Below are 55,976 nucleotides of genomic sequence, written 5' to 3'. Positions count from 1 at the left end.
TGGCAATCGGCTTTGCACCTGCCACATCGGCGCGGTGATGGAGCCAACCAACCCTCTGCAAATCGCCGACTATCGCCGATTTTGGATCGCCCGTTTCCTCTCCTGGCTGTCGGGCTCGGGCATGGTGGTCATCATCGGCTATCAGCTTTATGATCTGGCGCGCCAATCCTATGGAATGACCATTGCCCAAGCCTCCTTCATGCTGGGGGTGCTGGGCTTTGTGCAATTCGTGCCGATGTTTTTGCTTACCCCGGTTTCGGGCGTGGTGTCCGACCGGTTTGATCGGCGCAAGGTCGGCGCGCTGTCAGTCTCGGTCGATATGGCCATGGCGCTGACGCTGGCCATCACCACATGGCAGGGCTGGCTCAGCCTGCCGCTGGTGCTGTTTCTGGGCATGGCGCATGGCACGGCGCGGGTGTTTGTCGGGCCTTCGGTGGGGGCCATCGCGCCGATGATCGTGCCGCCTGCGCTCTTGCCCCGCGCGATTGCGATGAATTCCATGGCGATGCAATCGGGCACGATTGCCGGGCCTGCGGTGGCGGGATTGCTGTTTGGCTGGCATCCGTCGCTCTTCTATTGGATGTCCTGCGCGCTGCTGTGTGTCTCGGCGCTGGCGCTGCTGACGATCCGGCCCCTGCCCGCCCATGCCGCCAATCGTGAAACCCACCCGATGCGCATGGCGTGGGAAGGGCTGACTTTTGTGCGCGGCAATCCGTTCCTGCTGGGCTGCATCACGCTCGATCTCTTCGCTGTGATGCTGGCCGGGGCGACGGCGCTGCTGCCCGTCTATGCGCGCGATATCCTGCATGTGGGGCCGACGGGTCTGGGCGAAATGCGCGCGGCACCGGCGGTGGGCGCGGCGGTGCTGGGCATACTGTTGTCGATCAAACCGCTGGAGCGGCGGGTGGGCATCACCATGCTCGGCTCGGTCGCGCTGTTTGGCGCGGCGACGGCGGTGTTTGCCATTTCCACCAATTATGCGCTGTCGCTGGCCATGCTGGCGGTGCTGGGCGCGGCCGACATGATCAGCATGTTCGTGCGCTCCACGCTGGTCCAGATGCATACGCCCGATGAAATGCGCGGGCGGGTTTCGGCCATTTCGGGTCTGGCCATCGGCGCCTCCAACGAATTGGGCGAGATGGAATCGGGCATTGCCGCATGGTTGCTGGGTGCGCAGGGAGCGGTGCTGTTCGGCGGCCTTGGCGCGGTGGCGGTAACGCTGATCTGGGCCTTTCTGTTTCCGCAAATCCGCAAAGCCAATCGTTTTACCCCCCAAGAGGATGATTGATCATGCTTCAGCCTGTTTCCTATTCCGACGGTGATGTCGCGCTGACCGGCTGGGTGGCGCGTCCGGCCGGAACGCCGCGCGCCGCGATCCTGATCTGGCCCACCATCGCCAATATCGGCCCCGCCATCGAGGCCCGCGCACTGGCTCTGGCCGAGCAGGGCTATCTGGCCATGGTCGGCGATTTCTATGGCGCGCCGGTGGCCAGTTTCGAAGCCTCCTTCCCGATGGCCGAGGTTTTGCGCGGGGATTGGGATGCCTATCGCACGCGCCTCCATGCCGCGCTCTCGGCGCTGCGCGCCCTGCCCGGCGCAGAAGGACTCAAGGTCGGCGTGATCGGCTATTGCATGGGCGGTCAGGCCGCGCTCGAACTGGCGCGTGACGGGGCTGACATTGCCGCCGCCGTCAGCTTCCACGGCGTCTTCGGCACGGAAAAGCCCGCCGCGCCCGGCGCGGTCAAGGCGCGCATTCTGGTGCTGCATGGCGATGCCGATCCGCTGGCCCCGCGCAGCGCCGTCATCGGCCTTTGGGAGGAATTGGACGCCGCCGGGGCCAACTGGCATTTCCACGCCTATGCGGGCGTGCGCCATGGCTTTACCGACCCCGACAGCGATGCGCGCGGTAAGGACTTTCTGGGCTATAACACCAGCGCCGACCGTCAGAGCTGGGCCGCGATGCTCAGCTTCTTCGACGAGATCTTTGCGTAATCCAGCCGCCTTCAGTCCACACGGGTCAGGGTATCGCCCTCCAGCTTGCGATAGAAGCAACTGCGCGCGCCCGTGTGGCAGGCCGGGCCTTCGGGCTTGCAGAACATGACCAGCGCGTCCTGATCGCAATCGACGCGAATTTCCTGCACCCGCAGGAAATGGCCCGAGGTTTCGCCCTTCAGCCACAGTTTCCCGCGCGAACGCGAATGGAAATGGGCCAGCCCCGTCTCGCGCGTTTTGTCCAGCGCCTCTGCGTCCATAAACGCCACCATCAGGATTTCCCGACTCTCCGAATCGACCGCGATGGCCGTCAAAAGACCCTGCGCATCGAAACGCGGCATGAAGGTGGGACCGGATTCGCGCTCGATATTCCCGGCGGACATACGTAAAACTTTCCGTTCAAGGCGCCTCAACCCTCTGCTGGGCGCGGTGATGTTGCGCGATAACCACAACTGGGGGCGAAAATCCACACTTGCGATGATCGCCTCTTTATCTTTGGCCCGAAAAGTTGAAACAAATCGGTCACGGTCTTGAGGGAGATCGTATTGCCAGGCAGCGGAACGCGCCACGGTTCAGGGAAATGCCAGCCAGCGCTGAAAGAGTGTTGCGCGGTAGAGAATGAGGGTTCAGGTGTGGTGGCCCATCAGGGGGGGACACCAGTCGCGCTGAGAAGCGTCGCCTATCAGTTTCGTCACGTTAACGCCCGGAGGTCAGACCTCCGGGCGTTTTCTTATGGAGCATTTACGCCAGCTCCTCGCCATGGACGCGGGCGAAACAGGCCACGATCACCCGCGCCGCACCCGCCCGCTCCAGCGCGGCGATACAGGCATTGGTGGTCGCCCCGCTGGTCAGCACGTCATCGGCCAGAATCACTTTTGCGCCATGCAGGCGCGCTTTGCGGCCGGGGTGCAGGCCAATCGCGCCGGTCAGCACCTTGGCCCGCTCCTGTGGCCCCAGTCCGCCCAGCATCGGCGTCTTGCGCCGCCGCACCAGCGCGTCGACCATCGGCTTTGCCCCGGTGTGCCGCCCAATCTCCTGTGCCAACAGGGCCGATTGGTTGAATCCCCGCCCCCACAACCGCCAGCGATGCAGCGGCACCGGCACCACCAGCCAGCCCGGCCCAATATCCTGCGCTTTCAGCCGCGACGCCATCAGCCGCCCCATTAGCCCGGCCAGCGCCACCCTCCGTCCATGCTTGAGCGCGATCACCAATTGGCGCGAAGTGTCATTGTAAAGCGTGGCCGCCGCGACGCCATCATGGCGCGGCGTCTCGACAACACAGGTGTGGCACAGCAGGCCATCCTCGGCATGGGAAGCCGCTGCGCTGCTCAACGGGCGCTGACACAGGCGGCATGAAGGATCACCCGGCATCGCCAGACCCGACCAGCAGGACGCGCAAAGGCCGCCCTGTTCATGGATACCCTCGCCGCACAGCGGGCAGCGCGGGGGAAACAGCAGGTCGAGAACGGGCGAAAGGCGGCGCATGGACAAAAGTCTAATGGCTGCTTTTGCCGGGGCAAGCGCGAAGATCCTTGCAGCCGCGCGGCGCAAGAGGCAGGACGGGGCGCATGAGTCAGCCTCCCCGCATTTTCGCGCCGCACCGCCGCCTTGCCGCCCGCCGCCGGGCGATGGTCCTGCAAAATCAGCCCAATGCCGCGCATTATCTGCTCGACGATATGGTTGAGGATGTGCTCGAGCGGCTCTCCTTTGTGCAGATGACGCCTCGCCGTGCGCTGGTGGTGGGCGATTGGACCGGGGCGCTGGGTGCCGCTCTGCGCGCGCAAGGCGCCGAGGTGGTGGAGGCCGATCCGGCGGGGTTGCGCGGGGCGATGGTGCTGGATGAGGAGCAGCCCTATCTGCTGCGCGATTTCGATCTGATCGCCTCGCTCGGCACATTGGATACGGTCAATGACCTGCCCGGCGCGCTGATCCATATGCGACAGGCGCTGACCCCCGGCGGCGTGATGATCGCCAGCTTTGCCGGGGCCGGGTCGCTGCCCGCGCTGCGCGCGATCATGATGGCGGCCGATGGCGACCGCCCCGCCGCGCGGATGCACCCGATGGTCGATGTTCGCGCCGGGGCGCAATTGCTGCAACGTGCCGGTTTTGCCGATCCGGTCAGCGATGGTCGCGCGGTCAAGGTGCGCTTCCGCTCGCTGGCAGGGTTGGTGGGCGATGTGCGCGCGCAGGCATGGAGCGGGGTTTTGACCCAGGGGGGCCCGCCGATTGGCGAGGCCGGCTATGCCCGCGCTCTGGTTGCCTTTGATGAGCTGGCCGAGGATGGGCGCGTGACCGAAGTGTTCGAGATTTTGACGTTGAGTGGGTGGAGAAGGTGAAATGATGCGAGGGACTCGTTCCTCGCGCTCCCGTTACTGTCCACGTTGCGCGTTGGGTTCGGCGTTATGTGTCGGACGCGGGGTTGGAAAATAGAAAGCCTGCGGCGCCTTATCCTAGCGCCGCAGGCTTTTATCCATTCAACGTCTCAGATCAGGCGCCGCCCCCTTAACGGGATCGCCAAGGGAAGAGTCCCTTGGCCCGCCGGAGGCAAAAGCCCCCTTACCCCAAAGCCGCCTGCGCCGCCGCCAACCGAGCAATCGGCACCCGGAAGGGCGAAGCCGAGACATAATCCAGCCCGGTCTTTTCGCAGAAAGCAATAGAGGCCGGATCGCCGCCATGCTCGCCGCAAATGCCCAGCTTGATGCCCGGCAGGGTCTTGCGCCCACGCTCGGCGGCCAGTTCGACCAATTGACCCACGCCCTCGACATCGAGGCTGACGAAGGGATCGCGCGCATAGATGCCCTGCTCGACATAGGCAGAGAGGAAGCGGGCCGCGTCATCGCGCGACACGCCCAGCGTGGTCTGCGTCAGGTCGTTGGTGCCGAAGGAGAAGAACTTGGCCTCCTCGGCAATTTCGCCCGCCATCAGCGCCGCGCGCGGCAATTCGATCATCGTGCCGACGAGGTAATCCAGCACCTTGCCCTTTTCGGCAAAGACCTGCGCAGCGGTACGGTCCACCAGAGCCTTCAGGATCGAAAGCTCCTTCTTGGTCGCCACCAGCGGGATCATCACTTCGGGCACCACCGCCTCGCCGGAGGCCAGCGCCACATCGACGGCGGCCTCAAAGATCGCGCGCGCCTGCATCTCATAGATTTCCGGGAAGGTGATCCCCAGACGGCACCCGCGATGGCCCAGCATCGGGTTGAATTCATGCAATTCGCCCGCACGGCGCTTCAAGGTTTCCACGCCGATGCCGATGGCATCCGACAGTTCGGCAAATTCCGCCTCGCCATGCGGCAGGAATTCGTGCAGCGGCGGATCGAGCAGGCGGATCGTGACCGGCAGGCCCGCCATGATCTCGAAGATCGCATGGAAATCGGCGCGCTGTTCGGGCAGCAGCTTGGCCAGAGCGGCGCGGCGACCGTCCTCGTCCTCGGCCAGAATCATCTGGCGCACGGCCGAAATGCGGCCCGCGTCAAAGAACATATGCTCGGTGCGGCACAGGCCGATGCCCTCGGCGCCAAAGCTGCGCGCGGTGCGGCAGTCCTCGGGCGTTTCGGCATTGGTGCGCACCTTCATGCGGCGATGCTTGTCGGCCCAGACCATCAGCGTGCCGAAATCGCCCACCAGTTCAGGCTCGATGGTCGGCACAGCGCCGCCCATGATGTCGCCCGTCGCGCCGTCCAGCGTGATGATGTCGCCTTCCTTCAGATCGCGCGTGCCGATCTTGAGGGTGCGGCTGTTCATGTCGATGCTGACCGCGCTGGCCCCCGAGACGCAGGGACGGCCCATGCCGCGCGCCACCACAGCCGCGTGGCTGGTCATACCACCGCGCGCGGTCAGGATGCCCTTGGCCGCATGCATACCGTGGATGTCTTCCGGGCTGGTTTCGACGCGCACGAGGATGACGCTGTCGCCGCGCTCGGCCCGCGCCTGCGCCGTTTCGGCGTCCAGCACGATCGCGCCCGAGGCCGCGCCCGGCGAAGCGGGAAGCCCCTTGCCCAGATAGTCACGCTCCGCCTTGGGGTCGAGCGTGGGGTGCAGCAGTTGGTCGAGCGCCATCGGATCGACGCGCTTGATCGCGGTGGCTTCGTCGATCAGGCCTTCGCCCACCATATCGACCGCCATCTTCAGCGCGGCCTTGGCCGTCCGCTTGCCGCTTCGCGTCTGCAGCATCCACAGCTTGTTGCGCTCAACGGTGAATTCGATGTCCTGCATGTCCTTGTAGTGCTTTTCCAGCAGTTCAAAGACAGCGGCCAGCTCGGTGTAGGCCTCAGGCATCGCCTCTTCCATCGAAAGCGGCTTGGCCCCGGCGCGTTCGCGGGCAAACTTGGTCAGATATTGCGGGGTGCGGATGCCCGCCACCACGTCTTCGCCCTGCGCATTGACCAGCCATTCGCCGTAATAGGCCTTCTCGCCGGTCGCCGGATCGCGGGTGAAGGCAACGCCCGTGGCCGAGGTGTCGCCCATATTGCCGAACACCATCGCCTGCACGTTGACCGCCGTGCCCCAGTCGCCCGGAATATCGTTCAGGCGGCGATAGACCTTGGCGCGTTCGCTCTCCCAGCTGTCGAACACAGCGCCGATCGCGCCCCAGAGCTGTTCATGCACATCCTGCGGGAACGGGCGGCCCAGCGCCTTTTCGACGATTTCCTTGTACTCGCCGACGAGCGCCTGCCAATGCTCGGCTTCCAGCTCAACATCGGCGTAGAAACCGTTGTCTTCCTTGACGATTTCCAGAGCATCCTCAAACAGGTGATGGTCAATGCCCAGCACCACGTCGGAATACATCTGGATGAAACGGCGATAGGAGTCCCACGCAAAGCGCGGGTTGCCCGAACCCTGCGCCAGCCCCTGCACCGTCTCGTCGTTGAGGCCGAGGTTGAGCACCGTGTCCATCATGCCCGGCATCGACACCCGCGCGCCCGAACGCACCGAGACCAGCAGCGGATTGGCGGTATCGCCAAACACGCGGCCCGTGGAGCTCTCGACATGGGCCACGCCAGCGGCAACGCCAGCGCGCAGATCGGCGTCAAAGCTTTTGCCATTGGCGTTGTAGGTCGCACAAACTTCGGTGCTGATCGTGAAGCCCGGCGGGACCGGCAGACCAATACCGGCCATTTCGGCCAAATTGGCGCCCTTGCCCCCGGCGATTGTCTTGTCGCGGCTGCGCGGGTCGGTCGAATTGGCGCCACCACCGAAATAGAATACGTATGCAGACATGATTAGACCAAGCCTCCCAGAACGAATCGGCCTTTGTAGTTTGCCCCGCCCTAGCCTTCGATCCGCGAGAAGTCAGCCACTTTGTGCGTTGCAGCACGCAATTGCGACAAAAGACCTAAGCGCGCGGAGCGGATGTCGGGATTGTCAGCGTTAACAATGACGTGGTTAAAGAACTCGTCAACCGCGCTGCGCAAGGAGGCAAGAGCCGCCATGGCCCCGGTGAAATCCTCATCCGCCACGGCTTTTTCCGCACGCGGCGCCGCATCGGCCAGCGCAGCCATCAGCGCCGCTTCGGCCGGTTCGGGCGCAGGATTGGTGACCCCCGCGTCCCAGCCCTTCTTTTCCTCGGCCTTGAGGATATTGGCTGCGCGCTTGTAACCGGCCAGCAGGTTTTTACCGTCATCGGTCTGCACAAAGGCTTGCAGCGCATGGACGCGGGCGAGCAGGCGGACGAGATCGTCCTCGCCGCCAAGCGCAAACACCGCGTCGATCAGATCGTGGCGGACGCCCGCTTCCTTCTGCTGGACCTTGAGGCGATCAGCGAAGAAGGTGAGCAGATCATCGGCAGCGCCATTCACTGCCACGCCCTGATCGCGATAGAGCCCGGCCGCCGCCTCAAACAAGGGCAACAGGTTCAAACGCAGCCCGTTTTCCGTAATCAACCGGATCACGCCCAGCGCCGCCCTGCGCAGCGCAAACGGGTCTTTCGAACCGGTCGGCTTGAGATCGGCGCCAAAGAAGCCGACCAGCGCGTCCACCTTGTCGATGATCGCGGTCAGGATCGCGGCGCCTTCCACCGGCAGTTCGTCCGATTGGCCCGCAGGCTTATAGTGGTCGCGGATGCCGGCCACCACCGGCGCGGGCAGACCTTCGGCGGCGGCGTAATAACCGCCCATCAGACCCTGCAATTCGGGAAATTCGCCCACCATTTCCGTGACGAGATCAGCCTTGAGAATGGCGGCTGCGGCGCGGGCATGATCGACGCTGTCGGCCAGCGCGCCCTGAAACGCACCGGTCAGCGCAACAAAGCGCTCCTGACGCTGCGCCACCGTGCCCAGCTTCTCATGGAACGTGATGCGCTCCAGCTTCTTGGCCTGCACCGCCAGCGGGGTTTTCAAATCCTGCTGCCAGAAGAAACGCGCATCGGAGAGACGCGCGGCCAGCACCTTGCGGTTGCCCGCGATGATGCCCTCGCCCCCATCGATGGCGTCGATATTGGCGGTGCAGACGAAAGCGTTCGCCAGCTTGCCCGCAGCATCTTCGCAGACGAAATATTTCTGGTTGATGCGCGCCGTCAACTGGATCACCTCGGGCGGAACCTCAAGGAAAGCCTCATCAAACCGGCCCAGCAAGGGCTGCGGCCATTCGGTCAGGCCTGCGTTTTCGATCACCAGACCTTCATCCTCAACCAAGGTCAGACCGGCGGCCGAGGCCACCTCCTTGGCCTTGGCGCGGATAATGTCCTGACGCTCTTCGTGGTTCACCAGAACATGCGCGGCGCGCAGGTCATCGGCATAGCTGTCGGCATCGGCCACGCTGACCGCGCCCGAGGAATGGAAACGATGCCCCACCGTCTCGCGGCCCGACACGATGCCGCCAACCTCACATGGCACCACCGCGCCGTCGAGCAGCGCAATGATACCCTGAAGCGGCCGGACCCAGCGCAAACTCTCGGTCGAAAGCGAGGCGGCGCCCCAGCGCTGGCTCTTGGGCCAGGCAAAACCGCGCACAATGGCGGGGATCGCCTCGGCCAGCACATCGGCCGTCGCGCGGCCCGGCTTTTCGGTCACGGCGAAGAACACGCCATCGCGCTCTTCCAATTGCTCGCGCGTCAGGCCTGTCTTGCGCAGGAACCCGGCCAGCGCCTGTTCCGGCGCCGAAGCCTTGGGGCCCTTCACTTCCTCACGCACCGCCTGCGTCGCCACGGGCAGCCCGCGCGCGATCAGCGCCAGACGGCGCGGCGTCGACCACAGCGTCAGTTCACCAACCGCAACGCCCGCTGCCGCCATTTGGCCGCGAAACAGCTTTTCCAGTTCGGCCCGCGCGCCTGCCTGCATACGCGCGGGAATTTCCTCGCTGCGCAGTTCAAGAAGGAAATCGCTCATTTCGTCCACCCCGGAAATTTCACGGCCCATTCGGCCTCGTTCTTCTCGATCCACGCTTCGCACGCGCCCTTGGCCAGATCGCGCACGCGGCCGATATAGCTGGCGCGTTCCTGCACGGAAATCACGCCGCGCGCCTGAAGCAGGTTGAAGAGATGCGACGCTTCAATGGCCTGATCGTAAGCGGCCAGCGGGATCTTCGCCTCGATGCAGCGCTTGGCCTCGGCCTCGGCATGGGCAAAGCCTTTGAACAATTGCTCGGTGTCGGCCACCTCGAAATTGTACTTCGACATTTCCTGCTCATTCTTCAGGAACACGTCGCCATAGGTCACGCCCGCATCGTTGAAACGCAAGTCGTAAACCCAGTCCACGCCCTGAATATACATGGCCAGACGTTCGAGCCCATAGGTCAGCTCGCCCGCAACCGGCTTGCAGTCAAACCCGCCGACCTGCTGGAAATAGGTGAACTGCGTCACCTCCATACCGTCGCACCAGACCTCCCAGCCCAGCCCCCAGGCGCCCAGCGTCGGGCTTTCCCAGTCATCCTCGACAAAGCGGATGTCATGGGCCAGCGGGTCCACACCGATCGCGGCCAGCGATTGCAGATACAGCTCCTGCAAATTCTCCGGCGAAGGCTTGAGGATCACCTGATACTGGTAATAATGCTGAAGGCGGTTCGGGTTTTCGCCATAGCGGCCGTCGGTCGGACGGCGGCTGGGCTGCACATAAGCGGCCTTCCACGGTTCGGGGCCAAGCGCGCGCAGGGTTGTGGCGGGGTGAAATGTGCCCGCGCCCATCCGCATGTCATAGGGTTGCAGAATGGCGCAACCCTGCTTGCTCCAGAAATCATGGAGGGTCAGGATCATGTCCTGAAAGCTCAGCGGCTTTTTGGCCAGAGGTGCTGTTTCGCTCATAGGGCCTGCCTTTGGCGTATGGCCCGCAAAGGGTCAAGGGTGACGGATCAAGGGCGGCAAAAACCCCCTTTTTGCCCGCACAGAGCGTAATTTCCGCCCGCATTAACCTTTCATTCGCTCATTAGCGCAATCGACAGGGGACGCAGGATCTTTATAGGGGCCGCCATGTCGAAGGTCATTCTCCCCCGCCTCATTCGCGCCATGGCTTGTGCCTGGGCGCTGCTGGCCGCTGCGCTGGCATTTGTCACGCCGGCCGCCGCCAAGGTCCAGCGCCATCCCACCCCGGTCGCCAGCCAGAAGCTGGCCAGTCCGCATGTCGCCCGCCCGGCCTTGTGGAAAGTGCAGCGCGGGGACACGGTGATCTATCTGTTCGGCACGGTCCACGCCCTGCCCGCTAATATCGACTGGTTCGATGGCGCTGTGGCGCAGGCCTTTTCGGAATCGACCTCGCTGGTGACCGAGATTATCGAGAAAAAACCGGAAGAAATGCGCGCCATCGTGATGGACAAGGCGATGCTGCCGCAGGGCCAGAACCTGCGCGCCACGCTCTCGCCCACGACGCGCAAGGCGCTGGAAAAGGCGCTGGCGGGCAATGGTCTGGCGCCCGCCATGTTTGACGGCTTCCGCCCGTGGTATGCCGCCGTGGCGCTCTCGACCCTGCCTCTGATGAAGTCGGGCTATGATCCGGCCAACGGGGTTGACGGCCGCCTTGTCAAAATGGCGCAGGAGCGCGGGATCGAACATGCCGCGCTCGAAACGCCGGAATATCAGCTTGGCCTGTTCGATTCGCTGCCTCTCGCCTCGCAGCGCGGCTATTTGCGCGAAGTGGCGATCAATTCTCCCAAGATCACCACCGAACTGGGCGCGATGATCGCGGCTTGGAAGGTGGGCAATGCCGCGCGTCTGGCCAAACTCATCAATGCCGATCAGAGCGACCCCAAGCTGGCCGAAGCGCTGCTGCTGGGCCGCAACCGCAATTGGGCGGCATGGATCGGCGAGCGGCTGACCAAGCCCGGCAAGGTCTTCATCGCGGTGGGCGCGGGCCATCTGGCCGGACATGGCAGCGTGCAGGAGCAATTGGCCAAGCAGGGCATCATCGCCACGCGGGTTCAGTAATGAAACGAGGCTGGGCCGCCCTTGCCGCGCTCTCGCTGGCGGGCGGCGCGATCTGGTATGGGCTGCATCGGCCCGAAACGGTTCATCCCGCGCTGTGGCAGATTGAAGGCCCCGGCGGGCAAAAGGGCTGGCTGCTGGGCACGATCCACGCCCTGCCCCGCGCGGCGGACTGGCGCGAGGGCGCGGTGGCGACGGCATGGGATGGGGCCGATACGGTGATCGTCGAAATCGCCGCGCTGAACGACGATGCGGCCACGGCGCGGGCGTTCCAATCGCTGGCCCATACGCCCGGCCTGCCCCCTCTGGACGCGCGTGTCTCGCCGCAAAACCGCGCTGCCCTGACGCGGGCGCTGGCCGCCGCCCATGCCAAACCCGCTGATTTTGCCGATACCGAAACCTGGGCCGCCGCGCTGATGCTGGCGCGCGAGGCGGCCACGGGCAACCCGGCCTATGGCATAGACCGCGCTGTTCTGACCGAAGCGGGAGCCAAGCGGATCATCGAACTGGAAGGCGCAGGCGCGCAACTGGCCATCTTCGACCGCCTGCCCGAAAGCGCCCAGCGCCGCCTGCTGGACGAGGCCCTGTCCGACGAGCGATCCGATACGCAGCCCCCCGCCGATCTGGCAACCGCGTGGAAGAAGGGCGATGTCGCCACGCTGGCGCAGGAAACCAATCGCGGCATTCTGGCCGATCCGGTCCTGCGTGAGGCGCTCTATACCGGCCGCAATCGCGCATGGAGCGCAAAAATCGCCCAGAGCCTTGCCACCGGCGCGCATCCTTTTGTCGCGGTGGGCGCGGCGCATATGGCCGGACCAGACGGCCTGCCCGCCATGCTTTCCGCGCGGGGCTATCGCGTCACGCGGGTGCAATAGCATCCTTGCTTTTCGCCCGCGTTGCGCCTAAGGGCCCGCGCTTGCCCGGCATGGTCATCCCTGGAGGCGTGTCGGGTGTATTTTGGTTCCAGAAGTTTTGAAAGGCTTGTGTTATGAGCAATACCCTGACCCTGCCGGCCGAGACGCGTGCGAAGACTGGCAAGGGAGCCAGCCGCACCTTGCGTCGTGAAGGCCGCGTGCCCGCCGTGATCTATGGTGGCAATGCCGAACCCATCGCGATCCACGTCGAAGCCAAGGAGCTGATCCGTCAGCTCAACACCGGCACTTTCTTCGACGGCGTGATCGAGCTGACCGTTGACGGCCAGACCATCAAGACCACCCCCAAGGACGTCGCCTTCCACCCGGTGAGCGACCGTCCCGAGCACGTGGACTTCCTGCGCGCTTAATTGCGACAGGCGCCGCATGATGCGGCGATGAAACAGGCGGGAAAGATGGCCGGAAGCCGGCCTGTCTTTCCCGCCTTTTCTTTGCGCCAGACGGGAATTTTGAAACGATGCAATTGTGGGTGGGCCTTGGCAATCCGGGCGACCAGTACAAGATGAACCGCCACAATGTGGGCTTTATGGCCTGCGATGTGATTGCGGACATGCATCGCTTTGGCCCGGTGCAAAAGAAGTTTCAGGGCTGGCTTCAGGATGGCCGTATCGGCACAGAGCGGGTGATCCTCTTGAAACCGGCCACCTTCATGAACGAAAGCGGGCGTTCGGTGGCCGAGGCGATGCGCTTTTTCAAGCTCACGCCCGATGCGCTGACTGTCTTTCATGACGAACTTGACCTGCCCCCCATGAAGGTCAAGGTCAAAACCGGCGGCGGCCATGCCGGACATAATGGCCTGCGTTCGATCGCCCAGCATATGGGCCCCGACTATCGCCGCGTGCGCATCGGCATCGGCCATCCGGGGCACAAGGACCGCGTGACGGGCCATGTGCTTGGCAATTACGCCAAGGCCGAAATGGACGATCTGGCCGACATGCTGGGCGCCATCGCCGCCGAGGCGCCATGGCTGGCCAAGGGCGATGACGTGCGGTTTATGAATGATGTTGCGCTGCGGCTTGGCTGAATTTCAACGCCATACTTCGTGCGATACTGGCGCGTTGCTTTATCATTAACCGCGCTTCAACCGTTCCTGTCCCATAGATCGCGCCCAATAGATGGCGCCATTGTTGGGCAACCTGCCCCGCCGCGCCGACAGAACGGGGCATTATGGCACAGACCCAGCAACGTGGGCACCAGCAAGGCGCGCACCAGCAAGGCACGCAAAAGCAGAACTGGCTGCTGACCGGCGTCACCATCGGCAGCATCATTCTGGCGATTCTGGGCTGGACGCGCAAAGTGGACTGCGGCTGCCCCAAGGATTTTAACGCCACGGTTTCAAGCGCGGTCAAGGGTCTGGGCGAAGGCATCGGGCAAGGCCATGGCGCAAAGGTGCTGGACGCCAAGGGCATGGCCATCCGCGTGGGCGCGCCCGATGCGGGCAAGGCTGCGCCGCTGGGCCGCCCCGCCGTGCTGGGCACCGGCATCGGCGCTTCGGGCAACCCGGCCAATCTGACCAATACACGCGGTCCGCTGGGCGTCGGGCGCGGCATCGGCACGGGCGCGACCCCTTCGGGCAGCGGCAATCTGCGCGCCGATGGTACACCCTTTGACGGCACCGGCGACGGCTTTGCCCGCAACAACGGCGCCAATGGCATCGGCCCCACCGCATCGCGCGGCACCAGCGGCGGCCCCGGCAACCCATCAGGCGGATCGGGCGGCGCCTCCAACAGTTCGCTGGCGCCCAACGGCCAGTCGGCAGGCGCCAGCTCCACCGGCGGCACTGGCTCTCAGGGCACCGGCTCGACCTCGGGCGGACAGCAGGCTGTGAGCAGCAGCGGCGGTTCATCGGGCGGTTCAGCCAGCGGACAAGGTTCCGGTCAGGGCCAGGGCGCAACCTCGGGCGGCGTGACCAGCACCAGCTCGACCACGTCGGGCGGCGCGGTTTCCAGCACGGGCGGGACCACCGGCGGCGCGGCAACCGGCGGCGGCGGATCGACCGGCGGGCGCGATCCCTTTGGTCCGCGCGATCCCAATATTCGCCCCGGCGGCAATGGCGGACCGGGCGGCGCAACCTCTGGCGGGCGCGGACCTGCGGACGCTCCGGGCGGAGATCGCCCCGGCGCAGGCGGGCCTGACCGCGACGGCCATAAGGGCGATGGCGGGCGCGGAAACGGTGAACATGGCAACGGCTGGTTCGACGGCTTCCACTTTGGCGACAAGGATAAGGGAGCGGGCGCGACCGATGTTCCCGAACCGGGCACCTTTGGCCTGATGGGTATCGGCGTGGCCGGGTTGGGCTTTGCCTCTTGGCGCCGCCGCCGGGGCAAGGGCGCGCCCGGCGGGCAGGCCAAGGACAGCCAGAGCGGACAAGGCAAGCCTGCCTGAACCCCACTTTTCCCTTGATTTCGCCCCTTGGCTGGACCATCGCGCGCCCATGACCAAGGCCCCGCCTCAGCGGGGGCCAATGACGCGCGCCTGCCTTGCATAAAGGCAGGCCGCAAGGCGATTAAAAGGATCGAGCGATGGGTTTCAAATGCGGGATCGTCGGCCTGCCCAACGTGGGCAAGTCCACCCTGTTCAATGCGTTGACCGAAACGCAGGCGGCGCAGGCGGCCAATTATCCCTTCTGCACCATCGAGCCCAACGTGGGTCAGGTGGGCGTGCCCGATCCGCGCCTTGATAAGCTGGCCGAGATTGCCGGCAGCCAGAAGATCATCCCCACGCAATTGTCCTTTGTTGACATCGCGGGCCTCGTACGCGGCGCGTCCAAGGGTGAAGGTCTGGGCAACCAGTTCCTTGGCAATATCCGCGAAGTGGACGCCATCGTCCATGTGCTGCGCTGTTTTGAAAATGACGACATCCAGCATGTCGACAACCGCGTGGACCCTATTTCGGACGCCGAAACGGTCGAAACCGAACTGATGCTGTCCGACCTGGAAAGTCTGGAAAAGCGCGTTGCGGCAGCGCAAAAGAAGGCCAACAGCGGCGACAAGGAAGCCAAGATCCTCGTCTCCGTGCTGGGTCAGGCTCTGGAACTGCTGCGCGAGGGCAAGCCTGCCCGCCTGACCGAGCCCAAGGATGAGGACGAAGCGCGCGTCTTTGCGCAGGCCCAGTTGCTGACCGCAAAGCCCGTGCTCTATGTCTGCAACGTCGAGGAAGAAAGCGCGGCCACGGGCAACGCCTTCTCGGCCAAGGTGTTCGAAAAGGCCAAGGCCGAAGGCGCCACCGCCGTCATCGTGTCGGCTGCCATTGAGGCCGATCTGGTGGGCATGGACCCCGATGAACGCACCGAATTCCTCTCCGAACTGGGCCTTGCCGAAACGGGCCTCGCGCGTATCATCCGCGCCGGTTACGAATTGCTCGGCCTGCTGACCTTCTTTACCGTCGGCCCCAAGGAAGCGCGCGCATGGACCGTGGCCAAGGGCTCGAAGGCCCCGCAGGCGGCGGGCGCGATCCACTCGGACTTTGAACGCGGCTTTATCCGCGCCGAAACAATCGCCTATGACGATTACGTCTCGCTGGGCGGCGAAGGGCCGTGCCGCGATGCGGGCAAGCTGCGTCAGGAAGGCAAGGAATATGTCACCAAGGACGGCGACGTGTTCCACTTCAAGTTCAACGTGTGATGAGTGCTGAATTCCGGACCTTTTTCGAAGACCTCGTGCCGGGCGAAATCCACAAGTTCGGCCAGTATGAGGTCAAGCGCGACGAAGTCATCGACTTTGCCCGCGCCTATGATCCGCATGAATTCCACCTGTCCGACGAGGCGGCGGCCAACAGCCATTTCGGCCGCCTTTCGGCCAGCGGTTGGCACACTTGCGCAATGACCATGCGGATGATGGTGGATCAGATGCATGAAAAAGGCATCGCCAGCATGGGCGGCGCGGGAGTCGATGAATTGCGCTGGAGCGCGCCGGTCTATCCGGGCGACGTTCTGCGCGTGGAATCGGAATTGCTGGAAAAGCGCCGCAGCCGTTCGCGCCCGGAAATGGGTCTGATCCGGCGGCGCAACACCGTGTTCAATCAGGAAAACCGCGCAGTGATGAGTTTCCTTGTCACCGGCATGATCGCCCTGCGCGATCCGTCAGCCCCCTTTGAGGATTGACGCGAATTTGCAAGATTACGGGTTCAGGGCGATGGTCATGAAGCAGTTTTTCCGTCTGATGGCCGCCCTGTTCCTGTCGCTGGCCCTATCGCTGGCTGGGCTGGTTCCGCCCGCCGCCGCGCGCGGCAAGGCGCCTGAACGCATCCCCACGATCCTGATTTCCATCGACGGTTTGCGCCCCGATTATATCAGCCCCGCCCTCACCCCCAATCTGGCGGCGATCGCGGCCAAGGGCGTGTCGGGCACGATGACGCCATCCTTTCCTTCGATCACCTTCCCCAATCACTGGACGCTGGCCACGGGCCTTCGCCCCGACCGGCACGGCATCATCAACGGCGCGATGAGCGACCCGGCCCATCCCGGCGTCATCTTCGGCAAATCCAGCGAGCAGCCATGGTGGTGGGACGGCAGCGGCGGCCCGGTGCATGTCGAGCCGATCTGGGTAGCCGCCGAGCGCGCCCATATCCGCAGCGGCATCATGTTCTGGCCCGGATCGACCACGGCCATCGACGGCACCCGCGCCAGCGACTGGCAGGCCTATCACGCCGATCTGCCCAACCATGAACGCGCCGAGGTGGTGCTGGACTGGATGCGTCGGCCCGCGAATATCCGGCCCGGTCTGGCACTGCTCTATTTTGGCGATGTGGATGTGAACGGCCATCGCCATGGGCCGGGATCGCCCGAAACCATCGCCGCGATCCGTGATGTGGATGCCGCCATCGGCTATCTGCGCCGGGGGCTGGCAACCATGCACCGCCGGGTCAATATGGTCATCGTTTCCGATCACGGCATGGCGCATACCATTCCCGACCACGTGATCTGGCTGAAGGATTATGTCGCCAAGGAGGATTACGCGCTCGTTTCCTATGGCGGCATCCTGTTCATCAACAATGTGCCGGGGCATGAGGCCAAACTGGCCGAAAGCCTGAAGAAAATGCCCGGTTTCATCCATTGCTGGCGCAAGGGAGAATTGCCGGAACGTTTCCATTACGGCCATAATCCGCGGGTGCCCGACTGGCTGTGCCTGCCCGATCCGGGCGCGCGGATCATGGACGGCAACCCGGAACACCCCGATGACGGCGGCGACCATGGCTATGATCCGGCCAGCCCCGACATGCGCGCGCTGTTTCTCGCCACCGGCCCGGCCTTCCGCCCCGGTACGCATCTGCCGGTGTTCGACAATGTTGCAATCGAGCCGCTGCTGCGCCGGCTGATAGGTCTGGCGCCCGGCAAGGATCGCGACGGGACGGCGGCTCCGGTGGCAAAGGCGCTGCGGTAGGGCCTATTTCCGCCCGAACAGCTTTTCAATATCCCCATGCGCCAGCTTCACCCAGGTCGGCCGTCCGTGGTTGCACTGGCCTGAGCGCGGGGTCACTTCCATCTCGCGCAGCAGGGCGTTCATTTCGGCCACATTGAGCGCCCGCCCCGCCCGCACGCTGCCGTGGCAGGCCATGGTGGCCAGCACCAGATCGAGCCTTTCGCCCAGCAGCAGCGCGTCCCCATTGGCCGCCAGATCGTCGGCCACATCGCGCACCAGCGCCTGAACATCGCCCTTGCCCAGCGCGGCGGGGACCGAGCGGGCCAGCATCGCCGTGGGCCCGAACCGTTCCAGCGCCAGCCCGAGCTGCGCCAAGGTCGGGATCGCCTCCTCCAGCCGGTCGCAGCCTGGCTCGTCCAGTTCGATCACCTCGGGCAGGAGCAGCGCCTGCGCGGCGGCCACCTTGTCCGCTGCCCCGGCCGCCTTCAACCGCTCGAGCACGATGCGCTCATGGGCGGCGTGTTGATCGACAATCACCAGACCGTCCTCGGCCTCGGCGATGATATAGGTGTGGGCCACCTGTCCGCGCGCCACGCCAAGCGGATGGCGGACCGCCTCGGGGGGCGCTTCCTGCGACACTTCGGCGCGGCCCATCGGCAAGTCCTGCGCCGGGGCCATCACCTGCGCCTCATAGCCACGCCATGCCGCGCCCGCCTCGCTGACGCGATTGGGGGATGGCGCATATTGACGGGCGAACAGGCTGGGCACGGGCGCCGATGGGGCGATGGGTTCGGATGTCCACGCAGCCATGGCCGGGGCAGCCGGGGTCTGGGCGGTCTTTTGCCCCGCCCCTTCGAGAGCATGGCGCAGGCCCGAGACGATAAAGCCCCGAATGAAGGAAGGATCGCGGAACCGCACCTCGGTCTTGGCCGGGTGGACGTTCACATCCACCTCCTCGGGCGGCACATCGAGGAACAGCGCCAGCACCGCATGACGATCACGCGCCAGCATATCGGCATAGGCCCCGCGCACCGCGCCCACCAGCAGGCGATCCTTGACCGGGCGGCCGTTGACAAAGAGATATTGATGGTCCGCCACGCCCCGGTTGAACGTGGGCAGGCCCGCCACACCCGTCAGCCGCGCCGGGCCGCGCTCCAACTCGATAATCACCCCATCCTCGGCCAGTTCGCGCGCGACGATCTGGGCCACGCGGGCCGGGCCGCTCTGCCCCGGCTGCACCGACAACACGCGCCGCCCGTCATGCTCCAGCACAAAGCCCACTTCCGGCCGCGCCATGGCGAGGCGGCGCACCACATCGAGGCAGGCGGCATATTCGCTGCGCCCGCTGCGCAGGAATTTGCGCCGCGCCGGGATTTTGGCGAAAAGATTGTCCACCCGGATCCGCGTGCCGGGGGGCAGCGCGGCGGGCGCGTCCTCGACCACCTCGCCATGATCGACCACCCGGCGCCAGCCCTCGGCGGCGCCACGCGGGCGGCTCTCGATGGAAAAGCGCGCAACACTGGCGATCGAGGGCAAAGCCTCGCCGCGAAAGCCAAGGGTCGTGACCAGTTCGATGGCCTCGTCGGGCAATTTCGACGTCGCATGCCGCTCCAGCGCCAGCGCCATCTGATCGGGCGCCATGCCGCAGCCATCGTCGGTCACCTCAATGGCGTCCAGCCCGCCATCGGACAGGCGCACGCTGATCTGGCCAGCGCCCGCGTCGATGGAATTTTCCATCAATTCCTTGAGCGCAGAGGCAGGCCGCTCGACCACTTCACCGGCGGCAATGCGGTTGACCAGATTTTCGGGCAGGCGGCGGATGATCGGCATGGACCCCATATAGAACGCCTTGATGCAAAGCGCAGGACGCCGCAGCGAGAATTTCCACCGATTTTCCGCAAATGCATAGGGCCAATCGCCACCGCGTTGGTGCAATCGTCACACGAATCAGCCATGGCCAAGATCAAGCGAAAGCGATTCGCGCCGATCCGTTGACGCATTGCAGGACAGGGCCAACAAATTTTTGGCCTTTATGCTGCTCATGCGTTATGGAGCGGCGCGCCCACACCCAAATATCCTGCCGAACGTTCAGAATGTCCGGCAAAGCCACGGAAGCCTCGATGTCGTCCTTTTTCTCGCGTTTCATGAAATTCGGTTCGCAAAACATGGCCATCGACCTCGGTACGGCCAATACGCTTGTCTATGTGCAGGACCGGGGAATCGTGCTGAACGAGCCCAGCGTGGTGGCCATCGAGACGATCAACGGCAACAAGAGCGTCAAGGCCGTGGGCGACGATGCCAAGATGATGATGGGCAAGACCCCCGACAGCATCGAGGCGATCCGCCCCCTTCGCGATGGCGTGATTGCCGACATCGAAATCGCCGAGGAAATGATCAAGCATTTCATCCGCAAGGTTCATGGCAAGCGCAGCCTGTTCCGCTACCCGGAAATCGTGATCTGCGTTCCCTCGGGCAGCACCAGCGTTGAACGCCGCGCGATCCGCGATGCGGCCAGCAATGCGGGCGCCAGCCAGGTTTACCTGATCCTCGAACCGATGGCCGCCGCCATCGGCGCCGATATGCCCGTGACCGAGCCGGTCGGTTCGATGGTGGTCGATATCGGCGGCGGCACGACCGAGGTCGCCGTGCTTTCACTGCGCGGTCTGGCCTACACCACCTCGGTGCGCGTGGGCGGCGACAAGATGGACGAAGCCATCGTTTCCTATGTCCGCCGACACCACAACCTTCTGATCGGCGAAGCCACGGCCGAGCGCATCAAGAAGGATTACGGCATCGCCGTGATGCCCGCCGACGGCATTGGCGAAACGATCCACCTCAAGGGTCGCGATCTGGTCAATGGCGTGCCCAAGGAGATCACGATCACGCAGGCCAATATCGCCGAAGCGCTGTCCGAACCGATCAGCGCGATCATCGAAGGCGTGCGCATCGCGCTGGAAAACACCGCGCCCGAACTGGCCGCCGACATTGTCGATCAGGGCATCGTGCTGACGGGCGGCGGGGCGCTGATCAAGGGTCTGGACGATTATCTGCGCGAGGAAACCGGTCTGCCGGTGTCGATCGCGGAGGATCCGCTGTCCTGCGTGGCGCTGGGCACGGGCCGCGCGATGGAAGATCCGATCTATCGCGGCGTGTTGATGACGGCCTGATAGTTTGAGTTTTTGTTCCCTGTCCGCCGTCGGCATAGGGCCACGGCGGACAGATAATGCGTAGGAAAGGCGGGATGCATGGCTCCGCCAGGCAACCGGCGCCCGGGCTATTCGCGCAGGGCGCATAACAATATCTTCTTTGCCTATGTGGCCGCTGCGGTGGGCACGGTGGTGGGCGGCGCGCTGCTGTTTGGCTCGATGGGCAACACCGGCAATTTCGCGTCCCTGCGCAATCTGGCCAGCGATGTGACCCAGCCTGCGGCGCAACTGACGGCGCAGGGGCGTTCGGCTGCGGGCGGCGCATGGGGCGTGGCGGCGGGCTATTTCACCTCCGGCCCGGAAAATGCGCGGCTTAAGAAAGAGGTCGCTCTGGGCCGGGTGCAGGCGGTCGAGCTGGCGGCGGTGAAGCAGGAGAACGAGCGGCTCAAGGCCATGCTCGGTCTGACATCGGACACGCCCAAGCCGATCGCCTTTGGCTGGCTGGTGGCCAGCACCAGCGCCAGCGCGCGCCGCTATGCCACAATCTCGGTGGGCAGCCTTCAGGGCATAAAAAGCGGGATGCCGGTGCGCACGGATCAGGGGCTGATCGGGCGCGTGCTCGAGGTGGGCCTGCATTCGGCGCGGGTGCTGATGATCACTGATCCCGAAAGCGTGGTGCCGGTGCGCCGCGCCAGCGATTCCATCCCCGCCTTTGCCACCGGCAAGGGTGACGGCACGCTGCAATTGCGGTTGCTGACGCTGGGGATCAATCCGCTCAAGGTGGGCGATGCCTTTGTGACGTCGGGTTCTGGCGGGCTGTATTGGCCCGGCACGCCGATCGCGGTGGTCTCCAGCCTGACGCGCGACGGGGCGATTGCCCGCGTGCTGGGCGATCCGGCGGTCAGCGAGATGGTGGCCGTGCTGCCCGCATGGGCGCCGGGCGATGATCCCACGCTGCCCCCGCCCGCCGATCCGGTGAAGGCCAAGGCAGACGCCGATGCCGCAGCCAAAGCCGCCGCCAAGGCCGACGCACAGGCCAAAGCGACCGCGGCCAAGGCCGCCAAGCAAAAGGCGGCGCAATAAATGCCCGCCAACCGCCTCTTGCGGGGCAGCGCGCGCCAGATCAGCCGCGCCCCGTCGCCGTTGATCGCCTATGCCGCGCCTTGGGTGACGGTGGCGCTGGCCTCCTGCCTGCCGGGATGGCCTCTGATCTCGATAGCGCCGATCATGCCGCCGCTGGGTTTTATGACGCTGCTGGCATGGCGGCAATTGCGGCCTGGGTTGCTGCCGGTCTGGGCGGGCGCGGTGCTGGGAATGGTCGATGACCTGTTCAGCGGGGCCCCCTTTGGCGCGGCCATGGCGCTCTGGTCGATCACGATGATCGTGATGGATCTGATCGAGGCGCGTTTTCCATGGCGTAATTTCCTGACCGACTGGCTGGTGGCAGGGGTGTTTATTGCCGCCTATCTGGCGCTGGGCTGGGTGATTGCAGGCCATTCGGGCGGGGCGATCGCGCCTGCGCTGGTCGTGCCGCAAGGGCTGGTGGCGCTGTTGGCCTATCCGATGGTGGGGCGCACGGTCGGCCTGATCGACCGCTGGCGATTGATGCGATTCCGGGTGCTGGGTTGATGGCAAAGCGCAAGAAAGCGCCAAAACTGATCACGCCGGCCATGCTGCGCGACAGTTTTGACCGTCGCTCCATGGTGGTGGGCGTGTTGCAGGGCGGGGTCGGCCTGCTGCTGGCCACGCGCATGGGCTACATCGCTCTGGCCGAGAGCCAGAAGTATCAGATGATGGCGGAAAGCAACCGGGTCAACCTGTCGCTGATTCCGCCGCGCCGGGGCTGGATCCTCGACCGCGATGGCCAGCCCATCGCCAGCAACCGCGCCGATTTCCGCGTCGACCTGATCCCTGACCGGGTGATCGAAAAGGAAAAGACGCTGGAGGAACTGGCCAAGGTGCTGGGGCTGGACGAGATCGCGCTGCAGGATGTGCGCGACCGGCTGGACAAGGCGCGCGGGTTTCAGCCCGTCGAGGCCGGATCGCATCTGAGCTGGGAACAGTTCGCCGCGATTTCGGTGCGCCAGCCCGATCTGCCCGGCGTGGTGCCCCAGCGCAGTTTCTCGCGCTATTATCCCTCGGGTCCCTGCGTGGGTCATCTGGTGGGCTATGTCGGCGCGGCCAATGCCAAGGATTATGAAAAAGAGCACAACCCGCTGCTGATCACGCCGGGTTTCAAGATCGGCAAGGACGGGCTGGAAAAGGTCTATGACCAGACCCTGCGCGGCCAGCCCGGCGCCCGGCGCACCGAGGTGACCGCCAGCGGCAAGATCGTGCGCGACCTGGAAACGCGCGAGGATGTGCCGGGGCAGCCGATCAAGCTGACGGTCCATGCCGGTTTGCAGGAATATGCCGCGCGCCGTATCGGGGTGGAAAGCGGCGCCTGCGTGGTGATCGATTGCCTGACGGGCGACCTCCTGTGCTTTGTTTCCATGCCCAGTTTCGACCCCAACAGCTTTACCGACGGGGTCGGACGGCTGGAATGGAAGATGCTGTCGGACGATGACCATGTGCCGCTGCGCAACAAGCTGCTGCATGGCCTTTATCCGCCCGGATCGACGGTGAAGCCCACAGTCGCGCTGGCCTTTCTGGAGGCGGGGCTTGACCCCAAGGCCAGCGTCAATTGCTCGGGCGGGCTGCGCGTGGGCAACCGCGTGTTCCACTGCTGGCGGCACCATGGTCACGGCAGTGTGGACATGGCCAAGGGCATCTATCAGTCCTGCGACGTCTATTTCTATCACTTCGCCCAGCAGATCGGCATGGACCAGATCGCGCGCACGATGCGCAAGATCGGCTATGGCCAGAAATTCCCCCTGCCCTATCCCAGCCAGTCCTATGGCACCGTGCCCGACCCGGCGTGGAAGATGAAGAAATATGGCAAGGAATGGGCCGTTTACGATACCGTGAACGCCACCATCGGCCAGGGTTATGTGCAGGTGAACCCCTTGCAGCAGGCGATCATCGCCAGCCGTCTGGCCAGCGGCAAATTGCTGATGCCGCGCCTGATGCATGAGGATAAGCCCGCCGCGCCTGCTTCGCTTGGCGTGCCGCAGGAACATCTCGATTTCATCCATTCCGCCATGCACGAAATGGTCAACGGGCGCGGCACCGGCCATGCGGCCAAAATCCCCATTCCGGGCGTCGAACTAGCGGGCAAGAGCGGCACGGCGCAGGTCGTGGGCCTGAACATCGGCAACGGCAAGGGCGGCCTTTGGCGCCACCGCGACCATGGCCATTTCATCTGTTTCGCGCCCTTTGACAAACCGCGCTATGCCTGCGCCGTGCTGGTTGAGCATGGCGGCGGTTCGGGCGCGGCCATGCCGATCGCGCGCGATGTCATGACCTATATGTTCGACCAGCAGAAGGCGTGGGACGCGCTGACCAAGCTGGAGGCCGGATGGGGCGGCACGCCCCAGCAGAGGCAGGCCACCAAATATCGCGCCTATGCCGCCGAATATGGCGTCTCCGCCCCCGCCGTGCAGGACAGCGACGAGGCCCTGGCGCGCGAGAGCGAGGCCGACGCGCGGCCCACGCCCCAGCCGATCCAGTCGGATGCAGCCCCGCCCGCGCCCGAGCCCGTGGCCGATGACACGCCCGCCCCGGCGCCATCCCCCAGCCCCGGCGCGACGACCAATCCAGCGGCGAGCCAGCATCCATGAGCATGCATGTCATCCCCACGCCTCTGCGCGGCCTGCCATGGCGGGTGCTGATCCCGCTGACGGCGCTGGTGCTGTTTGGCGCAACGGTGCTGTGGTCGGCGGCGGGGGGCCATTGGTCGCCCTATGCGTGGAAGCATATTTTCAACTTCGGCCTGTTCCTGTCGCTGGCCATCGCGATTTCGCGCCTGCCGGAACGCGCGTTTCGTCAATCGGCCTATCCGATCTATGGCGGCCTCGTCTTTCTGCTGATGCTGGTCGAGGCGGTGGGCAAGGTCGGCGGGGGCAGCCAGCGCTGGCTCAACATCGGCTTTATGAACCTCCAGCCATCGGAGCTGATGAAGCCGGGCATCGTGCTGGTGATGGCGGTGTTTTATGCCAGCCTGCCGCCCACGCTGATCCGCAGTTGGCGCGCTCTGGTGCCGCCCTTGATCCTGCTGGGGGTTCCTGCCGCGCTGGTCATGCTTCAGCCCGATCTGGGCACGGCGCTGGCGATCTGTTTTGGCGCGGTGGTGGTGGTGTTCCTGTCGGGCGTGCCGATGTGGTGGTTTATCAGCGGCGGTGCGGCGGCGGCGGTGGTGGCTCCGCTGGCCTTCTTTTTTGCGCTCCATGATTATCAGCGCAAGCGGGTGCTGGTCTTTCTGGACCCCGAAGCCGACATGCTGGGTTCGGGCTATCACATCACCCAGTCGAAGATCGCCATCGGTTCGGGCGGCTTTTTCGGCAAGGGGCTGGGCAATGGCACGCAGAGCCATCTGAAATACCTGCCCGAGGCGCATACCGACTTTGCCTTTGCCACCATGGCTGAGGAATGGGGGATGATCGGGGGATTGTTTATCCTCTTCGTGTTCTTTGTCGTGCTGTTCCGCTGGGGCATGGGTGTGGCGCGGCGCGCGCCCGATCGCTTCAGCCAACTGCTGGCGGCGGGCATGACCGCGACGATCTTTTTCTATGTGGCAATCAATATGATGATGGTCATGGGCCTTGCTCCTGTGGTGGGCATCCCCCTGCCCTTTATCAGCCATGGCGGGTCCTCGATGATGACCAATATGATCTGTATCGGCACGATCATGGCCGTTGACCGCTGGGGCAAACGCGCGGGCGGCAGGCTGGGTTGAGGCCCAATTGGCAAGTCACGCAATTTTTTTGAAAGAATCACTTGCGCGCCTGCGATCACACGCTAAAGGGGGCGCCTCCGGAGGGAAGCCAACCAAGCTTCCCCGTAAAAACCGGTACGGACGCATAGCTCAGTTGGTAGAGCAGCTGACTCTTAATCAGCGGGTCCTAGGTTCGAGCCCTAGTGCGTCCACCATGGTTTTTTCGCCTTTACGGCATGGATGGACGCATAGCTCAGTTGGTAGAGCAGCTGACTCTTAATCAGCGGGTCCTAGGTTCGAGCCCTAGTGCGTCCACCAAAATCTTCTGGCCCTTTTGGCACAGACGGACGCATAGCTCAGTTGGTAGAGCAGCTGACTCTTAATCAGCGGGTCCTAGGTTCGAGCCCTAGTGCGTCCACCACCCTTTCCTGACAGATCACTTTCCATTTGCCGCGATGGTCGATAGTGGCCGCGCCATGGCCCATATGCCCTCCCCTTCGATCAAGCGCCTGCCCGGTCTGGAACTGCTGCGGCTGGTGGCGGCTTCCTGCGTGTTGCTGCTGCATGTGCGGGCGGTGTTTGGCGGGCAAAGGGTGTTTGGGCTGGGCTATCTGGGAGTCGATTTCTTCCTGATGCTTTCCGGCTTCCTGATGGCGCGGGTGCAGGAGCCTAGGCTGGCCCATGGGGCGGCGCCATGGTCGTTTCTGCGGCGGCGCTTCTGGCGGCTGTGGCCGATGATGGCGCTGGGCGGGTTGATCGGGATGCCCCGCCTTTGGCTGCGCTCGGCGGACATGTATAATTTCCTGCTGGCGGCGCTGCCCAATATGGCGCTCCTGCCGGTGTGGTGGTGGACCTTTGCCTTTCCGCTCAACATTCCGGCATGGACGATGACCTGCGAGCTGGCCTGCAATGCCGCCCATGTGCTGGGCCTGTGGCGGCTGCGGCGGTTGTGGCTGATTGCGCTGGCGGCGGGGCTGCTGATGGCGGACGGGTGGATCTCGTGGCATTTCCACGGGCTGGACGTGGGGCCAAAAAGCGACAATTTCTTCTGGGGGGCGCTGCGCTGCCTTGCCGCCTATGTGCTGGGCATCGTGCTGGCGCGCTGGTGGCAGGAAGAGCCTGCGGTGCCGGTGCCGTGGTGGATGGCGCTGCCGCTGATGCCTGCGCTGCTGCCGCTGGTGTGGTGGACAAAGACGCAAGGCTGGTGGTTCGACATCGGCTTTGTCGTGCTGGCCTGCCCGTTGATGATCGCGGGCGCCATGCGGCTCGACAGGTTTCACCGCGCCGCGCTGTGGCTGGGCCGGATCGCCTTCCCGCTCTTTGCCCTGCAAATGCCGATTCTTCAGGGCATCCGGCAATTGGGCGGCAATTACTGGATCGGGCTGGGCGTGGCGGCGGCAGCGGGGGTCTTGGTGGCGGTTTTGGCCGCGTATATATCCGCCTGGCGCATACTGAGAAGAAATAATGTGATGACGATGTGATGCGCCTCTTGAAATCACAGCCTCATGTGATTACCTCACATTCATGACACAGAACATCATCGATCGCGTTCGCCGCCTCGTCAACGAAGGGGGCATGACCCGCGCCGGTCTGGCCCGCGCCGCAGGTTTACATGCCAACACCCTGCGCGATGTCAACGAGCCGGAATGGAACCCCACCGCCGAAACGCTGGGCAAGCTCGAGCGTTTCCTTGACGAGAGCGACGAGACCCCGGTGCTGGTCAGCATCGAGGAAATCATCGAGGAAGCCCGCAACGGGCGGATGTACATCCTTGTCGATGACGAAGACCGCGAAAACGAAGGCGATCTGATTATCCCGGCCCAGATGGCCACCCCTGCTGCGATCAACTTTATGGCCACTTATGGCCGCGGCCTTGTCTGCCTTGCCCTTTCGCATGAACGTGTGGACCAGCTTGGTCTGGAACCGATGAGCCGCCGCAACGGCACCCCGCTGGGCACGGCCTTCACCGTCTCGATCGAGGCCAAGGAAGGCATCAGCACCGGCATTTCCGCCGCCGACCGCGCGCGCACCGTCTCGGTCGCCATCGACGGCAGCAAGGGCCCGGCCGATATCGTCAGCCCCGGCCATGTCTTCCCGCTGCGCGCGCGTCCGGGCGGCGTGCTGGTGCGCACCGGCCATACCGAGGCGGCGGTGGACATTTCGCGCCTTGCCGGTCTCAACCCTTCCGCCGTCATCTGCGAGGTGATGAGCGATGACGGCACGATGGCGCGTCTGGACGACCTGCTGCTCTTTGGCCGCCAGCATGGCATCAAGATCGCCACGATCCGCGACCTGATCGCCTATCGCCGCAAGCATGACCGTATGGTCAGTCTGAAGTCGGAAACCTCCTTCAAGAGCCGTTTCGGCGGTGACTGGCAGGCCCGCGCCTATGCCAACAAGGCGACCGGCGAGGAAAATCTCGTCCTGCTCAAGGGCCGCATCGACCCCAGCAAGCCCACGCTGGTGCGCATGCATTCCACCTCGATGTTCAGCGATCTGCTGGGCGAGGACAGCCCGCGCGCCAATCTGCTGCACCGCTCGATGGAAATCATCGGCGAGGAAGGCGCGGGCGTGATCGTTTTCGTCAACCGCCCCCATTCGGAAGTGTCCAAGTCCTTCGAATATCGCCAGTTGGCGATCGACGGCAACACCAAGCCGCTTGAGGAATTGCGCGATTACGGCGTGGGCGCACAGGTTCTGGCCGAGCTGGGCATCCATGAGCTGGTGCTTTTGACCAATACGCATCATACGCTTGTCGCGCTGGAAGGTTATGGGCTGACCATCACCGAAGAACGCCGCATTGATTGATTGAAGGACCTATCATGGCCAAGTTTCTGATTGTCGAAGCCCGCTTCTATGACCACCTCAACGACATGCTGGTCGAAGGCGCGCGGGCCGCGCTGAAGGCGGCGGGGCATAAGGTCGATGTGCTGACCGTGCCGGGCGCGCTGGAAATTCCGGGCGCCATCTCGCTGGCCGAGGCTTCGGGCGAATATGAGGGCTATGTGGCCATCGGCGTGGTGATCCGGGGCGAAACCTATCACTTCGAAATCGTGGCGGGCGAAAGCGCGCGCGGGATCATGGCACTGACCATGGACGGCATGGCCATCGGCAATGGCATCCTGACCGTGGAAAACGAGGCGCAGGCCATCGTGCGCGCCGATCCCAAGCAGAAGGACAAGGGCGGCGAAGCGGCCAAGGCGGCCCTCGCCCTGCTGGCGCTGAAGGAAAAGTTTGGCGCGTAAAGCGCCGGACAGAGCAGGAAAAAGGGCGCGGTGGTCATCCCATCCGCGCCCTTTTCTTTTACCAGACCTTCACCCGCTTGGTCGGCGGCAAATAGAGCTTGTCGCCCGGCTTCACATTGAACGCCTTGTACCAGTCATCGACATTGCGCACCGTCAGCGCACGATACTGGCCCGGCGCATGGCCATCGGTGGCGATCTGGGCGCGCAGGGCCGCCTCACGCACCTTTGTCGCCCAGCTCTGCGCAAAGGCGAGGAAGAAGCGCTGGTCCCCCGTCATGCCGTTGATGACCGGCGCAGGCCTGCCCTTGAGCGAGGCGTGATAGGCGTCGAGCGCCGCAGCCAGCCCTGCCACATCGGCAATATTCTCGCCCAGCGTCAGTTCGCCCTGAACATGCAGGCCGGGGAAAGGCTCATAGGCGCTGAACTGATCGGCCAGCGCCTTGCCCGCCTGTTTGAAGCGCGCCATGTCGGCGGGCGTCCACCAGTCGCGCAGACGGCCAGAGGCGTCGAAGGCCGCGCCATTGTTGTCGAAACTGTGGCTGATCTCATGCCCGATCACCGCGCCGATCGCGCCATAATTGAAGGCCGCATCGGCCGCCGGATCATAGAACGGCTTTTGCAGGATCGCAGCGGGGAAATTCAGCGCGTTCTGCACCGGCAGATTGACCGCATTGACCAGTTGCGCATTCATCCACCATTCGCCCCGATCCAGCGGTTTGCCGATCTTGGCCAGTTGCAGATGATATTCGTTGAGGCCCGCCGCCTTGGCATTGGCATAGGCATTGTCGGGGCTGAGTTTCAGCGCCGAATAATCCTTCCACGTGTCGGGATAGCCCACGCCCACAACAATGCCGCGCACCTTGGCGATGGCCTCCTGCTTGGTGGCGGGCGCCATCCAGTCGAGCCGCGCGATGCGGGTGGCAAAAGCCTCCTTGATGCCCGACACCATGCCCTGAATGCGGGCCTTGTCACTGGCGGGGAAATATTTCCCGACATAAAGCCGCCCCAGCGCATCGCCCAGCGCACCATTGAGCGCGGCAATCGCCCGGCGCTCGCGGCTGCGCTGCACCTTTACGCCCTGCAGAGCCTCGCCATAGAAAGCGAAGCGGTCATCGTCGATTTTCGTGGGCAGGACCGAGGCGTATTGATTGACCTGATGATAGGCCAGCCAGTCCTTCCACACATCCAGCGGCTCGGAAGCGACCAGCGCGGCGATGCGCGGGATCGACTGGTCGTGAAACGCGGCAAAGCGGTCCTGATGGGGCAGACCGGCGGCGGTGAAGAAAGCCTCCCAATCGATGCCGGGCGCCTTGGCGGCAAAATCGGCGCGGGTCCATTCGGCATTGGCGTGCTGGAAATCCTCGCTCTGCTCGCGGCTTTCATGGGCCTGCGCAATTTTGCTTTCCAGATCGTAGATCTTCTGCGCGCGTGCCTCGGCATCAGCAGGCGTGGCCGCCAGACCGGCATCGGCAAGGATCGTGGCAATATAGGCGCGGTATTTGGTGCGAATATCGGCCATCTTGGGATCGGCCGAGAGGTAATATTCGCGCTCCGGCAGGCCAAGCCCCCCCTGCAATACATAGGGCATCACCGCTGTACCATTAAGGGATTGGGTGATGAACAGGCCGAAGAGGTTCTCGGTCTGAAAATCGGTGGCATTAAGGGGATCTACGTCGGCGCGGACCTGCGCGCCCAGCACCTGGGACAGATCAACCTTGTTCGCAATCGCAGCAAATGCGGCCAGATCGCCCTGAACCGGAGCCATGCCCGCCGCGTTGATCGCCCCCGTATTGAGATAGGCGCGATAGTAATCCTGGATCAGCGCGGCATCGCTGCCGGGCTTGGGATGGCCCGCTACAACCCCGGCCACCAGCGCGGTGATTCGCTTTTCAGTCGATTGATCGGCGATATAGAAGCCGCCGACCGAGGCTCGATCAGCCGGAATCGCCGTTTCGCGCTCCCAGGTGCCATTGGCGAAGAGGTAAAAATCGTCTCCGGGGCGGATAGAACGATCCATTCCGGATGCATTCAACCCCGCCGAAGCCGCCTTGGGCGCCCCCTCGGCATGGGCCGCCATCGGTGCGGCCAAGGCCAAGGGGCAAAGGCCAAGCGCCAGCGCCCGGCGGAAAATTGCAATCTTGGGCATTATCCTGTCCTTACAATATAATAGCGCCATTCCCCCTCTCGGGTTTCCCTGCATAGACGCCGCGCGCCGGGCGCGGTCAACAAGTTACACCGATGTCAGTAAGGTCGCCATGGCGCTGGAGATAGGCCAATCGGTGGGTTTGAATAGTCCAAATGTGGTGAATCTGCACAAGACGCCAATGTCCTTGACGATATACATAGGTGTAATCACCTAAAGCCCCTTGTTCAAATGCGAACCACGCCTGCCTATCGAACAATATCGATCATCAACAATGCCCCGATGCAGAGCAATCTGCAATCGAGCGCAATGTCCAGAAACAGGGATAGCATGGACCGGACCGACGACTCTCTCGCGCTGATGCAATGCCTGCGTAACGCCCTCGACCGGCTGGACGCCATTAATGCCTTTACTGCAGCTGCACACTTGGACGCCTGTTTGCACGCATTGAGCGATTACTTCATTTCCGACGAAAATCACTCGAAAGGCGATTAATCGGTATTCCCCCTAATATTCCCGGCGGCCCCCCTTCGGCTAAACTACGCAGACACCAGTAGCTATTTCTGCTGCTGCCATGTTTTGCTGCTAGTATGGGGGACATCGCAAAGGATGAACTGGACCGACAGAAATCCTGCCGCGCTGGCCAGCGCGGCGCCTCAGATCTGGAAAGAGCCCGAGGGCACCCAGCCCGTCAATCAACGCCTGCGTACGCTGGCGCAATCGCTGCTCAATGCCGCCATGGAACTGGAAAAGACGCCGCCTGCGGCGCCGGTTGACGATGGCGGGGCCGGTATCGTCGCAAGGCCCAAATCAGACCCGGCCGAACAGGCCCAACAACTCTATCGCGAACGCCGCCGCCGGATCGAGGCGTTCGGCGACGACACTCTGTTTGGCGAACCCGCGTGGGACATCCTGCTCGACCTGTTCGTGGCCGGAGAGCGCGGCAAGCGCGTGGCCGTGACCAGCGCCTGCATCGGCTCCGGCGTGCCCAGCACGACGGCGCTGCGCTGGCTCAATGTGCTGGAGGTGCGCGGCATGGTCGAGCGCGAGGATGACAATCACGACGCGCGGCGGTCCTTTGTGCGCCTTACCGCCAAGGCGCGGGCGATGATGCTCGAATATTTCGCCAACCTCTGACGCAGGCCTTTTGGGCAAAACAAAAGGGCGGGGAGTCAAACTCCCCGCCCTTTCCTATTCCAGTCGCCCGGAAAAGGCCTGTTAGACCTTCAGGCGGCCAAAGGCGCTCTTGCCGGCATAAAGCGCGGCAACGCCCAGTTGTTCCTCGATGCGGATCAACTGGTTGTACTTGGCCAACCGGTCCGAACGGGCCAGCGAGCCGGTCTTGATCTGGCCGCAGTTGGTGGCAACCGCGAGGTCAGCGATGGTCGCGTCCTCGGTTTCGCCCGAACGGTGGCTCATCACGGCGGTGTAGCCTGCGCGCTGGGCCATCGAAACGGCTTCCAGCGTTTCGGTCAGCGTGCCGATCTGGTTGACCTTCACCAGCAGCGAGTTGGCCAGACCCTGATCAATGCCCATCGACAGACGCTTCGGGTTGGTCACGAACAGGTCGTCACCCACCAGCTGCACCTTGTCGCCGATCAGATTGGTGAGCGCAGCCCAGCCTTCGAAATCGTCTTCGCTCATGCCGTCCTCGATCGAGATGATCGGATAGTCGGCCGAGAGCTTGGCCAGATATTCGGCAAATTCGACCGGGCTGAGCGAGAGGCCCTCGCCGCTGATCTCATACTTGCCGTTCTTGAAGAACTCGGTCGAGGCGCAGTCAAGCGCGAGCAGGATGTCGCTGCCCAGCTTGAAACCGGCCTTTTCGATCGAGGTCGACACGAAATCGAGCGCGGCGCGCGTGCTGGCGATGTTGGGGGCAAAGCCGCCTTCGTCGCCCACGGCCGTGGCCAGACCCTTTTCGTGCAGGCCCTTTTTCAGCGTGTGGAAGATTTCCGCGCCCCAGCGCACGGCTTCGGCAATCGAATCCGCGCCGACCGGCATGATCATGAATTCCTGGAAATCGATCGGGTTGTCGGCATGTTCGCCGCCGTTGATGATGTTCATCATCGGCACGGGCAGAACATGGGCCGAAACGCCGCCCACATAGGAATAAAGCGGCAGGCCGCGCGCGTCGGCGGCCGCCTTGGCCGTGGCCAGCGAGACGCCCAGAATGGCGTTGGCGCCGATGCGGCCCTTGTTGGGCGTGCCGTCCAGTTCGATCATGGCAAGGTCGATGTCGCGTTGATCTTCGGCATCAACGCCGACCAGCGCTTCGTGGATTTCGGAATTCACCGCTTCCACCGCCTTGGTGACGCCCTTGCCCAGATAGCGGCTCTTGTCGCCATCGCGCAGTTCAACCGCCTCATGCGCGCCGGTGCTGGCGCCCGAGGGCACAGCGGCGCGGCCAAAGCTGCCATCTTCGAGCAGCACATCGACTTCGACCGTGGGATTGCCACGGCTGTCCAGAATTTCGCGAGCGTGGATGTCGATAATCGCGGTCATGGCGTGTTCATCTCCTCTCGGACACCTTTCAGATGCCCTCAAGACGATTCCCTTAGCAGCGGAACCTTGGCAGGCAAGGTGCATTGCAGCATGATAGGAAAGAGGCGAGCAAATCGATGCGAATTCATCACTCGATTCTCTGCGCCCCGCCCAAGAGAAGGATGACAAGCCATGGCCGATGAAACCAACGCTCTTGTTGCCGACGCTGCCGAAGCCGTTACCGAAACGGCCGACGGTGTGAAGGCCAAGTTCAGCAAGGCGATTGACGACGCGCGCGCGGGCGCCGTCGCGCTGGGCAAGGATCTGCAGGAAAAGGCTGCGCCCTACACCGAAAAGCTCTCGAGCGGCGAATTTCTGGCCGAAGCCAAGGCGATTGGCGAACAGGCCAAGGAACGCGCGCTCAATCTGGCCGCTGACGGCAAGGTGAAAGCGAGCGACGCCATCACCTCGCTGGGCAAGGTGGTTGCCGACAATGCCGGACTGGTCGATGACAAGCTGGGCGGCAAATATGGCGATTATGCCCGCAGCGCGGCCCGCGCGCTTCAGGAAACCGGCGCCAAGCTGGAATCCAAGGATCTGGAAGAATTGGGCAAGGAAGCCACCGAATTTGTGAAGAAAAATCCTGTGATCGTCGCCGGGGCGCTGATCGCGGTTGGGTTTGCCCTGACCAAGCTGCTGGGCGGCAAGAGCGACGAAGAAGCATAAGCCGTAAAAGGCATCAGCTTGAAGGCGCCGGGTGGCCTCGCGCTGCCCCGGCGCCTTTACGCAAGCATTGAAGGGGGCCTGATGCCCAAGCATCGGCAAGACAGCAGCGAAATCGACGAGCCCAGTCTCGAAGAGGATTTTCGCGGGCTTTTCACATCGACCCGCGCCGCATTCGACAGCGAGATCGAATATCAAAAGGCCCGCGCAGGCATGGCGGTGAGGCTCGTCCTGCGCATTGCGGGGCTGACGGCGCTGGCGCTGGCGCTGGTATTTTTCCTGCTGATGGCGATCATCATGGGCTCTCTGCTGGGTCTGGCGACGCTGGTGGGGCCGTGGGGCGCGATGGGCATCGTGGTGGCGGTGCTGCTGCTCGTCACGTTGTGGAGCGTTGTGAAGGTCAAGCGGGCCGTCGGCAGGCTGACCGCCCTGTTTTCCGCTTCGGAAGGCGACGCATGAGCCCGGCCGAGGAAAAACTGGCGCAATTGCGCGCCGCGCGTGATGCCGCCCGCGCCGAGTTTCTCAGCCGCTCCACCCGCATCCGCGCGCTGGCCGAACCGGGCGAACTGGGCCGCCGCCTGACCAATGACATTCAGGTGCAGGGGCGCAAGGCGCTCTCGCAGGCGATGGAGATTGCCGCCGACGAGCGCGGCGTGCTGGCGGGAACGTTAACCGCGCTGATGCTGTGGCTGGCGCGCAAACAGATCTTTGCCAAGGCGGTCGAATTGGCCCCCAAGGCCAAACCGGCCTGGCACAAGGCGCTGAATACGGTCCGGTCCGGCATTGCAAAAATCCGCACCCGCCTGCCCGGAAAGGGCGATGGGGTATAAAACTTGCGCAAAACGCAATCAGAATATGCTTGATTTCAACCTTGGTGGTGCTTGCTGATCGGCTTTGCCGAATGCTATGGCAAAGGCTCAATCCTCCAATTTGCTGGAAACAAGCCATCATGTCCCAACTTCTCCACCTCGTCATCGGCGGTCGTGTGCGTGACCCGCAGGGCCTCGATTTCGTGGACCTCAACGCGCTCGATTACGTCGGCGTGTTTCCCGATTACGCTTCGGCCGTGGAAGCATGGCGGGGCGCCGCCCAGCGCAGCGTTGACGATGCCGAGATGAAGTATGTCGTCGTCCACCTGCACAAGCTGCTGGAACCCGGCCACGAGCATTGATAGCTGTCTGGCGTTGATCCGCCCGCGATCAATCCGGTCAAAACAGAAAAGGCCCCACCGGATGGCGGGGCCTTTTTCCTTGGGCATGTTCCCTTGAACAGGGACCCGATGGATCAGATGAATTCGATCTTTTCCACGACATAGAAGCGCTCGCCCGCAGGCACGCGCACCTCGATCTCATCCTCAACCTTTTTGCCGATCAGCGCCCGGCCCAGCGGCGAGACATAGCTGATCCGGCCCAGTTTCGCGTCCGCCTCATAGGGACCCACGATCTGATAGCGCACCGGCTTGTCGTCATCGTCCAGCAAAGTGACGGTGGCGCCAAAAATGATCCGGTCGCCCGAAAGCGAGGTGGGGTCGATGATCTGGGCCCGGCTGATCTTGTCCTCAAGATCGGCGATCGTGGCCTCAACCTGCCCCTGACGCTCCTTGGCGGCGTGATATTCCGCATTTTCGGAAAGGTCGCCATGCGCGCGCGCTTCCTCGATCGCATCAACGATCCGGGGGCGCTCTTCCCGCAGCGCCTTCAGCTCGGCCGTCAGCTTTTCATAGCCAATCGCCAGCATCGGCAGCTTTTCGATACTTGCCATCCGTGAAACTTCCTTCATGGCCCTTCCCTCCGCCGGGACAGTCGGAGGCGCCTCCCCGCATTTTGGTGAAAACGCGGGGGTTTGCCTTCCAACTTTTGCGGAAAGGACGTGGTCGGTCAGCTATAATAGGCTTGCAACGGGCACACTTCAAGACTGGCCGAACGCATCGCGCCAATCGCTTCCACAGCCGCGACGCTGCCCGCCGCAGTGGTGAAATAAGGCACCTTGTTGCCCAGCGCGGCCTGACGGATGCTCTGCGAGTCCTTCAGGCTCTGCCAACCCTCGGTGGTGTTGAACACCAGCGCCACGCCGCCATCAATGATCCGGTCCACGATATGCGGGCGCCCTTCGGCCACCTTGTTGACCAGTTCGACGGCCACACCGGCCTCGGCCAGGAACTTCTGCGTGCCGCCGGTAGCGATCAGCTTGAAGCCCAGATCGACCAGCTTGCGCGCGGCGGGCAGCACGACCGCCTTGTCGGTGTCCTTGACCGAAATGAACACCACGCCTTCCTGAGGCAGCTTGACGCCCGCGCCCAACTGGCTCTTGGCAAAGGCCGTGGCGAAATCCTTGTCGAGGCCCATGACCTCGCCGGTGGACTTCATTTCGGGACTCAGCACCGGGTCGACGCCGGGGAAACGGGCAAACGGGAACACCGCTTCCTTGACCGCCATATAGGGCAGATCGCGGCGGAACGGCGGGAACGTGTCCAGCTTTTCGCCCGCCATCACGCGCGCGGCGATCTTGGCCACCGGCTGACCGATGGCCTTGGCCACGAAAGGCACCGTGCGCGAGGCGCGCGGGTTGACCTCGATGAGGTAAACCTCGCCATCCTTGACCGCGAACTGGATGTTCATCAGCCCCTTGACGCCCAGCGCCAGCGCCAGCGCTTCGGCCTGACGCTCCATCTCGGCGATGATCTCGGCCGAAAGGCTGTAAGGCGGCAGGGTGCAGGCGCTGTCGCCCGAGTGGATGCCGGCCTCTTCGATATGCTGCATCACGCCCGCCACGACGACCTTTTCGCCATCGCACAGCGCATCGACATCGCATTCGATCGCATCGCGCAGATACTGATCGATCAGCACCGGCGAGTCGCCCGAGACCTGCACCGCCGTGGCGATATAGTCATCAAGCTGCGCCACGCTGTCGACGATTTCCATCGCCCGGCCGCCCAGCACATAGGACGGACGCATCAGCACCGGATAGCCGATGCGATTGGCCACGGCCACGGCTTCGTCGCGGCTGCGGGCGATGCCGTTTGCGGGCTGCTTCAGGCCAAGCTGTTCGACCAGAGCGGCAAAACGCTCGCGGTCTTCGGCAAGGTCGATGGCATCCGGGCTGGTGCCCAGAATGGGGATGCCCGCATCTTCCAGCGCCTGCGCCAGCTTGAGCGGGGTCTGCCCGCCGAACTGCACAATCACGCCGACCAGTTCACCCTTCGACTGTTCCACCGTCAGGATTTCCAGCACGTCCTCGGCCGTCAGCGGCTCGAAATACAGGCGATCCGAGGTGTCATAGTCGGTCGAAACCGTTTCCGGGTTGCAGTTGACCATGATGGTTTCATAGCCGACCTCGTCCAGCGCGAAACACGCATGGCAGCAGCAATAGTCGAACTCGATGCCCTGACCGATCCGGTTCGGGCCGCCGCCAAGGATCACGATCTTCTTGCGGTCGGACGGATCAGCCTCGTTCTCGGCCTCGCCAAACATCGGCGCTTCATAGGTCGAGTACATATAGGGCGTGATCGCCTCGAACTCGGCCGCGCAACTGTCGATGCGCTTGAACACCGGACGCACGCCCAGACGGTGGCGCAGCGCGCGCACTTCGGCTTCGCTGGTGGCGCCCACCATCGCTTCGACCACATCATGCAGCAGGCCCGAGCGCGCCATATTGGCGCTGCCCGCCAGCGAGGCGGACTGTACCGCCAGCTTGGCCAGACGCTTGTCCGAGAAGCCCATCGCCTTCAAGCGGCGCAGACCCTCGGCATCATTGGGCAGGCCATTCTTGGCCACCTCGGCCTCGGCCGCGATGATTTCCTCGATATGGGCCAGGAACCACGGATCGTAATGGGTGATCCGGTTGATGTCGGCGGCGGTGAAGCCTTCACGGAAAGCCTGCGCCACCACCAGCAGGCGGTCAGGCGTGGCCCGCGACAGGGCGGCGGTGATTTCGTCGCGGCTTGCGCCCACCAGTTCGTCGACGCGGTTGAAACCGTCGAGACCCGTTTCCAGCCCACGCAGCGCCTTCTGCATCGATTCCTTGATGTTGCGCCCGATCGCCATCACCTCGCCCACCGACTTCATCGCGGTGGACAGGATCGGCTCGGAGCCCTTGAACTTTTCAAAGGCAAAGCGCGGGATCTTGGTCACGACATAGTCGATGCTCGGCTCGAACGAGGCAGGCGTGGCGCCCGTGATCTCGTTGGTCAGCTCGTCCAGCGTATAGCCCACGGCCAGCTTGGCCGCGACGCGCGCGATGGGGAAGCCGGTGGCCTTCGACGCCAGCGCCGAGGAGCGCGAAACGCGTGGGTTCATTTCGATGACGATCAGGCGGCCATCGGCCGGGTTAACCGCGAACTGAACGTTCGACCCGCCGGTTTCCACGCCGATCTCGCGCAGCACGTTGAGCGAGGCGGTCCGCATGATCTGATATTCTTTATCCGTCAGCGTCAGCGCGGGCGCGACCGTGATCGAGTCGCCCGTATGCACGCCCATCGGATCGATATTTTCGATCGAGCAGATGATGATGGAATTGTCGTTGCGATCGCGCACGACTTCCATCTCATATTCCTTCCAGCCCAGCAGAGATTCCTCGATGAGGACCTCGGTCGTGGGGCTGGCTTCCAGACCGCTCTTCACGATCTTTTCGAACTCGGCCTTGTTATAGGCGATGCCGCCGCCCGTGCCGCCCAGCGTGAAGGAGGGGCGGATGATCGAGGGCAGGCCCGTGCGCTCAAGCACAGCAAAGGCTTCCTCGACCGTATGAGCCACGCCGCTGCGCGCCGATTCCAGGCCGATCTTGTCCATCGCCTCGCGGAAACGCTGGCGGTCTTCGGCCTTGTCGATGGCGTCGGCATCCGCGCCGATCATCTGCACGCCGTACTTTTCCAGCGTCCCGTCCTCAAACAGCGCCAGCGCGGTGTTGAGCGCGGTCTGGCCGCCCATCGTGGGCAGCACCGCATCGGGGCGCTCCTTTTCGATGATCTTGGCGACCATGGCCGGGGTGATCGGCTCGATATAGGTCGCGTCGGCCATTTCCGGGTCGGTCATGATCGTGGCCGGGTTCGAGTTGACCAGGATGACCCGGTAACCCTCTTCCTTCAGCGCCTTGATCGCCTGCGTGCCGGAATAGTCAAACTCGCAAGCCTGACCGATGATGATGGGCCCCGCACCAATGACGAGGATCGAGGAGATGTCTGTCCGCTTAGGCATCAGGCAATGCTCTCAATGAATTTCGTGAAAAGATAAAAGCTGTCCATCGGCCCCGGCGAGGCTTCGGGGTGATACTGCACCGAGAAGGCCTTTTTGCCCGTGATCTCGATGCCGCAGTTCGAACCGTCAAACAGCGACTTGTGGGTTTCCACCACGCCTTCGGGCAGCGTTGCCGCGTCCACCGCGAAGCCGTGGTTCATGGAGGTGATTTCGACCACACCTTCGGCCATGCGCTTGACCGGATGGTTCGCGCCGCGATGGCCCTGGTGCATCTTGATGGTCTTGGCCCCGGCGGCCAGCGCCAGCATCTGATGACCAAGGCAGATACCGAAGATCGGGATGCCCTTATCCAGCAGCGCCTTGATCACCGGCACCGCGTAAACGCCCGTGGCCGCCGGATCGCCGGGGCCGTTGGACAGGAACACGCCATCGGGCTTGAGGCCAAGGATGACCTCCAGCGGCGTTTCGGCCGGGACAACCGTCACACTGGCGCCAGCGGCGACCAGATTGCGGAAGATGTTGTCCTTGGCGCCAAAGTCCATCGCCACGACATGCGGGCGCGGATCGTGGGGGCTGCGGCCATAGCCCTTGCCCAGATGCCAGACGCTGCCTTCCCAGCTTTCCTGCCCCTTGCGCGACACGATCTTGGCCAGATCCATGCCTTCAAGGCCGGGCCACTGCTGCGCCTTGGCCAGCAGTGCGGGAATGTCGAATTCGCCTGCTTCATTATAGGCGATGACGGCATTGGGCGCGCCCGAGAGGCGGATGCGGCGCGTCAGGGCGCGGGTGTCGAGCCCGGCGATGCCGATCTTGCCCTTGGCCTTCATCCAGGCGTCAAAGCGGCCTTCGGAGCGGAAGTTCGAAGGGTTGGTCACATCCTCGCGCACGATGCAGCCAACGGCGCCGTCAACGGCCGCTTCATTGTCTTCGTGGTTCACGCCGACATTGCCGATGTGGGGAAAGGTGAAGGTCACGATCTGGCCCGCATAGCTGGGGTCGGTCATGATTTCCTGATAGCCGGTGATGGAAGTGTTGAAACACACTTCGCCAACCGCGCTGCCCTGGGCGCCGAAGCCTCGGCCCCAGGCGACATAACCATCGGCCAGTACCAGGACGGCAGTGGCGCCAACTGGTTTAGGCGCAAGCGAAGGGGCGGGGTCTGCCATGGGGGCGCTCCGTGAGAAGTTTCAACAATGGGTGCTAAGGCCCGCCCGCTAGACCCCATACCCTTATCCGTCAACCTATCAAAACCGGAAAAATCCGGCTAGGGTTATGCGCCAAGCCGCGAAATGCGCAAAACTCCACGGGAAAGTTCAGAAAAATGATCCGCGATTCGATCAAGGCCGCGCAGGTGGCCGCCATGAAATCGGGCGACAAGGCCCGCCTTGCCGCCGTGCGCCTTATTCTGGCCAAGCTGAAGGATAAGGATATCGAACTGCGCACCGCGTCCAGCATCCCGGATGACGATGTGATCGTGACCGATGTGCTGCAAAAGATGGTGAAGCAGCGCCGCGAATCGATCTCCATGTATGAACAGGGCGGCCGCCCCGAGCTGGCCGCCGCAGAAGCCGCCGAGGTTGCGGTGATCGAGGACTTCCTGCCCGCCCAGATGGGCGAGGATGAAGTCAAGGCCGCGATCGAGGCGATCAAGGCCGAAGTGGGCGCCACCAGCATCAAGGATATGGGCAAGGTTGTCGGCGCGCTGAAGGCCCGCCACGGCACCCAGATCGACATGGGCAAGGCCAGCGCTCTGGTGAAGGCAGCGCTGGCGTAAGATGAGCCTCTCGCCCCAGTTCCTTGATGAATTGCGCAGCCGGATCACGCTGTCCGCCGTGATCGGCCGGACCGAGCGCGTGACCAAGGCGGGGCGCGAGTTCAAGGCCTGTTGCCCGTTTCACCACGAAAAGACGCCCAGCTTCACCATCAATGATGAAAAGGGCTTCTATCACTGCTTTGGCTGCGGCGCGCATGGCGATGTCATCCGCTGGATGACCGATCAGCGCGGCCTGTCCTTTATGGATGCGGTGAAACAACTGGCCGAGGAGGCGGGGATGGAAGTCCCCGCCCCCGACCCAAGGCAGGCCCAGCGCGCGGAAAAGCAAAAGAGCCTGCACGATGTGATGGGCGCGGCGCAGGCGTTTTTCGTCGACCAGCTGGCCAGCCCCGAGGGCGGACAGGCGCGCTCCTATCTGGCCTCGCGCGGGTTCTCGCAGGCCGTGTGCCGCGAATTCGGCTTCGGCTATGCGCCAGAGGGGCGGCAGGCGTTGAAAGGCGCTTTGGGCCAATTCCCCGAGGCGATGCTGATCGAGGGCGGCCTTCGCATCGTGGTCGAGGACAAGGAGCCGTATGACCGGTTCCGGGGCCGCCTGATGCTGCCCATCCACGATCCGCGCGGGCGGGTGATCGCTTTTGGCGGGCGCATTCTGGCCACGCACAAGACCGATGCGCCCAAGTACCTCAACTCCCCCGACACACCTTTGTTCGACAAGGGCCGCACGCTTTACAACCACCATCGCGCCTCGCCCGCCTCGCGGCAATCGGGGCGGATCATCGTGGTTGAGGGCTATATGGACGTGATCGCGCTGGCGGCGGCGGGATTTCACGATGCGGTGGCGCCGCTGGGCACGGCGTTGACCGAGACGCAGATCGAGATGATCTGGCGCATGGTGCCGATGCCGGTGCTGTGTTTCGATGGGGATAGCGCGGGGCAAAGAGCGGCGATGCGGGCGGTGACGCGCGCCCTGCCCTTGTTGCGCCCCGGCCATTCCTTGCGCATCGTGCGTATGCCGCAGGGGCAGGACCCGGACGACCTAATCAAGGCGCGCGGACCGGCGGCGATGGAGGAAGTGCTAGGCAATGCGCAGAGCCTGCTCGACACCTTGTGGCAGTATGAGATGGATGCCGCCCCGGCGGGCAGCCCCGAGGAAAAGGCCGGGCTGAAGGCGCGGTTGATGGCCCATGTCGACACGATTGCCGACAATGACATCAAGGCGCTCTATCGCCGCGAATTGCTCGAACGCTTCTCCGCCTTCGCTTTTCCCCGGCGCGAGGACAATCGCGCGCCCTGGCAACCGCGCCAGCCTTTTGTGCGCCAACAGCGCGGCGGGCGGTTCGGGCGCGACATTCCCCCGCCCCTGCCCCACGAGGAAACCACGCAAAGGCTGCAACGCCCCGCCAACCCGTTCCGCGCGGCCACGATCGAGGCGGCGCTGGCGGGCCTGATCCGTATGCCCGGCGAAATCGCCCGCCATGCCAGCCTGCTGGCACGCCTGGCGCAGGAGGATGCGCGATGCGATGCACTTCTTGATGCGCTCGATGATGGCGCCCCCCTTGAAAGCGCCGCCATCGGCACCATCTTGGCGGAGAAAGGCTTAACGCCTCCCGACACCACCGCGCGTCCCGGCATGGGATTTGCCTTCCTTTGCGAATCGGGGGAAGGCGCGAAAACCCAATTGTCCGACGTGCTCTGTGTGCTGGCGGAAAAGCCGATGGTGGAGGCAGCACTGGCCCAAACCCGCGAAAGCGGCGAGGTGACCGAGGAAAGTTGGGCAGAACAACAGAGATTGTTGGCGCGTTTGCGCGATTTGGAAAAAAGAGAGCTGGATTTGAAGGCGCGACTCGGCCAAATGGCGGTTGCACAGGATAATGCTGCGGCGGCATCGCCCGATGCCGCGCACCTCTAGATGGCGTATAGGATGGACGAAGAGATTTCTGGCGCGGACATGTCGGACGGCGGCAAGGGCGAAGGCGGCGACGCTCCCCTGATCGACCTCAATGAAGCCTCGATCAAGAAGCTGATTGCCCGCGCCAAGCGTCGCGGCATCATCACCTATGACGAATTGAACGAGGCGCTGCCTCAGGACCAGTTCTCGAACGATCAGATCGAGGACATCATGGCCGCCATCAGCGAGATGGGCGTCAACATCGTGGAAAGCGATGAGGATGCTGTCGAGCAGGACGATAACGCCGCCGACGATGTGGATGATTCCGACTCGATGATGGCCGACAAGCCTGCCATCGAGAAGAAGAAGGAAACCGTTGAGCGCACGGACGATCCGGTCCGCATGTATCTGCGCGAAATGGGCGCGGTCGAACTGCTGAGCCGCGAAGGCGAAATCGCCATCGCCAAGCGGATCGAGGCCGGTCGCGACACGATGATCCTGGGCCTGTGCGAAAGCCCGATCACCTTCCACGCCATCATCCAGTGGTCCGAAGCGCTCAACAATGGCGAAATGCAGCTGCGCGAGATCCTCGATCTCGACGCCATGCTGTCGAAAGAGCCGCAGCCGGAAAACCTCTCGGAAGACGGCGAAGAAGCCGATGGCGAGATTTCCGAAGCCACGGCCGGTCCTTCCTTCAAGGAGGAAGAGGACATTGAGGAAACCGAATCCGCCGACGAGGAGGATGAGGACGGCATCGAGCGCCGCGCCAAGCGCCCCGTTGAGGAAGAGGAAGAGGACAACACCCTCTCGCTCGCCCAGATGGAAGCGCAGCTCAAGCCCGAGGCGCTGGAAAAATTCGCCCTCATCACCGATCTGTTCTACAGCTTTGAAAAGGCGCAGGCAGAGCGGCTGGAATACATGGCCGTCGGCAATGACTATCCGGCGGACAAGGAACGCACCTATCAGCAATTGCGCGAAGACCTGACCGCGCAGGTCGAAAGCGTGCAGTTCCACGGCCAGAAGATCGAATATCTGGTCGACAATCTCTATGCCTTCAACCGCCGCCTGACCGCCCTTGGCGGTCAGATGCTGCGCCTCGCCGAGCGCCACAAGGTAAGCCGCAAGGACTTCCTTGAGGCCTATGTCGGCCGCGAACTGGACGACAACTGGCTGGCCAGCGTTCAGGGCAAGGACAAGAAGTGGACGGCCTTTGCCGTCAACGAAGGCGACGCCGTCGAGCGCATCCGCGCCGAAGTTTCGGACATTGCCAGCCAGACCGGCATGGCTCTGCCTGAATTCCGCCGCATCGTGAACATGGTGCAAAAGGGCGAACGCGAGGCCCGCATCGCCAAGAAGGAAATGGTGGAAGCCAACCTTCGCCTCGTGATCTCGATTGCCAAGAAGTACACGAACCGTGGCCTGCAATTCCTTGATCTTATTCAGGAAGGCAACATCGGCCTGATGAAGGCCGTGGACAAGTTCGAGTATCGCCGCGGCTACAAGTTCAGCACCTATGCCACCTGGTGGATCCGTCAGGCCATTACCCGCTCCATCGCGGATCAGGCGCGCACGATCCGTATCCCGGTGCATATGATCGAAACGATCAACAAGCTGGTGCGCACCAGCCGCCAGTTCCTGCACGAGCAGGGCCGCGAACCGACGCCCGAGGAAATGGCCGAGCGCCTGAGCATGCCGCTCGAAAAGGTGCGCAAGGTGATGAAGATCGCCAAGGAGCCGATCTCCCTTGAAACGCCGATCGGCGACGAGGAAGATTCGCATCTGGGCGATTTCATCGAGGACAAGAACGCGATCATCCCCGTCGATGCCGCGATCCAGTCCAACCTGAAGGAAACCGTCACCCGCGTGCTGGCATCGCTGACGCCGCGTGAGGAACGCGTTCTGCGTATGCGCTTCGGCATCGGTATGAACACTGACCACACTTTGGAAGAAGTGGGTCAGCAGTTCAGCGTGACACGCGAACGTATCCGCCAGATCGAAGCCAAGGCGCTGCGCAAGCTCAAGCACCCGAGCCGGTCACGCAAGATGCGGTCGTTCCTCGACCAATAATTGCGGAAATCTTGATGAAAAAGGGCGCGATTCTATTGGGAATCGCGCCCTTTTTCGTTGAAGCGCGATGGATAGCGGCGTCAGACATGCCGCCATGGCGCAAACGGGCCACGCGCGTCGCAAAACTGCCACTTTTGCCCCCCGTTGGGGGTGGCCATGGCGCTCTTTGACGCCTAAGGAGCCGCCAAGACGACTCTGCGGGAATGAGCCAGACCCATGAAAATTGCCATCGCATCCGACCATGCCGCCGTCGGCCTCAAGGCCGAACTCGCCCAGTTCCTGCGCGATGAGGGTCATGAGGTTAACGACCTTGGCCCGGCAACCGAGGACCGGGTCGATTATCCCGACTATGGCTACAAGCTGGCCGAGGCGGTGGCATCGGGCGCGGCCGAGTTTGGCGTGGCCCTGTGCGGCAGCGGCATCGGCATTTCCATTGCCGTCAACCGCCACCCCGCGCTGCGCTGCGCGCTGGTGGGCGAACCGCTCTCGGCCGCGCTGGCCCGCGAGCACAACAATGCCAATGCCATCGCCATGGGCGCGCGCCTAACCGGGCCCGACATGGCCAAGGCCTGCCTCACCGCATTCCTGAGCGCGCAATTCGGCGGCGGCCGCCACACCGGCCGCGTCGAAAAGCTGACCAACCCCACCTTCTGATCCCCAAAAGGACAAGCCACCATGACCGACATTCGCCCCGACGATTTCTTCACCGGCACGCTGTCTGATCGCGATCCCGTGATCGCTGGCTGGATCAACAAGGAACTGGGTCGTCAGCAGGACAAGATCGAGCTGATCGCCAGCGAAAACATCTGCTCGACCGCCGTGCTTGAGGCCGCCGGTTCGATCCTGACCAACAAGTATGCCGAGGGCTATCCGGGCCGTCGCTACTATGGCGGCTGCGAATATGTGGATGAGATCGAGCAGATCGCCATCGATCGCGCCAAGGAACTGTTCGGCGCCGCTTTCGCCAATGTTCAGCCCAATTCGGGCAGCCAGATGAACCAGGCCGTGTTCCTTGCGCTGTTGACGCCGGGCGACACGTTCATGGGTCTGGACCTGAACTCGGGCGGCCACCTCACCCACGGCAGTCCCGTGAACATGAGCGGCAAGTGGTTCAACGTGGTGCCTTACGGCGTGCGCGAGGACAACCAGCTCATCGACATGGACGAGGTTGCCCGCATCGCCCGCGAGTGCAAGCCCAAGCTGATCGTCTGCGGCGGCACGGCCTATTCGCGTGAATGGGACTGGGCCGGTTTCCGCGCGATTGCCGATGAAGTGGGCGCCTACCTGCTGGCCGACATGAGCCACATTTCGGGTCTGGTCGCGGGCGGCGCGCATCCCTCGCCGGTGCCTTTCGCCCATGTGACCACGACCACCACGCATAAGAGCCTGCGCGGCCCGCGTTCGGGCATCATCCTGTCGAACGACGAGGCGATTGCCAAGAAGCTGAACTCGGCGATCTTCCCCGGCCTTCAGGGCGGCCCGCTGATGCATATCATCGCGGCCAAGGCGGTTGCTTTTGGTGAGGCGCTCCAGCCTTCGTTCAAGGCCTATGCGGCCCAGATCAAGGCGAACGCCAAGGCTCTGGCCGACAGCCTTCAGGCCGAAGGTCTGGGCATCGTCTCGGGCGGCACCGACAACCACCTGATGCTGGTCGACCTGCGCCCCTATGGCGCCAAGGGCAAGCATGCGGAAAAGGCGCTCGACCGCGCCAGCATCACCTGCAACAAGAACTCGATCCCCTTCGACGACGAAAAGCCCCTGCTGACCAGCGGCATCCGTCTGGGCACGCCCGCCGGGACCACGCGTGGTTTCCGTGAGGAAGAGTTCACCCAGATCGGCAAGTGGATCGCGCAAGTGGTTGACGGCCTTCGCAAGAATGGTCCCGAGGGCGATGCGCAGGTCGAAGCCCGCGTGGCCGCCGAAGTCGCCGAAATGTGCGCGCGCTTCCCGATCTATCCCAAGCTGGGCTACTGATCCTTGCGCTGTCCGTTCTGCGCCTGTGACAATACGCAGGTGAAAGATTCGCGCCCGACGGAGGACAACACGTCCATCCGTCGGCGCCGACAATGCGAAGGCTGCGGTGCGCGTTTCACCACGTTTGAACGGGTGCAACTGCGCGAAATCACCGTGGTGAAAAGCAACGACCAGCGCGAACCGTTCGACCGTTCAAAGATCGAGCAATCCGTCGCGCTGGCCTGCCGCAAGCGCGGCATTGCACAGGAACGGCTGGACCAGCTCGTTTCGGGCATCCAGCGCCAGATCGAAACGCTGGGCGACAGCGAAGTGCCGTCCAAGGCGATTGGCGAAATGGTGATGGAAGGCCTGCGCGCGCTCGACAGTGTGGCCTATATTCGCTTTGCCAGCGTCTATCGCGACTTTTCCGAGGCGCGCGATTTCGAGGAATTTGCCGGCAACGTGCGCGACGCGGGGCATAAGAAATGAAACCTGTTATCGTCCTCGTCCGCCCGCAACTGGGCGAGAATATCGGCAAGGCGGCGCGCGCCATGCTCAATTTTGGTCTGGTCGAAATGCGGCTTGTCAGCCCCCGTGATGGCTGGCCCAACCCCAGCGCAGGCCCGGCCGCCGCGGGCGCCGACATCGTGCTGGAACAGGCCAAGGTGTTCGAGACGCTGGCGGAGGCGGTGGCCGATTGCCCGCATGTCTATGCCACCACGGTGCGCAAGCGCGGCGTGACAAAGCCAGTGCTGACACCTGAGGCCGCCACGCGCGAAATCCACGCTCAGCCGGGGCGCAGCGCGATCATCTTTGGCCCCGAACGTTCGGGTCTGGAAACCGACGATGTGGCACTGGCCCGCGCGATTATCACCGTGCCGATCAATCCCGAATTCGGCTCGCTCAATCTGGCGCAGGCGGTGATCCTGTGCGCCTATGAGTGGTCGAAAGATGTCGCGCTGGAGCAGCCACCGGTTGAGGAAATCCTGCCCCCTGCCCCGCAGGAAGAGCTGGAGGGGCTGATCAATCATCTCGACAGCCTGCTGGAGCCGCGCGGCTATTATTTCCCCGAGGCGCGGGCCGATGCCACGCGGCGCACGCTGCGCACCATGCTGACCAAACCGGCGTGGAACCATCTGGAAGTGCGCACGATGCGCGGGGTTCTCTCCGCACTGATGCGCCAGCCCGGCGTGCCGCCGCCGCCGCGCGTGAAGCCCGCTCCTAAACCGAAAGACGAATCCGGCAACACAGGGGATTGACAAAACCCGTCATTCCCGCCAAGGGCGCCCCTTCACAAGGATGGCGCCCACCCGGCGCCGTATTCCATTGGCCCTGCATGTCCGGTGAAGCAGTGGCCGCCTGATGCTCAAATCGCATCAGGGTGCGCGCCGGAACCTGTCGATCATCACGGTCGGCAACAGAAGGCACGAGGCATTCCGCCCCGCGCCATGAAGCAAATGTAAGGAAGACTATGTCGAAGCGTCACGCCTCGAAGTACAAGATTGACCGCCGCCTTGGCGAAAACATCTGGGGCCGCCCCAAGTCGTCGGTGAACCGCCGTTCGTATGGCCCCGGTCAGCACGGTCAGCGCCGCAAGAGCAAGATCTCGGACTTCGGTATCCAGCTGCGCGCCAAGCAGAAGCTCAAGGGCTACTATGGCGACATCACCGAAAAGCAGTTCAAGCGCACCTATCAGGAAGCGTCGCGCATGAAGGGCGATACCGGTCAGAACCTGATCGGCCTGCTCGAACAGCGTCTGGACGCGGTGGTCTATCGCTCGAAGTTCGCCCCCACCATCTTCTCGGCCCGTCAGGTCGTTTCGCATGGTCACATCTATGTGAACGGCGTGAAGTGCAACATCGCCTCGCGTCGCGTTCGCCCCGGCGACGTGATCAGCCTCGGCAAGAAGGCCAAGGAAATGGCCCTCATCGCTGAAGCCCAGGCTCTGCCCGAGCGCGAAGTGCCCGACTATGTGTCGCAGGACGCCGACAAGGTGACCTTCGTCCGCGTTCCGACGCTCGACGAAGTGCCCTATCCGGTGAAGATGGAACCGAATCTGGTCGTCGAATTCTATTCGCGCTAATTCGCGTTTCCTCGCGGAACAGACAGAGGGTGGAGAGCTTCGGCTTTCCGCCCTTTTTCTTTTTTGTAACAGAGGTTTTCCGGCACGTTTCTGTCATCAGATCGTCGCCTTGGTCCGTCATCTCACCGCGATCAACGGAACCAACGCGAACCAGAATCGTATCATCGCCATGAACAAGCTCTATCGTTATGTCACCGCCCACCGCGTGGGCAAATGGTACCCCGACCTCGTCACCGCACAGCGCTTCGCCTTCAAGATCGGCGCTGGCTTCATGGCGGAGAAAAGCGGGCAGTTTTCCAGCTATATGGGAACGCGGCTGGAAGTGCTGCTGCCTGATGGGCGGGTTTTGGTGACGGCCTGAAGACCGGAAACAGGCCTCTGGCGGGCAAAGGGTGTTACACCCTTTGCAATCCCATGAGTGGAGGCCGGTTCGCAGCTAAGCGCTGATCGAGATGATTTTGACTGCCTGCGGCGGGTTGAAGTTGCGCTAAAGGCGCCGCAAGCTTTAATTCCCTAAGGTCGCGCCCGACACCCTCTGGCCGAACCCGGCACACAACGCAGACACTAACGGGAGCGCGAGGGACGAGTCCCTCGCATCACCTTCGTTACTTCCCGGCAAAATACCTTGCCCGAAACCCTGCCGCAAACCCCGCAAACCGCCCTTCGGCAATCGCGGCGCGCATGCCTGCCATCAATTGCTGATAAAACGCCAGATTATGCTCGGTCATCAGCATGGCGCCCAGAATCTCTCCCGCCTTGTTCAGATGGTGCAGATAGGCCCGGCTGTAGGTGGCGCAGACCGAGCAGGTGCAATCCTCGTCAATCGGCCCGGTATCCTCGGCATGTTTCGCGTTGCGGATGTTCAGCGGCCCGCTCCACGTAAACGCCTGCCCATTGCGGCCGGAGCGGCTGGGCAGCACGCAGTCGAACATATCGACCCCGCGCTCGACCGCGCCCACCAGATCGTCAGGCTTGCCCACGCCCATCAGGTATCGCGGCTTGTCCTCGGGCAACTGGCCCGGCGCAAAGTCCAGCGTGGCGAACATCGCCTCCTGCCCCTCGCCCACGGCCAGCCCGCCGATAGCATAGCCGTCAAAGCCGATCTCCTGCAATTTGCCCGCCGAAATCGAGCGCAGATCCTCATTGAGCCCGCCCTGCTGGATGCCGAACAAGGCCGAGCGCGCGGCATGTTCTTCACCCGAATCGAAGCCCTCGCGGCTGCGCTTCGCCCAGCGCATCGACATCAGCATCGAGCGCTCGATCACATCCTTGGGCTGATCGGCGCGGGGGCATTCATCGAAAGCCATCACGATATCGCTGCCCAGCAGGCGCTGGATTTCCATGCTGCGCTCAGGCGTCAGATTGTGGCGGCTGCCGTCGATATGGCTGGCAAAGGTCACGCCCTCCTCGGTGATCTTGCGCAGATCCGACAGGCTCATCACCTGATAGCCGCCGCTGTCGGTCAGGATCGGGCGATCCCAGTTCATGAACTTGTGCAATCCCCCCAGCCGCGCCACGCGCTCGGCGCCGGGGCGCAGCATCAGGTGATAGGTGTTGCCCAGAATGATGTCGGCGCCGATCGAGCGCACCGTCTCGGGCTTCATCGCCTTGACCGTGGCCGCCGTGCCCACCGGCATGAAGGCGGGCGTGCGGATTTCGCCGCGCTGCATCTGGATGGTGCCGGTGCGCGCCTTGCCGTCGCGCGCGTGGATGTTGAATTGAAAACGGGTCATGGGCCCGCGCCTTACGCGGAAATGCGATAGGCTGCAATTGGCCCGCAAACTGGACGCGGGCCCGGCTCGCCGCTAGCGTGGCGCACATGAAAAAAGCCGCCCTGCTCCTCGCCCTTCTGGCCTCCCCCGTTCTGGCTGCTGACGATCCGCTGACCCGCCCGATCACCACCAGCTATACCGACCGCTGGATGCAGCCGCGCGCGCCGATCCCCATCTATGGCAAGACATGGATGGCAGGTTCGGTCCATCTCAACACGGCGGTGATCGACACAGGCGCGGGGCTGGTGGTGATCGACGCAGGCCTGCCGCAATTGGAGCCGCAGTTGAAGGCCCAGATCCGCAGCCTTGGCCACAAGCCCTCGGATGTGCGCTATATCCTTGTGACCGAGGCGCATTTCGACCATGCGGGCGGCGTGGCGGCTTTGGCGCGCGATACAGGCGCAACCGTGATCGCCAGCCCCTATACGGTGGCCGCGCTGCGTAATGGACAGACCGGGGTGGAAGACCCGCAGAACGGCGATCTCAAACCCTTTCCCGCGCCGACGCGCCTACGGGCCATCCGAGATGGCGGCCAGATCAAACTTGGCGATACAGTGGTCACCGCGCGTTTCACCCCCGGCCATACCGCCGGATCGACCAGCTGGACATGGCAAACCTGCGCGCCCAAAACCGGATGCCGCGCCATGGTCTTCATGGCCAGCCTGAGCGCCACGGCGGCCGATACCTATCGCTTTTCGGCGCCCGAACATGCCGCCGTCGTCGCCTCTTTCCGCCAGTCCTTCGCCAAGGCCAAAGCCTTCCCCTGCGACTATCTCATCACCGGCCACCCCGAACACAGCCAGACCGACGACAAAGTGGCCGCCGCTATGCACGCGCCGGGCAGCGTCAGTTGGGAGGACAAGGGGGCCTGCGCCGCCACGGTCGCCCGGTTCGAGGAACGGTTGAACACCACCCTCGCCCGCGAGGCGGCCAAGTGACGATGGATGTGATGTATCCCGCATTGACCGGCGTTGCGGCGGTGGCGGGTTTTGTCGATGCGGTGGCGGGGGGCGGCGGGCTGATCACCGTGCCCGCGCTGATCTACGCGGGCCTGCCCCCGGCGATGGTGCTGGGCACGAACAAGCTGCAATCCTGCAGCGGCACGGCGCTGGCCACATGGCGTTATCACCGGGCGGGTCTTTTCCGGCTGCGGCCCAATCTCGCGGCGGTCGCCTTCGTGCTGGTGGGTGCGGCGCTGGGCGCTTGGGCGGTGCAGCGGATCAACCCCGCCGTGCTCAAGCTGCTGGTGCCGGTGCTGCTGATCGCCATGGCGGCCTATACGCTGCTCAGCCCCAAGATGCATGACCATGAGGGCGAGGCAAAGATCGACGAGAAGACCTATCTGCCCGTGGCCGGCGGGATCGGTTTCTATGACGGTTTCTTTGGCCCCGGCACAGGTCAGTTCTTTGCCATCACCCTGGTTTCCCTGCGCGGCTTTGGTCTGACGCGGGCGACAGGCCTGACCAAATTGTTCAACCTGACCAGCAATCTGGCCTCGCTGACGGTGTTTGCGCTGGGGGGGCAGATCATGGTGGGGCTGGGCCTGTGCATGGCGCTCGGTTCGATGACGGGGGCATGGGCGGGCTCGCATATGGCCACCAGGCTGGGCGCGAAATTCATCCGCCCGCTGCTGGTGACGGTCAGCCTGTCGCTGACCGCCAAGCTGGTCTGGGGCTGGTTCGCGGGATGAACCAGACCGAGGGTTTTACTGCTGGATCAGGCGGATGAAATCCTGCTGATTGATCTGTGAGACATAGCTGCGCACAATGCCGCTGGCCACGCCCGGTGTCGCCGACAGTTCGCGAATGGCAAAGCGCCAGAACGCAGCGCCCGCCGCGCGAAACATCTGCGCGCTGCCCTGCTTGGCCAAAGGCTTGGCCACATCATAGCAATCCGTCACCACCAGCCGGGTGAAGATCTTGGCCACATCCTTGTCGAGCGCCGCCTTTTTCTCGGCATCGACCGTGACCACGCCCGCCGCCGGGGCCGAGGAGGCGATCTCGACCGCCACCCATTTGGACAGGGCCGCCTTATCCTCGGCGGTGGCCTTGGTGGTCACGCATTCAGCCAGCTTCTGCGAGCCCTCATCCACCGCCGGCGCCTGCGCCAGAGCGGGCGCGGCGACCATGGCCAACAGGCTTGCGATCCCAAGTGTCTTTTTCATATCGGCCATTCCTATCCATCCTGACTTTTCGATCCCCGCCGAAACTGGCCGAGCGCCCGCCCCAAGGCAAGCCGCAATTCAGCCCCCCGGTTCGGCCCGTGTCAGCCTTGCGGCAAAAGCAGGCTGGAATCGCCGTAGGAATAGAAGCGATAGCCCGTGGCGATGGCATGGGCATAGACCGCCTGCATCCGGTCCAGCCCCATCAGCGCGGACACCAGCATGAAGAGCGTGGATTTGGGCAGGTGAAAATTGGTCATCAGCCCGTCAATCGCGCGGAAACGATAGCCCGGCGTAATGAAGATCGACGTGTCGCCGCTGAAAGGCTGGATCACCCCGTCCTCGCCAGTGGCTGATTCGAGCAGGCGCAGCGAGGTCGTCCCCACCGCTATCACCCGCCCCCCCGCGCGGCGCGCGGCATTCAGGCGTTCGGCAGCCTCGGGGCTGATCGTGCCCCATTCGGCGTGCATCTGGTGGTCGGTGGTGTCATCGGCCTTGACCGGCAGGAACGTGCCAGCACCGACATGGAGCGTGAGAAATTCGCGCGCGATGCCAGCGGCTTCGAGGCCCGCGATCAGTTCGGGCGTGAAATGCAGCGCCGCCGTGGGCGCGGCCACCGCGCCGTCCTTTTGCGCAAACATCGTCTGATAATCGCGCTTGTCGGCCTCGTCGGTAGGCCGCTTGCCTGCGATATAGGGCGGCAGGGGCATCCGTCCGGCGCGCTCCAGCAGAACTTCGACCGGCTCATCTCCATGGAAGGCCAGTGTCCAACTGCCATCCTCATGGCGGGCCTCGGCCGTGGCGGCAACCTCGGCCGGAAAGGCGATCACATCGCCCTCGCGCAGGCGCTTGCCATTGCGGACAAAGGCCTGCCAGCGGCGCAGGTCGATGCGTTTGTGCAGCGTCGCGCCGATACGCGCCACGCCCCGCTGGCCCTCAAGCTGGGCCGGGATCACCCGCGTGTCGTTGAACACCAGCACATCGCCCGCGCGCAACAATTGCGGCAGGTCGCGCACCTGATGCTCACCAAAATCGCCGGTGGGGCCCGCCAGCAGCATACGCGCCGAATCGCGCGGAGACACGGGCCTCAGCGCGATATTTTCGGGCGGCAGGGCAAAATCAAACAGATCGACGCGCAAAACAGCCTCAGTTCGAACGCGAGTTGTTCAACTGGTCGATGCTGATCTTGGGCGCAGCCGTCGGCGCGGCGATCACCGGGCGCGGCTTGTTGTCCGATGCAATCGATGCCTGTAGGATCTTGGTCGGATTGCTGGGCGGTTCGCCGCGCACGATGGCATCGACAATATCCATGCCCGCAATCACGCGGCCAAAGTTCGTGTAGCGCTTGTCCAGCGCAAAGCGCGGATAGAAAACGATAAAGAACTGGCTGTTGGCGGTGTCCGGCTCATTGGTGCGCGCCATCGACACCGAGCCACGCACATGCGGGATCGAATTGAATTCGGCCTTGAGGTCCGGCAGCTTCGATCCGCCCGCGCCCGTGCCCGTCGGGTCGCCCGTCTGGGCCATAAAGCCTTCGATCACGCGGTGAAAGATGATGCCGTCATAAAAACCCTGACGGGTCAGCGTCTTGATGCGTTCCACATGGGCGGGCGCCCATTTCGGCATCAGGCGGATGGCTACGCGCCCGCCATTCGACAGATCGAGCAGCAGCACATTGTCGGGATCATGCGAGATATCCTGATCGACCTTGGCCGACAGGTTGTTCGCCGGAAGCGCCGCTTCGGCCTTCAGATTGGCCAGCTTGGGCGTCTTGTCATGATGGCGGGCGCAGGCCCCGGTGGACAGCATCGCAGCGCCCAGCAACACAGCAAGCGCGGTTTTGGCGAAATCAGGACGTTTCATGCGGCTCTCTTGCAAGTATGGCACCCAAGGCCCGGCTTGGGACCAATTGCGGCGGCGATAGACCGCCAAGGCTGTCGTGGCAATGAACCAGTCACCGAAAATTCGGCACGGTTCATCCATCGTCTCCCATTCGCCCGACTTTATCAATACGCGCCATGACATCGGCGCGCACGGCGGGGCTGACGAATTTGGCGATTTCGCCACCGAACAGCGCGATTTCCTTGACCAGTTTGCTGGCGATGGGCTGCAAAGACACATCGGCCATCAGAAACACCGTCTCGATCCCGGCGTTCAACTGCTGGTTCATGCCGGCCATCTGATATTCATATTCGAAATCGGCCACCGCGCGCAGGCCGCGCAGGATGACGCTGGCTCCCTGCCTCTCGGCAAATTTCATCAGCAGCGCATTGAAGCCCACCACGCTGACATTATCCAGGCCCATATCCGCCACTTCGCGCGTAACCATGGCCATCCGCTCTTCGGGGGCGAACAACGGGTTTTTCGAGGGATTGGTGGTCACGCCGATGATCAGCCGGTCCACCAGTTTCGCCCCGCGCCGGATGATATCGGCATGGCCCAGCGTGATCGGATCGAATGTGCCGGGATAGACGCCGACCCGCTCGGTGACGCCGTGAAGTATATTTGCCATGCCTGACCCCTGCGCTCCCCCGGCCTAAGATTGCCTTATGCGTAAAGCCGGAGAAGCAACCGGTCCAGCCTATTAACGATCACGCTCAACGATAAAACGGGCCAGCGCGCGCAGCAGGTCGGCCTCGGGACCATGGCTTGCCAGATGGGCAATGGCCTGATCGATCAGCAGCCGCGCCTGTTCGCGCGCGCGCTCGGCGCCCAGCAGCGAGACGAAGGTTTCCTTGCCCGCTTCGGCATCCTTGCGCAAAGCCTTGCCCGCCAGCGCCGCATCGCCTTCGTGATCCAGCAGATCGTCCACGATCTGGAACGCAAGGCCGATATCACGGGCATAGGCGCGCAGATGGCGACGACCTTCCGGCGGAACCTTGCCCAGAATTGCGCCCAG

53 protein-coding genes, 3 tRNA genes and 1 pseudogene (1 of these 57 running past the window's edge) are annotated in these 55,976 nt (G+C 63.6%); 39 read left to right on the top strand and 18 right to left on the bottom strand.

The features are described 5' to 3' along the window. The first annotated feature begins 37 nt into the window (after positions 1-37). Complete coding sequence (locus BGP00_RS11455) at positions 38-1,288, top strand: MFS transporter (protein ID WP_292689709.1); 1,251 nt, start codon at positions 38-40, stop codon at positions 1,286-1,288. 2 nt (positions 1,289-1,290) lie between these two features. Then, positions 1,291-1,992, top strand: coding sequence for a dienelactone hydrolase family protein (locus BGP00_RS11450; protein WP_172249230.1), 702 nt, complete (start codon positions 1,291-1,293; stop codon positions 1,990-1,992). An 11-nt stretch (positions 1,993-2,003) separates the two neighbouring features. On the opposite strand, the gene hisI is transcribed toward BGP00_RS11450, so the two are convergent. Together hisI and BGP00_RS11440 are read right to left on the bottom strand one after the other, a co-directional pair. Beyond that, positions 2,004-2,375, bottom strand: a complete 372-nt coding sequence (gene hisI / locus BGP00_RS11445; protein ID WP_292689373.1) for a phosphoribosyl-AMP cyclohydrolase — start codon at positions 2,373-2,375, stop codon at positions 2,004-2,006. 358 nt (positions 2,376-2,733) lie between these two features. Continuing rightward, positions 2,734-3,477, bottom strand: a complete 744-nt coding sequence (locus BGP00_RS11440) for a ComF family protein (RefSeq protein WP_292689372.1) — start codon at positions 3,475-3,477, stop codon at positions 2,734-2,736. 83 nt (positions 3,478-3,560) lie between these two features. Here BGP00_RS11440 and BGP00_RS11435 point away from each other — a divergent pair, with 83 nt between their 5' ends. Next, positions 3,561-4,328, top strand: a complete 768-nt coding sequence (locus BGP00_RS11435; protein WP_292689371.1) for a methyltransferase domain-containing protein — start codon at positions 3,561-3,563, stop codon at positions 4,326-4,328. A gap of 220 nt (positions 4,329-4,548) precedes the next feature. On the opposite strand, the gene ppdK is transcribed toward BGP00_RS11435, so the two are convergent. The 3 genes from ppdK to BGP00_RS11420 are packed head-to-tail and all read right to left on the bottom strand — an operon-like array spanning position 4,549 to position 10,228. Then, positions 4,549-7,212 carry a pyruvate, phosphate dikinase gene (gene ppdK / locus BGP00_RS11430; protein ID WP_292689370.1) on the bottom strand — a complete coding sequence of 888 codons (2,664 nt, stop codon included), beginning with the start codon at positions 7,210-7,212 and terminating at the stop codon, positions 4,549-4,551. A 50-nt stretch (positions 7,213-7,262) separates the two neighbouring features. Continuing rightward, the gene (glyS, locus tag BGP00_RS11425; RefSeq protein ID WP_292689369.1) at positions 7,263-9,317 is read right to left on the bottom strand and encodes a glycine--tRNA ligase subunit beta; all 2,055 of its coding nucleotides are present in this window, start codon (positions 9,315-9,317) and stop codon (positions 7,263-7,265) included. After that, positions 9,314-10,228 carry a glycine--tRNA ligase subunit alpha gene (locus BGP00_RS11420; protein ID WP_168602573.1) on the bottom strand — a complete coding sequence of 305 codons (915 nt, stop codon included), beginning with the start codon at positions 10,226-10,228 and terminating at the stop codon, positions 9,314-9,316. The genes glyS and BGP00_RS11420 overlap by 4 nt, the downstream gene beginning before the upstream one ends. A 201-nt stretch (positions 10,229-10,429) precedes the next feature. Here BGP00_RS11420 and BGP00_RS11415 point away from each other — a divergent pair, with 201 nt between their 5' ends. From BGP00_RS11415 to BGP00_RS11380, 8 genes and pseudogenes are all read left to right on the top strand, one after another. Next, entirely contained in the window at positions 10,430-11,344 is a 915-nt protein-coding gene (locus BGP00_RS11415; RefSeq protein ID WP_292689368.1) for a TraB/GumN family protein, read from the top strand. Continuing rightward, positions 11,344-12,216, top strand: coding sequence for a TraB/GumN family protein (locus BGP00_RS11410; protein WP_292689367.1), 873 nt, complete (start codon positions 11,344-11,346; stop codon positions 12,214-12,216). Before BGP00_RS11415 ends, BGP00_RS11410 begins: the two co-directional genes overlap by 1 nt. A gap of 113 nt (positions 12,217-12,329) precedes the next feature. Further along, positions 12,330-12,617: pseudogene (rplY, locus tag BGP00_RS11405) on the top strand (50S ribosomal protein L25); the annotation flags it as partial. A gap of 113 nt (positions 12,618-12,730) precedes the next feature. Continuing rightward, positions 12,731-13,297: an aminoacyl-tRNA hydrolase gene (pth, locus tag BGP00_RS11400; RefSeq protein ID WP_168602569.1), complete on the top strand. Its 567-nt coding sequence runs from the start codon at positions 12,731-12,733 to the stop codon at positions 13,295-13,297. A 143-nt stretch (positions 13,298-13,440) separates the two neighbouring features. Beyond that, complete coding sequence (locus tag BGP00_RS11395) at positions 13,441-14,658, top strand: PEP-CTERM sorting domain-containing protein (protein ID WP_292689366.1); 1,218 nt, start codon at positions 13,441-13,443, stop codon at positions 14,656-14,658. 137 nt (positions 14,659-14,795) lie between these two features. Further along, complete coding sequence (ychF, locus tag BGP00_RS11390; protein WP_292689365.1) at positions 14,796-15,896, top strand: redox-regulated ATPase YchF; 1,101 nt, start codon at positions 14,796-14,798, stop codon at positions 15,894-15,896. Continuing rightward, positions 15,896-16,375 (top strand): MaoC family dehydratase, encoded by a 480-nt coding sequence (locus BGP00_RS11385; RefSeq protein ID WP_292689364.1) that lies wholly within the window; start codon positions 15,896-15,898, stop codon positions 16,373-16,375. The genes ychF and BGP00_RS11385 overlap by 1 nt, the downstream gene beginning before the upstream one ends. Before the next feature lie 37 nt (positions 16,376-16,412). After that, a complete protein-coding gene (locus BGP00_RS11380) occupies positions 16,413-17,654 on the top strand; it encodes an ectonucleotide pyrophosphatase/phosphodiesterase (protein WP_292689363.1) in 1,242 nt (413 codons plus the stop codon). A 3-nt stretch (positions 17,655-17,657) separates the two neighbouring features. Here the strand turns inward: BGP00_RS11380 and mutL are convergent, their stop codons facing one another. Both mutL and BGP00_RS11370 read right to left on the bottom strand, forming a co-directional pair. Beyond that, positions 17,658-19,463, bottom strand: a complete 1,806-nt coding sequence (gene mutL, locus BGP00_RS11375; protein ID WP_292689362.1) for a DNA mismatch repair endonuclease MutL — start codon at positions 19,461-19,463, stop codon at positions 17,658-17,660. 133 nt (positions 19,464-19,596) lie between these two features. Then, positions 19,597-19,779: a hypothetical protein gene (locus BGP00_RS11370; protein WP_168602156.1), complete on the bottom strand. Its 183-nt coding sequence runs from the start codon at positions 19,777-19,779 to the stop codon at positions 19,597-19,599. On the opposite strand from BGP00_RS11370, the gene BGP00_RS11365 reads away from it, so the two are divergent. The 11 genes from BGP00_RS11365 (at position 19,754) to ribH (ending at position 28,837) form a co-directional block, all read left to right on the top strand. Beyond that, positions 19,754-20,800: a rod shape-determining protein gene (locus BGP00_RS11365; protein WP_168602564.1), complete on the top strand. Its 1,047-nt coding sequence runs from the start codon at positions 19,754-19,756 to the stop codon at positions 20,798-20,800. The two genes, BGP00_RS11370 and BGP00_RS11365, sit on opposite strands and share 26 nt — an antisense overlap. A gap of 78 nt (positions 20,801-20,878) precedes the next feature. Then, on the top strand, positions 20,879-21,862 hold the full coding sequence (gene mreC, locus BGP00_RS11360) for a rod shape-determining protein MreC (RefSeq protein ID WP_292689359.1): 984 nt from the start codon (positions 20,879-20,881) through the stop codon (positions 21,860-21,862). Beyond that, positions 21,863-22,408, top strand: a complete 546-nt coding sequence (locus BGP00_RS11355) for a rod shape-determining protein MreD (RefSeq protein ID WP_292689357.1) — start codon at positions 21,863-21,865, stop codon at positions 22,406-22,408. Next, a complete protein-coding gene (gene mrdA, locus BGP00_RS11350) occupies positions 22,408-24,498 on the top strand; it encodes a penicillin-binding protein 2 (RefSeq protein WP_292689355.1) in 2,091 nt (696 codons plus the stop codon). The genes BGP00_RS11355 and mrdA overlap by 1 nt, the downstream gene beginning before the upstream one ends. Next, positions 24,495-25,613, top strand: a complete 1,119-nt coding sequence (rodA, locus tag BGP00_RS11345) for a rod shape-determining protein RodA (RefSeq protein ID WP_292689353.1) — start codon at positions 24,495-24,497, stop codon at positions 25,611-25,613. The genes mrdA and rodA overlap by 4 nt, the downstream gene beginning before the upstream one ends. Positions 25,614-25,731: 118 nt before the next feature. Next, a tRNA-Lys gene (locus tag BGP00_RS11340) sits at positions 25,732-25,807 on the top strand. 27 nt (positions 25,808-25,834) lie between these two features. After that, positions 25,835-25,910, top strand: a tRNA-Lys gene (locus tag BGP00_RS11335). A 27-nt stretch (positions 25,911-25,937) separates the two neighbouring features. After that, positions 25,938-26,013, top strand: a tRNA-Lys gene (locus BGP00_RS11330). A 34-nt stretch (positions 26,014-26,047) separates the two neighbouring features. Continuing rightward, positions 26,048-27,073 (top strand): acyltransferase, encoded by a 1,026-nt coding sequence (locus BGP00_RS11325; protein WP_292689351.1) that lies wholly within the window; start codon positions 26,048-26,050, stop codon positions 27,071-27,073. A gap of 43 nt (positions 27,074-27,116) precedes the next feature. Further along, positions 27,117-28,400, top strand: a complete 1,284-nt coding sequence (gene ribB, locus BGP00_RS11320; protein WP_168602558.1) for a 3,4-dihydroxy-2-butanone-4-phosphate synthase — start codon at positions 27,117-27,119, stop codon at positions 28,398-28,400. Positions 28,401-28,414: 14 nt separating this feature from the next. Beyond that, entirely contained in the window at positions 28,415-28,837 is a 423-nt protein-coding gene (ribH, locus tag BGP00_RS11315) for a 6,7-dimethyl-8-ribityllumazine synthase (RefSeq protein WP_292689347.1), read from the top strand. A gap of 58 nt (positions 28,838-28,895) precedes the next feature. Here ribH and BGP00_RS11310 read toward each other — a convergent pair whose 3' ends face one another. Further along, entirely contained in the window at positions 28,896-30,983 is a 2,088-nt protein-coding gene (locus BGP00_RS11310; RefSeq protein WP_292689345.1) for a M13 family metallopeptidase, read from the bottom strand. A 228-nt stretch (positions 30,984-31,211) separates the two neighbouring features. On the opposite strand from BGP00_RS11310, the gene BGP00_RS11305 reads away from it, so the two are divergent. Both BGP00_RS11305 and BGP00_RS11300 read left to right on the top strand, forming a co-directional pair. Beyond that, positions 31,212-31,475, top strand: coding sequence for a hypothetical protein (locus BGP00_RS11305; RefSeq protein WP_216662319.1), 264 nt, complete (start codon positions 31,212-31,214; stop codon positions 31,473-31,475). Positions 31,476-31,589: 114 nt separating this feature from the next. Beyond that, on the top strand, positions 31,590-32,117 hold the full coding sequence (locus BGP00_RS11300) for a MarR family winged helix-turn-helix transcriptional regulator (protein ID WP_292689343.1): 528 nt from the start codon (positions 31,590-31,592) through the stop codon (positions 32,115-32,117). Between the two features lie 81 nt (positions 32,118-32,198). On the opposite strand, the gene eno is transcribed toward BGP00_RS11300, so the two are convergent. After that, entirely contained in the window at positions 32,199-33,485 is a 1,287-nt protein-coding gene (eno, locus tag BGP00_RS11295) for a phosphopyruvate hydratase (RefSeq protein ID WP_168602554.1), read from the bottom strand. Positions 33,486-33,656: 171 nt separating this feature from the next. On the opposite strand from eno, the gene BGP00_RS11290 reads away from it, so the two are divergent. The 4 genes from BGP00_RS11290 to BGP00_RS11275 all read left to right on the top strand — a co-directional run bounded on the left by BGP00_RS11290 (position 33,657) and on the right by BGP00_RS11275 (position 35,358). After that, positions 33,657-34,190, top strand: coding sequence for a hypothetical protein (locus tag BGP00_RS11290; RefSeq protein WP_210428394.1), 534 nt, complete (start codon positions 33,657-33,659; stop codon positions 34,188-34,190). 81 nt (positions 34,191-34,271) lie between these two features. Further along, on the top strand, positions 34,272-34,646 hold the full coding sequence (locus BGP00_RS11285) for a phage holin family protein (protein ID WP_292689341.1): 375 nt from the start codon (positions 34,272-34,274) through the stop codon (positions 34,644-34,646). Then, positions 34,643-35,017, top strand: coding sequence for a hypothetical protein (locus BGP00_RS11280; protein WP_292689340.1), 375 nt, complete (start codon positions 34,643-34,645; stop codon positions 35,015-35,017). The genes BGP00_RS11285 and BGP00_RS11280 overlap by 4 nt, the downstream gene beginning before the upstream one ends. A gap of 119 nt (positions 35,018-35,136) precedes the next feature. Continuing rightward, on the top strand, positions 35,137-35,358 hold the full coding sequence (locus BGP00_RS11275; protein ID WP_168602551.1) for a DUF4170 domain-containing protein: 222 nt from the start codon (positions 35,137-35,139) through the stop codon (positions 35,356-35,358). A gap of 113 nt (positions 35,359-35,471) precedes the next feature. On the opposite strand, the gene greA is transcribed toward BGP00_RS11275, so the two are convergent. From greA to carA, 3 genes are all read right to left on the bottom strand, one after another. Beyond that, positions 35,472-35,948 (bottom strand): transcription elongation factor GreA, encoded by a 477-nt coding sequence (gene greA / locus BGP00_RS11270; RefSeq protein WP_168602550.1) that lies wholly within the window; start codon positions 35,946-35,948, stop codon positions 35,472-35,474. A 116-nt stretch (positions 35,949-36,064) separates the two neighbouring features. After that, a complete protein-coding gene (carB, locus tag BGP00_RS11265) occupies positions 36,065-39,379 on the bottom strand; it encodes a carbamoyl-phosphate synthase large subunit (RefSeq protein ID WP_292689338.1) in 3,315 nt (1,104 codons plus the stop codon). Further along, positions 39,379-40,545 carry a glutamine-hydrolyzing carbamoyl-phosphate synthase small subunit gene (gene carA, locus BGP00_RS11260; RefSeq protein ID WP_292689337.1) on the bottom strand — a complete coding sequence of 389 codons (1,167 nt, stop codon included), beginning with the start codon at positions 40,543-40,545 and terminating at the stop codon, positions 39,379-39,381. Before carA ends, carB begins: the two co-directional genes overlap by 1 nt. 155 nt (positions 40,546-40,700) lie before the next feature. On the opposite strand from carA, the gene BGP00_RS11255 reads away from it, so the two are divergent. The 9 genes from BGP00_RS11255 to BGP00_RS11215 all read left to right on the top strand — a co-directional run bounded on the left by BGP00_RS11255 (position 40,701) and on the right by BGP00_RS11215 (position 49,505). After that, positions 40,701-41,153 (top strand): GatB/YqeY domain-containing protein, encoded by a 453-nt coding sequence (locus BGP00_RS11255; RefSeq protein WP_274173749.1) that lies wholly within the window; start codon positions 40,701-40,703, stop codon positions 41,151-41,153. Position 41,154: 1 nt separating this feature from the next. Continuing rightward, entirely contained in the window at positions 41,155-43,062 is a 1,908-nt protein-coding gene (dnaG, locus tag BGP00_RS11250) for a DNA primase (RefSeq protein ID WP_292689336.1), read from the top strand. A gap of 12 nt (positions 43,063-43,074) precedes the next feature. Beyond that, positions 43,075-45,108 carry an RNA polymerase sigma factor RpoD gene (gene rpoD, locus BGP00_RS11245; RefSeq protein ID WP_246869989.1) on the top strand — a complete coding sequence of 678 codons (2,034 nt, stop codon included), beginning with the start codon at positions 43,075-43,077 and terminating at the stop codon, positions 45,106-45,108. Positions 45,109-45,324: 216 nt separating this feature from the next. Beyond that, a complete protein-coding gene (gene rpiB, locus BGP00_RS11240; RefSeq protein WP_292689335.1) occupies positions 45,325-45,762 on the top strand; it encodes a ribose 5-phosphate isomerase B in 438 nt (145 codons plus the stop codon). Between the two features lie 21 nt (positions 45,763-45,783). Further along, complete coding sequence (gene glyA, locus BGP00_RS11235; protein ID WP_168602544.1) at positions 45,784-47,082, top strand: serine hydroxymethyltransferase; 1,299 nt, start codon at positions 45,784-45,786, stop codon at positions 47,080-47,082. 3 nt (positions 47,083-47,085) lie between these two features. Beyond that, positions 47,086-47,550, top strand: coding sequence for a transcriptional regulator NrdR (nrdR, locus tag BGP00_RS11230; RefSeq protein WP_168602543.1), 465 nt, complete (start codon positions 47,086-47,088; stop codon positions 47,548-47,550). Continuing rightward, a complete protein-coding gene (locus tag BGP00_RS11225) occupies positions 47,547-48,320 on the top strand; it encodes an RNA methyltransferase (RefSeq protein ID WP_292689334.1) in 774 nt (257 codons plus the stop codon). Before nrdR ends, BGP00_RS11225 begins: the two co-directional genes overlap by 4 nt. Positions 48,321-48,532: 212 nt before the next feature. Further along, a complete protein-coding gene (rpsD, locus tag BGP00_RS11220; RefSeq protein WP_168602541.1) occupies positions 48,533-49,144 on the top strand; it encodes a 30S ribosomal protein S4 in 612 nt (203 codons plus the stop codon). Positions 49,145-49,253: 109 nt separating this feature from the next. Then, positions 49,254-49,505: a hypothetical protein gene (locus BGP00_RS11215; RefSeq protein WP_246869988.1), complete on the top strand. Its 252-nt coding sequence runs from the start codon at positions 49,254-49,256 to the stop codon at positions 49,503-49,505. Between the two features lie 244 nt (positions 49,506-49,749). Here BGP00_RS11215 and tgt read toward each other — a convergent pair whose 3' ends face one another. Continuing rightward, complete coding sequence (gene tgt / locus BGP00_RS11210; RefSeq protein WP_292689333.1) at positions 49,750-50,877, bottom strand: tRNA guanosine(34) transglycosylase Tgt; 1,128 nt, start codon at positions 50,875-50,877, stop codon at positions 49,750-49,752. 86 nt (positions 50,878-50,963) lie between these two features. Between tgt and bla the strand changes: the two genes are divergently transcribed. Both bla and BGP00_RS11200 read left to right on the top strand, forming a co-directional pair. Further along, a complete protein-coding gene (bla, locus tag BGP00_RS11205; RefSeq protein WP_292689332.1) occupies positions 50,964-51,854 on the top strand; it encodes a subclass B3 metallo-beta-lactamase in 891 nt (296 codons plus the stop codon). 2 nt (positions 51,855-51,856) lie between these two features. Beyond that, positions 51,857-52,606: a TSUP family transporter gene (locus BGP00_RS11200; protein ID WP_292689708.1), complete on the top strand. Its 750-nt coding sequence runs from the start codon at positions 51,857-51,859 to the stop codon at positions 52,604-52,606. A gap of 15 nt (positions 52,607-52,621) precedes the next feature. Here the strand turns inward: BGP00_RS11200 and BGP00_RS11195 are convergent, their stop codons facing one another. From BGP00_RS11195 to BGP00_RS11175, 5 genes are all read right to left on the bottom strand, one after another. Beyond that, on the bottom strand, positions 52,622-53,080 hold the full coding sequence (locus BGP00_RS11195) for a hypothetical protein (RefSeq protein WP_168602537.1): 459 nt from the start codon (positions 53,078-53,080) through the stop codon (positions 52,622-52,624). Between the two features lie 101 nt (positions 53,081-53,181). Beyond that, on the bottom strand, positions 53,182-54,216 hold the full coding sequence (gene queA, locus BGP00_RS11190) for a tRNA preQ1(34) S-adenosylmethionine ribosyltransferase-isomerase QueA (RefSeq protein WP_292689331.1): 1,035 nt from the start codon (positions 54,214-54,216) through the stop codon (positions 53,182-53,184). Positions 54,217-54,223: 7 nt separating this feature from the next. After that, positions 54,224-54,940, bottom strand: coding sequence for a peptidylprolyl isomerase (locus tag BGP00_RS11185; protein WP_292689330.1), 717 nt, complete (start codon positions 54,938-54,940; stop codon positions 54,224-54,226). A 112-nt stretch (positions 54,941-55,052) separates the two neighbouring features. Continuing rightward, complete coding sequence (coaD, locus tag BGP00_RS11180) at positions 55,053-55,589, bottom strand: pantetheine-phosphate adenylyltransferase (protein WP_168602534.1); 537 nt, start codon at positions 55,587-55,589, stop codon at positions 55,053-55,055. A 72-nt stretch (positions 55,590-55,661) separates the two neighbouring features. Continuing rightward, a protein-coding gene (locus BGP00_RS11175) for a polyprenyl synthetase family protein (protein ID WP_168602533.1) crosses the window boundary here: on the bottom strand, positions 55,662-55,976 show its 3' end. The gene runs 588 nt beyond the window's last position; the window shows 315 of its 903 coding nt (coding positions 589-903); its start codon lies beyond the right edge, outside the window — the gene reads right to left on this strand; it ends in the stop codon at positions 55,662-55,664.

The sequence above is a fragment of the Novosphingobium sp. 63-713 genome (genome assembly GCF_001898925.1).
Classification (GTDB): Bacteria; Pseudomonadota; Alphaproteobacteria; order Sphingomonadales; family Sphingomonadaceae; genus Novosphingobium.
This window is presented reverse-complemented; position numbering and strand designations above follow the sequence as displayed.

Bases quoted from the DNA above. Each gene is read 5' to 3' on its own strand.
- ychF (WP_292689365.1), top strand. From the start codon at position 14,796: ATGGGTTTCAAATGCGGGATCGTCGGCCTGCCCAACGTGGGCAAGTCC.
- BGP00_RS11200 (WP_292689708.1), top strand. From the start codon at position 51,857: ATGGATGTGATGTATCCCGCATTGACCGGCGTTGCGGCGGTGGCGGGT.
- BGP00_RS11310 (WP_292689345.1), bottom strand. From the start codon at position 30,983: ATGCCCAAGATTGCAATTTTCCGCCGGGCGCTGGCGCTTGGCCTTTGC.
- BGP00_RS11255 (WP_274173749.1), top strand. From the start codon at position 40,701: ATGATCCGCGATTCGATCAAGGCCGCGCAGGTGGCCGCCATGAAATCG.
- ribB (WP_168602558.1), top strand. From the start codon at position 27,117: ATGACACAGAACATCATCGATCGCGTTCGCCGCCTCGTCAACGAAGGG.
- rodA (WP_292689353.1), top strand. From the start codon at position 24,495: ATGAGCATGCATGTCATCCCCACGCCTCTGCGCGGCCTGCCATGGCGG.
- BGP00_RS11290 (WP_210428394.1), top strand. From the start codon at position 33,657: ATGGCCGATGAAACCAACGCTCTTGTTGCCGACGCTGCCGAAGCCGTT.
- carA (WP_292689337.1), bottom strand. From the start codon at position 40,545: ATGGCAGACCCCGCCCCTTCGCTTGCGCCTAAACCAGTTGGCGCCACT.
- BGP00_RS11355 (WP_292689357.1), top strand. From the start codon at position 21,863: ATGCCCGCCAACCGCCTCTTGCGGGGCAGCGCGCGCCAGATCAGCCGC.
- BGP00_RS11195 (WP_168602537.1), bottom strand. From the start codon at position 53,080: ATGAAAAAGACACTTGGGATCGCAAGCCTGTTGGCCATGGTCGCCGCG.
- BGP00_RS11380 (WP_292689363.1), top strand. From the start codon at position 16,413: ATGAAGCAGTTTTTCCGTCTGATGGCCGCCCTGTTCCTGTCGCTGGCC.
- BGP00_RS11395 (WP_292689366.1), top strand. From the start codon at position 13,441: ATGGCACAGACCCAGCAACGTGGGCACCAGCAAGGCGCGCACCAGCAA.
- BGP00_RS11450 (WP_172249230.1), top strand. From the start codon at position 1,291: ATGCTTCAGCCTGTTTCCTATTCCGACGGTGATGTCGCGCTGACCGGC.
- hisI (WP_292689373.1), bottom strand. From the start codon at position 2,375: ATGTCCGCCGGGAATATCGAGCGCGAATCCGGTCCCACCTTCATGCCG.
- pth (WP_168602569.1), top strand. From the start codon at position 12,731: ATGCAATTGTGGGTGGGCCTTGGCAATCCGGGCGACCAGTACAAGATG.
- BGP00_RS11435 (WP_292689371.1), top strand. From the start codon at position 3,561: ATGAGTCAGCCTCCCCGCATTTTCGCGCCGCACCGCCGCCTTGCCGCC.
- BGP00_RS11385 (WP_292689364.1), top strand. From the start codon at position 15,896: ATGAGTGCTGAATTCCGGACCTTTTTCGAAGACCTCGTGCCGGGCGAA.
- coaD (WP_168602534.1), bottom strand. From the start codon at position 55,589: ATGGCAAATATACTTCACGGCGTCACCGAGCGGGTCGGCGTCTATCCC.
- mutL (WP_292689362.1), bottom strand. From the start codon at position 19,463: ATGCCGATCATCCGCCGCCTGCCCGAAAATCTGGTCAACCGCATTGCC.
- rpoD (WP_246869989.1), top strand. From the start codon at position 43,075: ATGGACGAAGAGATTTCTGGCGCGGACATGTCGGACGGCGGCAAGGGC.
- BGP00_RS11415 (WP_292689368.1), top strand. From the start codon at position 10,430: ATGGCTTGTGCCTGGGCGCTGCTGGCCGCTGCGCTGGCATTTGTCACG.
- BGP00_RS11325 (WP_292689351.1), top strand. From the start codon at position 26,048: ATGGTCGATAGTGGCCGCGCCATGGCCCATATGCCCTCCCCTTCGATC.
- BGP00_RS11365 (WP_168602564.1), top strand. From the start codon at position 19,754: ATGTCGTCCTTTTTCTCGCGTTTCATGAAATTCGGTTCGCAAAACATG.
- ppdK (WP_292689370.1), bottom strand. From the start codon at position 7,212: ATGTCTGCATACGTATTCTATTTCGGTGGTGGCGCCAATTCGACCGAC.
- greA (WP_168602550.1), bottom strand. From the start codon at position 35,948: ATGGCAAGTATCGAAAAGCTGCCGATGCTGGCGATTGGCTATGAAAAG.
- BGP00_RS11370 (WP_168602156.1), bottom strand. From the start codon at position 19,779: ATGAAACGCGAGAAAAAGGACGACATCGAGGCTTCCGTGGCTTTGCCG.
- bla (WP_292689332.1), top strand. From the start codon at position 50,964: ATGAAAAAAGCCGCCCTGCTCCTCGCCCTTCTGGCCTCCCCCGTTCTG.
- glyA (WP_168602544.1), top strand. From the start codon at position 45,784: ATGACCGACATTCGCCCCGACGATTTCTTCACCGGCACGCTGTCTGAT.
- BGP00_RS11305 (WP_216662319.1), top strand. From the start codon at position 31,212: ATGCGAACCACGCCTGCCTATCGAACAATATCGATCATCAACAATGCC.
- mrdA (WP_292689355.1), top strand. From the start codon at position 22,408: ATGGCAAAGCGCAAGAAAGCGCCAAAACTGATCACGCCGGCCATGCTG.
- BGP00_RS11440 (WP_292689372.1), bottom strand. From the start codon at position 3,477: ATGCGCCGCCTTTCGCCCGTTCTCGACCTGCTGTTTCCCCCGCGCTGC.
- BGP00_RS11455 (WP_292689709.1), top strand. From the start codon at position 38: ATGGAGCCAACCAACCCTCTGCAAATCGCCGACTATCGCCGATTTTGG.
- glyS (WP_292689369.1), bottom strand. From the start codon at position 9,317: ATGAGCGATTTCCTTCTTGAACTGCGCAGCGAGGAAATTCCCGCGCGT.
- dnaG (WP_292689336.1), top strand. From the start codon at position 41,155: ATGAGCCTCTCGCCCCAGTTCCTTGATGAATTGCGCAGCCGGATCACG.
- BGP00_RS11285 (WP_292689341.1), top strand. From the start codon at position 34,272: ATGCCCAAGCATCGGCAAGACAGCAGCGAAATCGACGAGCCCAGTCTC.
- BGP00_RS11280 (WP_292689340.1), top strand. From the start codon at position 34,643: ATGAGCCCGGCCGAGGAAAAACTGGCGCAATTGCGCGCCGCGCGTGAT.
- BGP00_RS11225 (WP_292689334.1), top strand. From the start codon at position 47,547: ATGAAACCTGTTATCGTCCTCGTCCGCCCGCAACTGGGCGAGAATATC.
- rpsD (WP_168602541.1), top strand. From the start codon at position 48,533: ATGTCGAAGCGTCACGCCTCGAAGTACAAGATTGACCGCCGCCTTGGC.
- carB (WP_292689338.1), bottom strand. From the start codon at position 39,379: ATGCCTAAGCGGACAGACATCTCCTCGATCCTCGTCATTGGTGCGGGG.
- rpiB (WP_292689335.1), top strand. From the start codon at position 45,325: ATGAAAATTGCCATCGCATCCGACCATGCCGCCGTCGGCCTCAAGGCC.
- tgt (WP_292689333.1), bottom strand. From the start codon at position 50,877: ATGACCCGTTTTCAATTCAACATCCACGCGCGCGACGGCAAGGCGCGC.
- BGP00_RS11185 (WP_292689330.1), bottom strand. From the start codon at position 54,940: ATGAAACGTCCTGATTTCGCCAAAACCGCGCTTGCTGTGTTGCTGGGC.
- eno (WP_168602554.1), bottom strand. From the start codon at position 33,485: ATGACCGCGATTATCGACATCCACGCTCGCGAAATTCTGGACAGCCGT.
- BGP00_RS11420 (WP_168602573.1), bottom strand. From the start codon at position 10,228: ATGAGCGAAACAGCACCTCTGGCCAAAAAGCCGCTGAGCTTTCAGGAC.
- BGP00_RS11275 (WP_168602551.1), top strand. From the start codon at position 35,137: ATGTCCCAACTTCTCCACCTCGTCATCGGCGGTCGTGTGCGTGACCCG.
- ribH (WP_292689347.1), top strand. From the start codon at position 28,415: ATGGCCAAGTTTCTGATTGTCGAAGCCCGCTTCTATGACCACCTCAAC.
- mreC (WP_292689359.1), top strand. From the start codon at position 20,879: ATGGCTCCGCCAGGCAACCGGCGCCCGGGCTATTCGCGCAGGGCGCAT.
- BGP00_RS11410 (WP_292689367.1), top strand. From the start codon at position 11,344: ATGAAACGAGGCTGGGCCGCCCTTGCCGCGCTCTCGCTGGCGGGCGGC.
- BGP00_RS11300 (WP_292689343.1), top strand. From the start codon at position 31,590: ATGAACTGGACCGACAGAAATCCTGCCGCGCTGGCCAGCGCGGCGCCT.